Annotated in this window: 53 protein-coding genes, 1 tRNA gene and 1 pseudogene (1 of these 55 running past the window's edge); 8 read left to right on the top strand and 47 right to left on the bottom strand. The window is 43.1% G+C overall.

Features of this window, described 5'->3' with window-relative positions; genetic code table 11:
• The 10 genes from ACRRMM_RS12380 to ACRRMM_RS12335 all read right to left on the bottom strand — a co-directional run.
• Nucleotides 1–290, bottom strand: the beginning of a protein-coding gene (locus ACRRMM_RS12380) for an ATP-binding cassette domain-containing protein (protein WP_008347699.1). It extends 478 nt beyond the left edge of the window; only the first 290 of its 768 coding nucleotides appear in the window; it begins with the start codon at nt 288–290; the stop codon falls past the left edge of the window.
• Nucleotides 291–349: 59 nt separating this feature from the next.
• Nucleotides 350–619, bottom strand: coding sequence for a hypothetical protein (locus tag ACRRMM_RS12375; protein ID WP_008347702.1), 270 nt, complete (start codon nt 617–619; stop codon nt 350–352).
• 280 nt (nt 620–899) lie between these two features.
• Nucleotides 900–2192 (bottom strand): phosphopyruvate hydratase, encoded by a 1293-nt coding sequence (gene eno, locus ACRRMM_RS12370; RefSeq protein WP_003212752.1) that lies wholly within the window; start codon nt 2190–2192, stop codon nt 900–902.
• 29 nt (nt 2193–2221) lie between these two features.
• Nucleotides 2222–3757, bottom strand: a complete 1536-nt coding sequence (gene gpmI / locus ACRRMM_RS12365) for a 2,3-bisphosphoglycerate-independent phosphoglycerate mutase (RefSeq protein ID WP_017359214.1) — start codon at nt 3755–3757, stop codon at nt 2222–2224.
• Entirely contained in the window at nt 3750–4511 is a 762-nt protein-coding gene (gene tpiA / locus ACRRMM_RS12360) for a triose-phosphate isomerase (RefSeq protein ID WP_017359213.1), read from the bottom strand. The genes gpmI and tpiA overlap by 8 nt, the downstream gene beginning before the upstream one ends.
• A gap of 30 nt (nt 4512–4541) precedes the next feature.
• Entirely contained in the window at nt 4542–5726 is a 1185-nt protein-coding gene (locus ACRRMM_RS12355) for a phosphoglycerate kinase (RefSeq protein ID WP_017359212.1), read from the bottom strand.
• A gap of 213 nt (nt 5727–5939) precedes the next feature.
• A complete protein-coding gene (gap, locus tag ACRRMM_RS12350; protein ID WP_007500174.1) occupies nt 5940–6947 on the bottom strand; it encodes a type I glyceraldehyde-3-phosphate dehydrogenase in 1008 nt (335 codons plus the stop codon).
• 31 nt (nt 6948–6978) lie between these two features.
• Entirely contained in the window at nt 6979–8016 is a 1038-nt protein-coding gene (locus tag ACRRMM_RS12345; protein WP_138279016.1) for a sugar-binding transcriptional regulator, read from the bottom strand.
• A 288-nt stretch (nt 8017–8304) separates the two neighbouring features.
• Entirely contained in the window at nt 8305–9690 is a 1386-nt protein-coding gene (locus ACRRMM_RS12340) for an amino acid permease (RefSeq protein WP_048002953.1), read from the bottom strand.
• 137 nt (nt 9691–9827) lie between these two features.
• A complete protein-coding gene (locus tag ACRRMM_RS12335) occupies nt 9828–11021 on the bottom strand; it encodes an ornithine--oxo-acid transaminase (protein ID WP_050826616.1) in 1194 nt (397 codons plus the stop codon).
• Nucleotides 11022–11230: 209 nt separating this feature from the next.
• Here ACRRMM_RS12335 and ACRRMM_RS12330 point away from each other — a divergent pair, with 209 nt between their 5' ends.
• Nucleotides 11231–12673: a sigma-54 interaction domain-containing protein gene (locus ACRRMM_RS12330; RefSeq protein ID WP_017368078.1), complete on the top strand. Its 1443-nt coding sequence runs from the start codon at nt 11231–11233 to the stop codon at nt 12671–12673.
• A 227-nt stretch (nt 12674–12900) separates the two neighbouring features.
• On the opposite strand, the gene ACRRMM_RS12325 is transcribed toward ACRRMM_RS12330, so the two are convergent.
• Together ACRRMM_RS12325 and rpoN are read right to left on the bottom strand one after the other, a co-directional pair.
• Nucleotides 12901–13638, bottom strand: a complete 738-nt coding sequence (locus ACRRMM_RS12325) for a FadR/GntR family transcriptional regulator (protein ID WP_165379135.1) — start codon at nt 13636–13638, stop codon at nt 12901–12903.
• A 173-nt stretch (nt 13639–13811) separates the two neighbouring features.
• Nucleotides 13812–15110: an RNA polymerase factor sigma-54 gene (gene rpoN / locus ACRRMM_RS12320; protein WP_148779726.1), complete on the bottom strand. Its 1299-nt coding sequence runs from the start codon at nt 15108–15110 to the stop codon at nt 13812–13814.
• A 70-nt stretch (nt 15111–15180) separates the two neighbouring features.
• Here rpoN and yvfG point away from each other — a divergent pair, with 70 nt between their 5' ends.
• Nucleotides 15181–15396, top strand: coding sequence for a protein YvfG (yvfG, locus tag ACRRMM_RS12315; protein ID WP_017359206.1), 216 nt, complete (start codon nt 15181–15183; stop codon nt 15394–15396).
• Between the two features lie 24 nt (nt 15397–15420).
• Here the strand turns inward: yvfG and ACRRMM_RS12310 are convergent, their stop codons facing one another.
• The 19 genes from ACRRMM_RS12310 to ACRRMM_RS12220 all read right to left on the bottom strand — a co-directional run bounded on the left by ACRRMM_RS12310 (nt 15421) and on the right by ACRRMM_RS12220 (nt 35737).
• A complete protein-coding gene (locus tag ACRRMM_RS12310) occupies nt 15421–16746 on the bottom strand; it encodes an MATE family efflux transporter (RefSeq protein WP_428828617.1) in 1326 nt (441 codons plus the stop codon).
• Nucleotides 16747–16810: 64 nt separating this feature from the next.
• Nucleotides 16811–17626 (bottom strand): ABC transporter ATP-binding protein, encoded by an 816-nt coding sequence (locus tag ACRRMM_RS12305; RefSeq protein WP_428828618.1) that lies wholly within the window; start codon nt 17624–17626, stop codon nt 16811–16813.
• Nucleotides 17627–17639: 13 nt separating this feature from the next.
• A complete protein-coding gene (gene nikD, locus ACRRMM_RS12300) occupies nt 17640–18455 on the bottom strand; it encodes a nickel import ATP-binding protein NikD (RefSeq protein WP_197025605.1) in 816 nt (271 codons plus the stop codon).
• A 4-nt stretch (nt 18456–18459) separates the two neighbouring features.
• Nucleotides 18460–19293, bottom strand: coding sequence for a nickel ABC transporter permease subunit NikC (gene nikC / locus ACRRMM_RS12295; protein WP_035389442.1), 834 nt, complete (start codon nt 19291–19293; stop codon nt 18460–18462).
• The gene (gene nikB / locus ACRRMM_RS12290) at nt 19290–20234 is read right to left on the bottom strand and encodes a nickel ABC transporter permease subunit NikB (RefSeq protein WP_206114056.1); all 945 of its coding nucleotides are present in this window, start codon (nt 20232–20234) and stop codon (nt 19290–19292) included. Before nikB ends, nikC begins: the two co-directional genes overlap by 4 nt.
• 18 nt (nt 20235–20252) lie before the next feature.
• Nucleotides 20253–21872, bottom strand: a complete 1620-nt coding sequence (nikA, locus tag ACRRMM_RS12285; RefSeq protein WP_048002931.1) for a nickel ABC transporter substrate-binding protein — start codon at nt 21870–21872, stop codon at nt 20253–20255.
• 164 nt (nt 21873–22036) lie between these two features.
• On the bottom strand, nt 22037–23200 hold the full coding sequence (locus ACRRMM_RS12280; RefSeq protein ID WP_348936251.1) for a DegT/DnrJ/EryC1/StrS family aminotransferase: 1164 nt from the start codon (nt 23198–23200) through the stop codon (nt 22037–22039).
• Nucleotides 23197–23886 carry an acetyltransferase gene (locus ACRRMM_RS12275; RefSeq protein WP_428828619.1) on the bottom strand — a complete coding sequence of 230 codons (690 nt, stop codon included), beginning with the start codon at nt 23884–23886 and terminating at the stop codon, nt 23197–23199. Before ACRRMM_RS12275 ends, ACRRMM_RS12280 begins: the two co-directional genes overlap by 4 nt.
• Complete coding sequence (locus tag ACRRMM_RS12270; protein ID WP_050826619.1) at nt 23849–24442, bottom strand: sugar transferase; 594 nt, start codon at nt 24440–24442, stop codon at nt 23849–23851. The genes ACRRMM_RS12275 and ACRRMM_RS12270 overlap by 38 nt, the downstream gene beginning before the upstream one ends.
• A 20-nt stretch (nt 24443–24462) precedes the next feature.
• Nucleotides 24463–25992: an MATE family efflux transporter gene (locus tag ACRRMM_RS12265; protein WP_428828620.1), complete on the bottom strand. Its 1530-nt coding sequence runs from the start codon at nt 25990–25992 to the stop codon at nt 24463–24465.
• Nucleotides 25993–26020: 28 nt separating this feature from the next.
• Nucleotides 26021–27049 (bottom strand): polysaccharide pyruvyl transferase family protein, encoded by a 1029-nt coding sequence (locus tag ACRRMM_RS12260; RefSeq protein WP_428828621.1) that lies wholly within the window; start codon nt 27047–27049, stop codon nt 26021–26023.
• Nucleotides 27049–28077 carry a glycosyltransferase family 2 protein gene (locus ACRRMM_RS12255; RefSeq protein ID WP_428828622.1) on the bottom strand — a complete coding sequence of 343 codons (1029 nt, stop codon included), beginning with the start codon at nt 28075–28077 and terminating at the stop codon, nt 27049–27051. Before ACRRMM_RS12255 ends, ACRRMM_RS12260 begins: the two co-directional genes overlap by 1 nt.
• 27 nt (nt 28078–28104) lie before the next feature.
• Nucleotides 28105–29208 carry an EpsG family protein gene (locus tag ACRRMM_RS12250; protein WP_050826622.1) on the bottom strand — a complete coding sequence of 368 codons (1104 nt, stop codon included), beginning with the start codon at nt 29206–29208 and terminating at the stop codon, nt 28105–28107.
• A gap of 14 nt (nt 29209–29222) precedes the next feature.
• Nucleotides 29223–30353: a glycosyltransferase family 1 protein gene (locus ACRRMM_RS12245; protein WP_079920540.1), complete on the bottom strand. Its 1131-nt coding sequence runs from the start codon at nt 30351–30353 to the stop codon at nt 29223–29225.
• Nucleotides 30346–31185 carry a glycosyltransferase family 2 protein gene (locus ACRRMM_RS12240; RefSeq protein ID WP_428828623.1) on the bottom strand — a complete coding sequence of 280 codons (840 nt, stop codon included), beginning with the start codon at nt 31183–31185 and terminating at the stop codon, nt 30346–30348. Before ACRRMM_RS12240 ends, ACRRMM_RS12245 begins: the two co-directional genes overlap by 8 nt.
• Before the next feature lie 2 nt (nt 31186–31187).
• Nucleotides 31188–32327, bottom strand: coding sequence for a glycosyltransferase family 4 protein (locus ACRRMM_RS12235; RefSeq protein WP_060832672.1), 1140 nt, complete (start codon nt 32325–32327; stop codon nt 31188–31190).
• On the bottom strand, nt 32293–34167 hold the full coding sequence (locus ACRRMM_RS12230; RefSeq protein WP_216099154.1) for a polysaccharide biosynthesis protein: 1875 nt from the start codon (nt 34165–34167) through the stop codon (nt 32293–32295). The genes ACRRMM_RS12235 and ACRRMM_RS12230 overlap by 35 nt, the downstream gene beginning before the upstream one ends.
• Before the next feature lie 165 nt (nt 34168–34332).
• Nucleotides 34333–35016 (bottom strand): CpsD/CapB family tyrosine-protein kinase, encoded by a 684-nt coding sequence (locus tag ACRRMM_RS12225; RefSeq protein WP_008347761.1) that lies wholly within the window; start codon nt 35014–35016, stop codon nt 34333–34335.
• Nucleotides 35006–35737, bottom strand: a complete 732-nt coding sequence (locus tag ACRRMM_RS12220; RefSeq protein ID WP_007500132.1) for a YveK family protein — start codon at nt 35735–35737, stop codon at nt 35006–35008. The genes ACRRMM_RS12225 and ACRRMM_RS12220 overlap by 11 nt, the downstream gene beginning before the upstream one ends.
• 257 nt (nt 35738–35994) lie before the next feature.
• Here ACRRMM_RS12220 and slrR point away from each other — a divergent pair, with 257 nt between their 5' ends.
• Nucleotides 35995–36465: an HTH-type transcriptional regulator SlrR gene (gene slrR, locus ACRRMM_RS12215; RefSeq protein ID WP_007500131.1), complete on the top strand. Its 471-nt coding sequence runs from the start codon at nt 35995–35997 to the stop codon at nt 36463–36465.
• Nucleotides 36466–36745: 280 nt separating this feature from the next.
• Here the strand turns inward: slrR and ACRRMM_RS12210 are convergent, their stop codons facing one another.
• From ACRRMM_RS12210 to ACRRMM_RS12195, 4 genes are all read right to left on the bottom strand, one after another.
• The gene (locus tag ACRRMM_RS12210) at nt 36746–36970 is read right to left on the bottom strand and encodes a phage holin (protein WP_008347764.1); all 225 of its coding nucleotides are present in this window, start codon (nt 36968–36970) and stop codon (nt 36746–36748) included.
• Nucleotides 36971–37112: 142 nt separating this feature from the next.
• Nucleotides 37113–38009, bottom strand: coding sequence for an iron-hydroxamate ABC transporter substrate-binding protein (locus tag ACRRMM_RS12205; RefSeq protein ID WP_007500130.1), 897 nt, complete (start codon nt 38007–38009; stop codon nt 37113–37115).
• Between the two features lie 16 nt (nt 38010–38025).
• A complete protein-coding gene (locus tag ACRRMM_RS12200) occupies nt 38026–39027 on the bottom strand; it encodes a FecCD family ABC transporter permease (RefSeq protein ID WP_017359188.1) in 1002 nt (333 codons plus the stop codon).
• The gene (locus ACRRMM_RS12195; protein ID WP_034657813.1) at nt 39024–40076 is read right to left on the bottom strand and encodes a FecCD family ABC transporter permease; all 1053 of its coding nucleotides are present in this window, start codon (nt 40074–40076) and stop codon (nt 39024–39026) included. The genes ACRRMM_RS12200 and ACRRMM_RS12195 overlap by 4 nt, the downstream gene beginning before the upstream one ends.
• Before the next feature lie 309 nt (nt 40077–40385).
• Between ACRRMM_RS12195 and ACRRMM_RS12190 the strand changes: the two genes are divergently transcribed.
• Nucleotides 40386–41795 (top strand): polysaccharide deacetylase family protein, encoded by a 1410-nt coding sequence (locus tag ACRRMM_RS12190; RefSeq protein ID WP_048001963.1) that lies wholly within the window; start codon nt 40386–40388, stop codon nt 41793–41795.
• A 15-nt stretch (nt 41796–41810) separates the two neighbouring features.
• Here ACRRMM_RS12190 and abc-f read toward each other — a convergent pair whose 3' ends face one another.
• From abc-f to ACRRMM_RS12145, 9 genes are all read right to left on the bottom strand, one after another.
• Nucleotides 41811–43370 (bottom strand): ribosomal protection-like ABC-F family protein, encoded by a 1560-nt coding sequence (gene abc-f, locus ACRRMM_RS12185; RefSeq protein WP_428828624.1) that lies wholly within the window; start codon nt 43368–43370, stop codon nt 41811–41813.
• A 334-nt stretch (nt 43371–43704) separates the two neighbouring features.
• The gene (locus ACRRMM_RS12180) at nt 43705–44475 is read right to left on the bottom strand and encodes an ABC transporter ATP-binding protein (protein ID WP_073412768.1); all 771 of its coding nucleotides are present in this window, start codon (nt 44473–44475) and stop codon (nt 43705–43707) included.
• Nucleotides 44469–45287 (bottom strand): ABC transporter ATP-binding protein, encoded by an 819-nt coding sequence (locus ACRRMM_RS12175; RefSeq protein WP_138826474.1) that lies wholly within the window; start codon nt 45285–45287, stop codon nt 44469–44471. The genes ACRRMM_RS12180 and ACRRMM_RS12175 overlap by 7 nt, the downstream gene beginning before the upstream one ends.
• Entirely contained in the window at nt 45250–46137 is an 888-nt protein-coding gene (gene opp1C, locus ACRRMM_RS12170; RefSeq protein WP_073412772.1) for a nickel/cobalt ABC transporter permease, read from the bottom strand. The genes ACRRMM_RS12175 and opp1C overlap by 38 nt, the downstream gene beginning before the upstream one ends.
• Before the next feature lie 5 nt (nt 46138–46142).
• The gene (gene opp1B, locus ACRRMM_RS12165) at nt 46143–47072 is read right to left on the bottom strand and encodes a nickel/cobalt ABC transporter permease (RefSeq protein ID WP_017368098.1); all 930 of its coding nucleotides are present in this window, start codon (nt 47070–47072) and stop codon (nt 46143–46145) included.
• A 15-nt stretch (nt 47073–47087) separates the two neighbouring features.
• Nucleotides 47088–48731, bottom strand: a complete 1644-nt coding sequence (gene nikA, locus ACRRMM_RS12160) for a nickel ABC transporter substrate-binding protein (protein WP_073412773.1) — start codon at nt 48729–48731, stop codon at nt 47088–47090.
• Nucleotides 48732–49020: 289 nt separating this feature from the next.
• Nucleotides 49021–50190 (bottom strand): macrolide family glycosyltransferase, encoded by a 1170-nt coding sequence (locus ACRRMM_RS12155; protein WP_017359181.1) that lies wholly within the window; start codon nt 50188–50190, stop codon nt 49021–49023.
• A 186-nt stretch (nt 50191–50376) separates the two neighbouring features.
• Nucleotides 50377–50928: a hypothetical protein gene (locus ACRRMM_RS12150; protein WP_017359180.1), complete on the bottom strand. Its 552-nt coding sequence runs from the start codon at nt 50926–50928 to the stop codon at nt 50377–50379.
• 500 nt (nt 50929–51428) lie between these two features.
• Nucleotides 51429–51504, bottom strand: a tRNA-Arg gene (locus ACRRMM_RS12145).
• Between the two features lie 253 nt (nt 51505–51757).
• Between ACRRMM_RS12145 and clpP the strand changes: the two genes are divergently transcribed.
• Nucleotides 51758–52354 carry an ATP-dependent Clp endopeptidase proteolytic subunit ClpP gene (gene clpP / locus ACRRMM_RS12140; RefSeq protein ID WP_007500118.1) on the top strand — a complete coding sequence of 199 codons (597 nt, stop codon included), beginning with the start codon at nt 51758–51760 and terminating at the stop codon, nt 52352–52354.
• A 55-nt stretch (nt 52355–52409) separates the two neighbouring features.
• Here the strand turns inward: clpP and ACRRMM_RS12135 are convergent, their stop codons facing one another.
• Nucleotides 52410–52988 (bottom strand): TIGR00730 family Rossman fold protein, encoded by a 579-nt coding sequence (locus tag ACRRMM_RS12135; protein ID WP_017368101.1) that lies wholly within the window; start codon nt 52986–52988, stop codon nt 52410–52412.
• A 136-nt stretch (nt 52989–53124) separates the two neighbouring features.
• On the opposite strand from ACRRMM_RS12135, the gene ACRRMM_RS12130 reads away from it, so the two are divergent.
• Entirely contained in the window at nt 53125–53466 is a 342-nt protein-coding gene (locus ACRRMM_RS12130) for a MazG nucleotide pyrophosphohydrolase domain-containing protein (RefSeq protein ID WP_017368102.1), read from the top strand.
• A gap of 29 nt (nt 53467–53495) precedes the next feature.
• Here ACRRMM_RS12130 and ACRRMM_RS12125 read toward each other — a convergent pair whose 3' ends face one another.
• Together ACRRMM_RS12125 and ACRRMM_RS12120 are read right to left on the bottom strand one after the other, a co-directional pair.
• The gene (locus ACRRMM_RS12125; protein WP_428828626.1) at nt 53496–55118 is read right to left on the bottom strand and encodes a SulP family inorganic anion transporter; all 1623 of its coding nucleotides are present in this window, start codon (nt 55116–55118) and stop codon (nt 53496–53498) included.
• 37 nt (nt 55119–55155) lie between these two features.
• On the bottom strand, nt 55156–55737 hold the full coding sequence (locus ACRRMM_RS12120; RefSeq protein WP_017357909.1) for a beta-class carbonic anhydrase: 582 nt from the start codon (nt 55735–55737) through the stop codon (nt 55156–55158).
• Nucleotides 55738–56300: 563 nt separating this feature from the next.
• Here ACRRMM_RS12120 and ACRRMM_RS12115 point away from each other — a divergent pair.
• Nucleotides 56301–57278 (top strand): 2-hydroxyacid dehydrogenase, encoded by a 978-nt coding sequence (locus ACRRMM_RS12115; RefSeq protein WP_428828627.1) that lies wholly within the window; start codon nt 56301–56303, stop codon nt 57276–57278.
• A 180-nt stretch (nt 57279–57458) separates the two neighbouring features.
• Nucleotides 57459–57671: pseudogene (locus ACRRMM_RS12110) on the top strand (ribonuclease); the annotation flags it as partial.

Genomic DNA, 57671 nt, shown 5'->3' with positions numbered 1-57671 from the left:
TATTCTCTCGGCGTTAAATAATCAAACAAAGCATGATCATCAGGAATATAGGAAACATGTTCTTTCAAAAAGGAGATATGTGCTGAGGATTGAAAATTCAGCTGTTTACCATCTAAAGAGACAACACCCGTAAATGGTGTCAGGCCAAACATAGACTGAATCATCGTGGTTTTTCCTGCCCCATTATGCCCCAAAAGCAGAAGCATACGTCCTTTCTCTACATTTAACTGAATATCGCGGAGAGAAAAGGTGCGGCTATACGTTTTTTCTGTTAAGTGTAATGTCAGCATCATGTCCCTCCATTTATTTCAGATAGAACAGATGACCTCGCATCTGTTCTCACCATTTGTTAGAAGCCGCATTTGATTTTAATATACAGGCCTAAAAACTTGAACTCTCCTAAAAATTTCGAGCCTTTTCCAAATGTTTTGCATGCCCAAATCAAAGCTGCAGCTGTCACAATGCCTAAGATAGCGGCAAGGACATAAATCCAAAATGCATTTTTCTGTACGTTCTTAGAAGTTAGAATTCGTTGCTTCCTTTCATCATATGCCGCCAGTAGGTGAAGGACATACATGTACACGCCTACTGGAAAACGAAGGCTAAAAGGATTCAGCATCTCATCACCCCCTAATATATGTAAAATGATACCACCCCCATGCAAATAGCATAAGTTCAATTCAGATCATATTTTTAGAAGAATTTTCATGATTTATTGCTTATAAATCGTCAAGCTCATCGTTTCGCCTCTGACTGAAGGATGATTTTTTACAAAAATAGGATATGACAAAGGAAGCAGAGCCTATTCGCTTGAGCCAGCTTTGCGTCTTTATTTCAACATAAAAAAAGCGCTGCGATACGCTCTTTTCAAAAGAGCGCACGCAGCGCGTTGCTTTACATTACTTATTCAAGTTATAGAATGTAGCAATGCCGTGGTATTGAGCTGTTTCAGCCAATTGATCTTCGATGCGAAGTAATTGGTTGTATTTCGCCACACGGTCCGTACGAGACGGAGCACCTGTTTTGATTTGTCCAGCGTTTGTTGCAACAGCGATGTCTGCAATTGTGCTGTCTTCTGTTTCACCAGAGCGGTGAGAGATAACAGCTGTATAGCCTGCACGTTTCGCCATTTCGATTGCATCAAATGTTTCAGTTAATGTACCGATTTGGTTTACTTTGATGAGGATTGAGTTACCAACGCCGTTTTTGATTCCTTCAGAAAGCTTCTTCGTATTTGTTACGAACAAGTCGTCTCCTACTAGCTGAACCTTGCTGCCAAGACGCTCAGTTAATAGTTTGTGACCTTCCCAGTCGTTTTCATCAAGGCCGTCTTCGATCGAGATGATTGGGTATTTCGATACCATATCTTCATACCAGTCAACCATTTCAGCAGATGTTTTCACAACACCTTCGCCTGATAAATGATATTTACCATCTTCTTTGTTATAGAACTCAGAAGATGCAGCATCCATCGCAAGTTTCACTTCTTCACCTGGTTTGAAACCAGCTTTTTCAATCGCTTCTACGATTGTTTGAAGTGCTTCTTCGTTAGAACCAAGGTTTGGAGCGAATCCACCTTCGTCACCTACAGCTGTGTTTAAGCCTTTTGCGCTTAATACAGATTTCAGGCTATGGAAGATTTGAGCGCCCATGCGAAGTGCTTCACGGAAGTTTGGAGCACCTACAGGCATAATCATGAATTCTTGAATGTCTACGTTGTTATCCGCATGCTCTCCACCGTTGACGATGTTCATCATTGGTACTGGAAGCGTTTTGGAGTTGAATCCACCAAGGTATTGATAAAGTGGAATTTGTAAGAAATCAGCAGCCGCACGTGCTACAGCGATAGATACGCCAAGGATTGCGTTTGCACCTAATTTCCCTTTGTTTTCTGTTCCGTCAAGTTCGATTAACATTTTGTCGATCGCCACTTGTTCTGTTACATCAAAGCCTAAAAGCTCTGGTGCAATGATTTCGTTTACGTTGTTTACAGCTGTCAAAACACCTTTTCCAAGGTAACGGTCTTTGTCTCCGTCACGTAGTTCTACTGCTTCATATTCACCAGTAGAAGCACCACTTGGTACTAGTGCACGGCCAAAGCCGCCAGATTCTGTGTAAACTTCTACTTCAACTGTTGGGTTACCGCGAGAGTCTAATACTTCGCGTGCATATACGTCAACAATGTATGGCATCGTTATTTCTCTCCTTTTGAATCAATTTGTTATTTCTGAATCAATGATGTTCCTGTCATCTCTTTTGGTTTTTCAAGTCCAAGTAAGTCTAAAAGCGTTGGAGATAGATCAGCTAAAATGCCGCCTTCTCTAAGCGTCGCACCTTTTTTCGTTACGATGACTGGCACAGGATTCGTTGTATGTGCAGTATGCGGCTTTCCTTCTTCGGTAATGAGCACGTCTGCGTTACCGTGGTCTGCCGTGATGATGGCGTGTCCGCCTTTTGCAAGGATTGCGTCGACTACAGCTCCTAAGCACTCATCTACTGCTTCAATGGCTTTGATTGTTGGCTCAAGCATACCTGAATGCCCCACCATATCTGGGTTAGCAAAGTTCAGAATGATCGCATCATGCTTGTCCGCATTGATGTCTGCAACAAGCGCATCCTTTACCTCATAAGCGCTCATTTCTGGCTTGAGGTCATAGGTTGCGACATCTGGTGAATTGATTAAGATGCGGTCTTCTCCAGGAAATTCTTCTTCACGTCCACCGCTCATAAAGAACGTCACGTGAGGATATTTCTCTGTTTCAGCAATCCGCAGCTGCTTCAATCCATTTTGAGAAAGTACTTCTCCTACTGTGTTATCCAAATTCACTGGTTTGAAAGCCACATAGCCATCTACCGTTTCACTGAAGTGTGTGAAGCAGACGAAGTGTAAATCCTTCGGATGTGCTTCCCCGCGGTCAAACGAGCGGAAATCCTCATTTGTGAATGTGTTTGAAATTTGAATCGCACGGTCTGGACGGAAGTTATAGAAAATCACAGAATCGCCGTCGTTTACTTTTGCTACCGGCTCACCATTTTCTCTCGTAATGACAGATGGAATAACGAACTCATCGTAGATTCCATTTTCATAGGAGTCATCAACGACATCATAGATGTTTTGATAACTTGGGCCTTCACCATACGCCATCGCGCGATATGCTTTCTCCACACGATCCCAGCGCTTGTCACGGTCCATTGAGTAATAGCGTCCAGAAAGTGTTGCGACTTCTCCGACACCGATTTCTTTGATTTGTTCTTCAAGCTGTTTTAAGTACACTTTCGCTGTCTTCTGACCAACATCACGTCCGTCTAAGAAGCCGTGAATGTATACTTTTGTTAAGCCTTCTTTTTTCGCTAGTTTCAGCAAGGCAAAAAGATGCTGGATGTGGCTATGCACACCGCCGTCTGACAAGAGACCGAATAAATGAAGCGCCTTGTCATTTTCTTTTGCATAAGTCATTGCATCTAGGAACGTTTCGTTTTTCTCAAATTCCCCATCACGAATGGCAACATTCACTCTTGTTAAGCTTTGGTACACGATGCGTCCTGCACCGATGTTCAAATGCCCAACTTCAGAGTTCCCCATTTGACCTTCTGGGAGGCCTACTGCCTCACCTGAAGCCGTTAAGGTTTGATGCGGGAATTCGTTCCAGTAGCGGTCGAAGTTCGGTTTCTTTGCTTGGGCAACAGCGTTACCGACTGTTTCGCCTCTTAAACCGAATCCATCTAAGATGATTAATGCAGCTGGTTTCTTACTCATATTGACCTTCCTCCAATAATTGAACGAAAGACTGAGGTTCTAAGCTTGCGCCGCCTACCAAAGCACCGTCAATATCGGATTCTGCCATATATTCTTTAATATTCGCAGGTTTCACGCTTCCGCCATATTGAATGCGAAGGCTGTCTGCCGCTTCTTGACCAAATTCGCTTGCAACCGTTTGGCGAATGTGCGCACAAACATCGTTTGCATCTTTTGCTGTAGAAGATTTACCTGTACCGATCGCCCAGATTGGCTCATAGGCAATGACAGATTCAGCGACTTGCTGCTTCGTTAAACCAGCTAGTGCTTTCTTCACTTGATCAGCGACAAGTTCGTTTGTTTTGCCTGCTTCACGCTCTTCAAGCGTTTCACCTACACAGATGATTGGAACGATGCCATGCTTGAATGCAGCATGTGCTTTTTTGTTCACTGTTTCATCTGTTTCAGCGAAGAATTCGCGGCGCTCTGAATGACCGATCACTGAGTAGCCGATGCCAAGATCTTTAAGCGCAGCAGGGCTGATTTCACCAGTGAATGCACCGTTTTCTTCAAAGTGCATGTTTTGCGCACCAATTTTAAGGTCTGTTCCGTTAGAAAGGCTGTTCAGCTTTTCAAGGAAAAGGGCTGGTGCACAGACAATAGATTCCACTTTGTCAGGAGATGGAATAGATGATTTGACTTCTTCAACGAAACTTACAGCTTCGCCAAGTGTTTTGTTCATCTTCCAGTTCCCAGCTATAATTGGTTTTCTCATGATTGACACTTCCTTATAGCAGTTTTGGTCTTATTTATCGTTTAATGCAGTCACACCTGGAAGTTCTTTGCCTTCCATAAATTCAAGTGAAGCGCCGCCACCTGTAGAAATATGGCTCATCTGATCGGCAAGACCAAATTTCTCAACAGCTGCTGCTGAATCTCCACCGCCAATGACAGAATATGTATCTTTTGCTTCTGCCAGTGCTTCTGCGATTGCTTTTGTTCCTTTAGCGAATGCATCGATTTCAAATACACCCATTGGTCCGTTCCAGACAACAAGTTTGCTGTTTTTAATGACATCAGCATACTTCTCTCTTGTCTCTGTTCCAATATCAAGTGCTTCTAGATCACTTGGAATTTCAGAGATTGGCACAATGCTTGTATTCGCATCATTTGAAAAGTCGTCGGCTACCAGAACATCTGTTGGAATCAGGAAGTTCACGCCTTTTTCTTTTGCACGGTCCATAAAGGATTTCGCTAAATCTACTTTGTCTTCTTCTAATAGAGATTTTCCTACTTCGTGGCCAAGTGCTTTGACAAATGTATAAGCAAGTCCGCCGCCGATGATCAGGTTGTCCACTTTATCAAGAAGACTTTCAATTACACCGATTTTATCCTTTACTTTTGCGCCACCGATAATCGCTGTAAATGGGCGATCAGGGTTTGAAATGGCTTTCCCTAGAACCTCAAGCTCTTTTTGCATGAGGAAGCCTGAAACAGCCGGAAGATACGCTGCAATACCAGCTGTGGATGCATGTGCACGGTGTGCAGCACCGAACGCATCATTGACATACACATCGGCTAAATCAGCAAACGCTTTTGATAATTCAGGATCGTTCTTTTCTTCACCAGGATAGAAACGAACGTTTTCAAGCACTAGCACATCTCCTTCTTTTAAGTCAGAGATTTGCTTTTTCACGTTGTCGCCGTAAGCTTCATCTGCTTTTTTCACTTCTTGTCCAAGAAGCTCTTGCAGACGTTTTGCTACAGGTGTCAGACGCAGTTCTTCAGTAACTTGACCTTTCGGACGACCCAAATGACTAGCTAGTAGTACCTTTGCGCCTTGTCCTGTTAAATACTCAATCGTTGGTAATGCTGCGCGAATACGAGTATCATCCGTCACTTTTCCGTCCTTCATTGGAACGTTAAAATCTACGCGGCAGAACACAACTTTACCTTTTACGTCAATGTCTTTTACTGATTTCTTATTCATGCTCGTCAGGAGATCCTCCTTTATTCTGGTTTCCTTACGCATTGGACAAGTCTCTCTTTATCCTTTTCCCATTTTGCCCTCATCAAAACGAGAAATCGTGCAGAACGGATAAATACAGAGAAAAAGGGAAAGGGATGCTTCCCCTTCCCTTGTCCGTCTTCATTATATCGTGTCTCTAGGAAAGAACCAAGTGAGTTCCTTCAGTGTGAGAAATTAAAGACCTTGTTTTGCAATGTAAGCTGCAAGGTCAACAACGCGGTGAGAATATCCACTCTCGTTATCGTACCAAGAAATGACTTTCACCATGCTGCCTTCCATTACCATTGTAGAAAGAGCATCGATTGTTGAAGAGTTTGCATTACCATTGTAGTCACCAGATACTAATGGCTCTTCGCTGTAGCCAAGGATTCCTTTAAGTTCTCCTTCAGCTGCTTCTTTAAGTGCTGCATTTACGTCTTCAGCTGTCACATCTTGATTTAATTCAGCAACAAGATCAACTAAAGAAACGTTAGGTGTTGGAACACGCATAGCGCCACCGTTTAATTTACCTTTAAGTTCAGGCAATACAAGTGAAACAGCTTTCGCAGCACCTGTAGAAGTTGGGATGATGTTTTCCGCAGCTGCACGAGCACGACGGTAGTCTTTGTGCGGAAGATCAAGAATTTGTTGGTCATTTGTGTATGAGTGAACAGTTGTCATCATACCGCGTTTGATACCAAATTTATCGTTAAGTACTTTTGCAAATGGAGCTAAGCAGTTTGTTGTACAAGATGCATTAGAGATGACATCGTGGCTAGCTGCATCGTATTTGTCTTCGTTTACACCCATAACGATTGTAATATCTTCTTCGTTAGCAGGAGCAGAGATGATGACTTTTTTAGCGCCAGCTTCTAAGTGTTTAGCAGCGTCTGCACGTTTAGTGAAGAATCCAGTAGATTCAACAACGATTTCTACGCCTTGTTTACCCCAGCTTAATTTCGCAGGGTCACGCTCAGCTGATACTTCGATTGTTTTACCGTTCACTACTAAGTTCGTACCGTCTACAGAAACCTCTGCATCTAGTTTTCCGTGAACAGAGTCATATTGTAAAAGGTGTGCAAGCATGTTAGCGTCTGTTAGATCGTTAACCGCTACTACCTCAACTTCAGGATTGTTTAATGCTGCACGAAATACGTTACGTCCAATACGTCCAAATCCGTTAATACCGACTTTTACTGCCATGATGTTTCCTCCTTTTATAGGTCACAATGTTTTATATTGAGGGATCAATTGACTCCCTTAATAACTCTTTTGCGGCTCCTTCGTCTGTGACGAGAACCGTTCGGCGGGGTTTTTTGAAATAAGCTTCAATGGCCCCTGCCTTTGATGATCCACCAGCAACAGCAATGATGTGTGGAATGCTTTCTAAATCATCTAGCTGCATGCCGACGGAGTGCACTTTGTGGACGACCTCGCCATCACGATTAAAGTAATAGCCAAAAGCCTCTGTCACTGCGTCATGCTCATCAATTTTTTTTAAATCTTCAGCGGGTGTGTTTCGTCTCATCGCCATTGTTTTTGCTTCACCGATTCCATGAATGAGCATCGTGGATGATTTAATTGTTTGAAGCACTTCTTTGACGGACGGCTCTTCAATAATGGAAGAGTAAGCACCTTCTGACAGCTGTCCTGGAACAAACAGCAGTTTGTAAGTACCGGAAGCTTTTTCAGCCATGTGGGCACAAATGGTGTTTGCCTGATTTTTTACATTCTCCCCAAGACCGCCTCTCGCAGGGACAAACATCATGTCGCGATTTTTGGCATCAGGGGTCATCATTTCGGCAACAGCTTCCATCGTCGTTCCGCCAGTGACGGCGACGATATTATTTCCAGTAAACCTTTTTTTCATACATTGGACAGCAGCTCTTCCCATTTCTTGCTTCACCCACGGGGATTCATCGCTGTTACCAGAAACAATGATGACTTCTTCCAGGCCTAATTTCCTCTTTAATGTATTTTCCAAAAAGGTTAAACCTAAAACGTCCTTCATCATTCCTTCAAGCATTTCAAGCAAAGCATGACCTTCAGTCGTCAGCATCATACCGCTCGTTTTGACATCCAGCAGATTTTGTTCCTTTAAGAACTGAACTTCAGCTCTTAAGATACGTTCACTCAGACCAAGACTTGTCGCAAGACTTCTGCGACCAATTGGTTCAGCTAATCTGATGTACTGCAAAATGTCGTAGCGCTTTTGCATAACTGTGAGAAGATCTGGTAATAATTTTTTTTGAGCTTCCAATAAACGATTCATGGCTAACGACCCTTTCTTTTCACGTTGGACTAAAAACGTCCCACTGTGACAAAAAACGTCCCGCCACAGCCAAAAAAAATCAATCCCTGCTTTCTTTAATTATTTTAACAGGATAATCTTGCATTTTCAACTCTTACAAACACATTTAGACAAAAAATAGACACATTTTGACCGATAACCTGCTTGTCATCTAGCTTTCCGCCATTTTATTTTTTTCAAACTATTTATTTTCTTCTATATTGAATGCATTTGTCTTTGAAAAGGTGCAGGCGGTCAAAAGCCGCCTGCTTATGTTTTCGGTATCGTTTCTTTCTCTTCATTAAACCGTTTCGCATCTTCCTTCGGTTTAATCTTGAGGTAGTAAATGATGTAGCAGGCGGCCATAAATGGAACTCCGCAATAAAGACCAATCCGCTGATCCTCAATAAAGAATAAACTGATAAGAACAATGCCAAATGCGATAAAACCTGCTAATGGCACAAATGGATAGAAAGGCGTTCGGAAGACCAGATCCTTTACATCTCCGCCCTCTTTTATGAATTGTCTCCTAAAGAAGTATTGGGATAAACAAATAGACATCCAAACCACGACAAGCACCATACCCGAAATGGAGATGAGCCAGACATATACCGTTTTTGGTGCTACAACACTCGTGAGCAGTGATAGAGCGGATACACCCATTGTCACCAATAAGGCATTGATCGGGATTTTACGTTTGGATAATTTTTTCGTGAAAACAGGTCCTTTCCCGTCTTTTGAAAGCGCCCATAGCATACGTGATGATGCATATAATCCAGAGTTCGCTACAGATAAGACGGCTGTAATGATGATAAAATTCATGATATCTGCGGCGTATGGTATGCCGACCTTGTCCAATACCACAACAAACGGACTATCCACTGCGCCGGCGGTCTGCCATGGAAGAAGCGCTGCAAGAACCGCAATCGATAAAACAAAAAAGACCATCGTCCGCCAAATAATATTCCGAATAGAACGCGGGAGTGTTTTTTCCGGACTTTCACTTTCACCTGCTGCAATCCCTACAAGCTCTGTTCCTTGAAAGGAGAAATTGACTGTGACCATGGTTAATAAAATCGCCAAAAGACCATTAGGAAAAAGGCCGCCATGATCCGTCAAATGACGAAATAGTGGGGCAGGTTCCCCGCCTTTTAAGTGAATCATTCCGAAAATTGCGCCAATTCCAATGATAATAAACAATAAGATCGCAGCAACCTTGATGGCTGAAAACCAGAACTCTGTTTCAGCGAAACTGCGTGCCGAGATGGCATTGATGGAAAATAAGATGACGCTAAAGGCAAGACACCAAAGCCAAACAGGGATATCTGGGAACCACCTTTGGAGTAGAATACCTGCTGATGTAAACTCAAGTCCAATCGTACACGCCCAGCTAAACCAATAGAGCCAGCCGATCATAAAGCCCGTGGATGGACCAATATACTTCGTGGCATACTCCTGAAAAGAACCAGCTGTCGGCATCGCCACTGCTAATTCACCAAGACAGAGCATCACCAAATACATGAGCAATCCGCCAATGATAAACGAAAGAATGGCTCCCCCTGGGCCTGCCTGATGAATAATGAGTCCTGACCCAAGGAAAAGGCCTGTTCCAATGACCCCACCTAAGGCAATCATAAAGAGATGTCTACTTTTCATGGAACGCTCTAGTTCATTATGCTGTTCTGGCTTCAAATCCGCTTCCCCACTTTCACTCTTCTATTCATCAACCTTTGACAAAATTCGCCGTTCATTGAAAGAGAAAGGGAGAATTTGAAGGCTTCTCCCTTGATCATTTATGCTTGAAATAACGCTTCGATATGAGCGATTGCCCAATCCAAGTCTTCTTTTGAAATGGTGAGCGGCGGTGCAAATCGAATTACTGTCTCATGGGTTTCTTTGCATAACAGCCCGGCTTGCTTGAGCTTCTCGCAATAGGGTCTAGCTGCCTCAGTCAGTTCCATTCCAATAAATAGTCCACGCCCGCGCACTTCCTTAATGACAGGACTTTGAATGCGTGACAGTTTGTCTTTGAAATATTCCCCAAGCTCCAATGAGCGCTCGGCAAGCTTCTCGTCGATTAAAACATCTAGTGCAGCTAGCGATACTGCGCACGCAAGAGGATTCCCGCCAAAGGTAGACCCGTGAGATCCTGGGTTAAACACACCTAAAATATCACGGTTTGCGACAACACACGAGATCGGGAATACCCCACCGCCAAGTGCTTTACCAAGAATCAGCATATCCGGCTCAATGCCTTCCCAGTCGCATGCAAACATCTTGCCAGTCCGCGCTAATCCCACTTGAATTTCATCTGCGATCAATAACACATGTTCCTTCTCACAGATCGCTTTTGCCTCTTTTATAAAGCCCTCGGGCGGCATGACAATGCCCGCTTCCCCTTGAATCGGTTCAAAGAGAAAAGCTGCTGTTTGCGGAGTGATCGCTTTGCGTAACGCCTCAATATCTCCATAAGGGATGAGCTTTATGCCCGGAAGCATCGGACCGAAACCTCTTTGATATTCTGCTTCCGAAGAAAGTGACACAGCCGTCATTGTACGACCATGAAAATTCCCGGTACATGCAATGATTTCTGCCCGATTCTCTTCGATACCCTTGACATCATAGCCCCATCGTCTCGCTGCCTTTATCGCCGTTTCCACAGCCTCTGCTCCTGTATTCATCGGCAATGCCATCTCTTTATTCGTTAATTTGCAAATCTTCTCATACCAAGGACCAAGCTGATCATTATGGAAGGCCCTTGATGTGAGTGTCACGCGGTCAGCTTGTGTTTTAAGCGCTTCTATAATGCGGGGATGGCGATGTCCTTGGTTGACTGCAGAATATGCACTGAGCATATCCATGTAGCGGTTGCCCTCAGGATCAGTCACCCACACTCCCTCAGCCTCTGAAATCACAATTGGCAACGGATGATAGTTCGCCGCACCGTATTGTTCTGTTTGATGAATCAATGCTTTTGTCTGTGTCATCGTGTATTCCTCCTTCTGTAAGCTTGCCTCTTTTTATGGGGTTCATCTTCACTCTTATGTTATGCAAGGATCATGCCAACTTAGTGATCGCTCTGTGCCTAGGATTGTTCTCACCTTTAACGCAGAAATATTTTGCATATGCAAATTTTTTTAGAGGAAACCGCAAAATTTTTCATGTAAAATAGAGGTAATGTCTGGAGGTGGCGCAAGTGAAAAAAGATCAGCATACCGCAAAGCTTGAAAATGAGATTGATCTATATAAACAAATGCTCGATTTAATTGATGTTGGGGTTCACGCCATTGACGAAAATGGCAATACCATTGTTTATAATAAAAAAATGATGGAGATCGAATCTTTAAAACGTTCTGATGTCCTTTATAAAAATGTATTAGACCTCTTTGTGTTTCAGGACGAGATGCACAGTACACTTGTCCAAGCGCTGCGAACCGGGAAACAAACGGTTCATGCAAAGCAGACGTATCACAACTACAATGGAAAAGAAATCACAACGATTAACCATACATACCCGCTCGTTCGAGACGGTTTGATTCAAGGGGCAGTTGAAATTTCGAATGATGTCACGAAACTGGAACGGCTCATTCACCACAATATGAAGAAAAAAGGAAACACACGCTTTACATTTGATTCAATCATTGGGGAAAGTCCTGCCTTTTTAGAAGTAATTGAACATGCGAAACGAGCCACACGTACCTCTTCTTATGTGCTGATTGTTGGTGAAACAGGGACGGGGAAAGAGCTATTTGCACAAAGCATTCATAATGGCAGCAGCCGTTCATCTGGACCATTTATTACGCAGAATTGTGCAGCACTGCCTGATAACCTGATTGAAAGTCTGCTTTTCGGAACACAAAAAGGGGCTTTTACAGGGGCAACAGATCAGCCCGGTCTATTCGAACAAGCACAAGGTGGTACACTGCTTTTAGATGAAATCAACTCATTACACCCGGCTCTTCAAGCAAAACTATTGCGCGTCTTGCAGGAGAAGCGCGTGAGAAGGTTAGGCAGTACAAAAGAAATCGCCATTGATGTGAGAGTGATTGCTAATATGAATGAGGACCCTGTGGATGCGATCGCAGGTGGACGGATGCGAAAGGATTTATTTTACCGGCTTGGCATTGTCACCTTGTTTATCCCGCCGCTCTCTGAGCGAAAAGAAGACATCCCGACATTTGTGATGCATTTTATTCAAAAATATAATGAACTGTTTCAAATGAATGTGAAGGCGGCTGATGAAGAGGTACTTGCCCTGTTCCAAACTTATCATTGGCCAGGTAATGTAAGAGAGCTGGAGCATGTGATTGAGGCTGGAATGAATATGATGATGGACGAAACATACTTAAGCTTGCATCACCTTCCTTACCATTTCCGATTCAAGCAAGGAGAAGGTCATCCTAGTGAACACATGCAGATGAGTCCGGTGCAGCCTACAGCTGCAGCTGATACCTTCGTCTACACGAGCTCAGAACATACGACTGATTTCCAAACCCAAATGGAACGATTTGAAAAACAATACATCGTCCATTACTTAAATAAAATGGACGACAATATTTCACAGACTGCAAAGATATTGGGCATGAGCAGGCAAAGTCTGCAATATCGAATGAAAAAATTGCATATTTCTCTTCAATAATAGAGCTGTGCCCTTATGCGGCACAGCTTAGATTGTTGACAAAGGGCTAAAATGACCTTTATTTTAGCCCTTTGTCTTCTTTTCAGCGTGATAGAAAACCTTTGCAGTCTAGGAAGGACAGCTACTTTTACGGAGCGAATTTGACATTCGTGAGTACCAGCGCGCAGGACTGACAAAGAATGCGAGGGTTTGTCTACACGCTGAGCTGTGCCGCTTTTCGGCACAGCTTATTGTATATCTGGCTTTCCTTCCTGTTCTTGCAGCACATCACCAAGAAGTTGTTCTACTTTTTCCAAATGTGTGAGCATCGCCCGCTCTGCTTCTTCTGGCTGTTTGTCCATGATAGCTTGATAAATTCGTTCATGGTCCTTGTAAAGCTGACGTATGGACGCTTTTCTTGAGAATAACACGACTTTTCTTGTTTCTCGCATCGTTTCCATTAACAAGGTTGAGACCTGATTCATTAACGCCGCTAGTAAATGATTCTTTGAGGCTTTAGCGATGGCAAGATGAAATGTGAGGTCTGCCTCCTCACCAATTTCTTTATGCGCTTCTGCACGCTTCATTTGTTCAAGTGCCTCCTGCAGTCGATGGAGGTCATCGTCTGTCCGCAGCAATGCTGCTTTTTTGACAGCACCTGATTCAATGATTGATCTCACTTCAAGAAGCTGCACGATATCCTGCTGCTTCATCAAAAAAGCAGGAGATAAACAAAATGTGAGCTGCTCAGGATCGAACTGCTTCACATATGTGCCTTCTCCTTGCTTCATCTCTATTAATCCGATCGCTTTCAGAGCGGACAGTGCTTCTCTCACAGCGGAACGGCTGACTTGAAAGTTTTCAGAAAGTGCTTGAACCGAGTCTAATTTTTCGCCCGGAAGTAGCTCCCCCGTTCGAATGGATTCGACTAATGCGTCCGCAATTTCTTCATATATTTTTTTCGTTTTGATTTGTTTATATTTCAATTGGTCTCACCTCATCACTGTTGTCTACCCTATCGGCTCATGCCCTATCTTATACTTTACCCCAAAATTCAGATCACACGTCTTCCCTTTTTTCAATTCTCAAGAAATCTTCTATCACTCTTCCACTCATCAAAAAAGAAGCACGTGCCATTGTTTCTGGCATGTGCTTCTTTTTAATCATATCGCTTCCGCAGCGTGGAAGACGGAAGGTTCATTTGTTCACGATATTTGGCAATGGTTCTGCGAGAGACACGGATACCAAAGGTTTGCTGAAGCTGCGTCATGATTTGCTGATCCGAATACGGTTTTTTCTTATTTTCTGATTGAATCAGCTCTGCAATGTGCGTCTTCACTGTGTAGCTGGATGCTTCTTCGAGAGAATGCCCTTCTAGTTTCGCTTGGAAAAACTGTTTCATTTCCATTAATCCGTATGGGGTCTGCACCATTTTCCCTTTGACTGTTCGACTCACTGTCGACTCATGCACTTGTAATATATCTGCAACCCGCTTCATCGTAAGCGGTTTCATTTTATGCTTCCCGGTCAGGAAAAAATCAGTCTGTTGTAAGATAATCTCACGAACGACATTTGTCATCGTTTGTTTTCTCTGCTTCAGCGCTTGAACAAGCCAATTGTACTGCTGCTGCTTTTCCTTTAAATATGCATATGCTTCATGCCGCTTTTGATCTTGAATCATGGCGAAATACCCTTCATTCATTTCAATGTCTGGAAAAGCACGCTGGTTCAGCTCGAATGTGATGTGACCTCCCGCAGCTGTAATCAACACATCTGGTTCTATATACACATCCTCTTCTTCATAAGAGAAATGAAGGCCTGGTCTTGGTTCGAGAAGCGACACCTCATCTTGTATGGCTTGCAGGGTTTTCAAAGGTATACCTGTTTTTGCCGCGATTTCCTTCCAAGCCTTCCTTGCGAAAAGAAAGAAATGCCCTTCGATGATCAGCTCTGCTTCATACCAGCGATCCTTTTTTCGTCTAAGCTGGAGCAGGATACATTCTTGCAATGATCTAGCGCCAATACCGGCAGGCTCTAATGATTGAAGCTGATGAAGAACAGCTTCTACTTCTTCTGCCGAAGCCTGTAAAACAGCGGCCATTTGGTCAACCGGTTCATTTAAATAGCCATTGGAATCAATGGACTCAATCATGAAGTGAAAAATCCTTTGATTCTTTTCACTTAAATTCAAATCAATGGCCTGTCTCTTTAAATACATTTGCAGGCTTTCTTTTTGATGCGTACGATACGGCTCTGTCATTCGATCTTGCGTTCTTTTATGATAAACTGGTTGATAGCTGTCCGTGTCTTTCCGCTCAATCAGAGGGTTCTCAAGCGCTAACTGATCAAGATACTCACCCAGCTCTGCACAATTCAGTTGCAGCAGCGTAATCGCCTGCCTGAGTTCTTGTGTGAGTACCTGCTTTAATACTAGTTCTTGTTGCAGTTTAAGGCTCATTGTCTCCCCTCCCTCTCATCATTTTACATGAAGATTGACGGACCGTATATACGAAATAGGAGTGATGTTCATGTCTGAACTTTTTTCCGTTCCATACTTTATTGATAACTTAAAACAGCACATTGCCATGAATCAACATGAAGACAAGATTCATGCCATGAACGCTTATTATCGTTCAGTGGTTTCTACACTTGTGCAGGACCAATTGACGAAAAATGCTGTTGTCTTGAAGCGAATTCAGCATCTCGATGAAGCGTACCAAAAGGTGAAAAAAGAAAGCGAATAAATGGACGAAAAACAACACCCTTTCTCATGATTGCAAAGGGTGTTTTTCATGCAGGAAAAGCTTTTGATCCAGCTTCGATTTGTACATCATCAAAAAGCCAGACCGTCCTACAGTATAAATGATAAAGGCAAACCATAGTCCGTGATTGTGCCATATCGGAATGACTGCCGCCTGAACAGCCACAAACAAAATCATCGCAAACAGCATTGAATTCCTAACAGGAGCAATTTCTGTCGCACCTGTGAATACACCATAAATCACCAAACCAAAGCAAGCAGCAAACGGATAAAGAACGAGCCAATCGGCATATTGCAGTGTCACATCAAGAAGCTGAGGCAAATTTGTAAACAGGCTCAAAATCGGTACTTTAAAGAAAAAGTAAGCTGCCGCAATGACACATGCCATCACAACTGCCCATTGTCTCGAAAGGGTTAAAGTTTTATCATAAAGCGCTCGGTCGTTCGCCCCTACTGATTTACCGACAAGAATACTGGATGCATTGGCAAATCCATCGAACAAATAGGCCATGATGTAGTGAATTTGAAATAAAATGGCATTCGCTGCCAATTGCTCCGTTCCGAAAGACGCTCCCTTTGCTGTAAACATGTTGATCACAACAAGCAGACAGATCGTTCGGATAAACAAGTCTTTATTCACATGAAACATTTTCTTTACTGCACGTGTGTCCATCACCTGCTGAAGAGACGGCATCCGAAAACCGTTTGACGTATGCTTCAAGATAATCCAGGCCCCTAACACAAAAGCAGTGAGTTCAGAGATCAATGTCGCCGCTGCCACACCTTTGACGGCAAAAGAAAACGCATGAACTAAGATCAATGCCAAGATCATATTCATGACATTGATCAAAATTTGTAAAGAAAGGGCTTCTTTCATTTTTGCCATCCCCATCAGCCAGCCGAGTATGACGTAATTCATCAAGGTAAATGGCGCTCCCCAGATCCGAATATGAAAATAGTCCGCTGCATATTCGTGCACATCAGCAGCAGGAGAGATGATCCATAATGCGGATTGAATAATGGGCCATTGAAGAGCAATAAAACAAAGTCCGACGATAATAGCCAGCAAAAAAGGCCTTAGAAAAGCAAGAACACCCTGCTCCTTATTCTGCGCTCCGTTTGCTTGGGCAGCAAAAGCAGATGTACTTACCCGTAAAAAGCCAAACAGCCAGTACAATGTACTAAAAATGAGACTGCCGACTGCGACGCCCCCTATATAAGCGGGATTGGCAAGCTGTCCAACAACTGCTGTATCGACAGCACCGAGTAATGGCGTGGTCATCGTTGAAATGGTTAAAGGGATCGCCAAAGCTAAATATGCTCGATGGTTCATCGATGCCACCTGCCTTTCATGAAAAATAGCCTCTCCTAAAAGAGGCATTGAGGGAATGAAAAAGTTAACGAAGCGGCCTACCAATCGTTCGGGACAAAGGGTGACTGGCGAGCGTTGCCTCCTTCATTTTCAGCACAGCTTCGTGCTCTGATATAAAGAAATCATCCTTCGATTGAAACTGAGCCACAAGCTCACCCTGATCAAGAATCGCTAATTGATCACTTAAATGATAGGCCGCTGTCAAATCATGTGTGATAAATAAGTATGCAAGCTTCAGCTCTTTCTTTAATTCGACTAACAAATCTAAAATGACTGCCTGCGTAACCATATCTAAGCTACTGACTGATTCATCCAGCACAATGAGCTTTGGCTGAAGCACCAGTGCTCTGGCGATGTTGATCCGCTGTAGCTGGCCGCCGCTAAATTGGTATGGGTACTTGGACAAATCCTGCTCACTGAGCCCCACTCTTTCTAACCAGTGAATCAGTATATGCTGACGTTTTTTTCGGGTCATTGGTTCATAGTTTTCAAGCGGCTCAGATAGAATTTGTTCCACTGTCCATCTTGGATTCACTGCTGAATATGAATCTTGAAATACCGCTTGTACATGCCGGCGGAAATGCTGATGTGTCCGCTGATCTGCACGAATGATATCCTGACCTTCAAACAGGACTTGTCCGCTACTTGGCTTCTCTAGTCCAAGGATGATGCGGCCGAGTGTACTTTTCCCTGCACCACTTTGACCTAATAATCCAAAACAAGTGCCTTCTTCAATGGTCAAATGGACGTTTTTCAGGACAGGGGTTCTCCCTTTTGTCCTCATCAGAAACGATCGGCTGCCATATGAATGACTCACTGCTTTCAATTCTATTAAATGCAACGGTCTTCTCACCTCAAATCGGGCAAACAGCTGGAATGGATGGACGAGCTGCTAAAAGTTTCTTTGTATAATCATGCTTCGGGTGTTCAAAAAGCTCAAGAACTTCAGCCTTTTCAACGATTTTTCCTTGTTTCATCACCACGACCTGGTCTGCCATTTCCGCAATCACACTAAGATCGTGGGTAATGAGCAAAATCGCCGTTCCGTATTCATGACGAATTTGATTCAAGTGCTCAAGCACCAGCTTCTGATTGTGTACATCTAATGCGGTTGTCGGTTCATCTGCGATGATCAGAGGCGGATGCATACAGGCAGCCATAGCAATCATGACACGCTGGAGCATCCCCCCGCTTAATTCAAAAGGGTACTTACTCAGTAATTGATCTGGATGCGGCAGGTTCATTTTCTCTAAGGCTTCAATTGCCTGGACCCGAGCCTTCCTTTTACTGACAGATGTATGCCGGCGGATTGTTTCAATCAATTGATGTCCAATTGTCCATACAGGCGTAAAGCTATTCATCGGATTTTGCATAATATATGAGAGATCTTTGCCACGAATAGACCGCATATGCTGTTCACTCAAACCGATCAATTCTCGACCTTGTAGAGTGATACTGCCAGTCACTTCCGTTGTTTTTCGATCAAGCATGTTTAAGATCGACATACTTGTCACCGTTTTTCCGCATCCACTCTCACCAATTAATCCAACAATTTGACCGCGCTTTACCTCAAATGCTATTTCCTGAACGAGAGAAATGGTTCCTTGCGGCGTTTTCGTATGCACATGCAGGTTCTCTATATTTAAAATAGACTCTTCCAACTGACTCATTCCTTTACACACGACGTTTGATGCCATATTTCTCTGAAAGGGCTTCTCCCAGTAAGTTGAATAGAATGACCACAGCCATAATCACAAGGCCCGGATAAAGCATCAGCTGAGGATTTGTTTGAATATAAGATTTTCCTTCATGGATCATCGCTCCCCATTCAGGCGTAGGGGGCTGAACCCCTAAGCCTAGAAAAGACATGGCTGAAATGTCCATAATCGCCCAGCCCATTTCAAGTGTGCCCACAACCGCAAGTGGCGGCAGTACATTCGGAATCATATGCTTTCTCATGATATTCCAATGGGAAGTACCGCTAATCTTCGCAGCTGCAATAAAGTTTTGTTCTTTTAAACTAAGGACCATCCCTCGAAAGACGCGGGCGTAATACACCCACTGCACAAGCATCAAAGCCAGCACAACTTGAGAAAGCCCTGGTCCAAAAATACCGACTAATCCGAGGATCAGTACCAAATTTGGAAATGCCATGACCCCGTCGCACAATCTCATCAATACGTGATCGATCCAGCCGCCTTTATATCCAGAAATCAGCCCTACGATTAAACCGATAGATAGAGAGGAAACAAAGATTAACAACGCACAGCCTAGTGAAATACGAGCACCATATAGAATACGAGATAAATTGCATCTTCCCAATTGGTCGGTGCCTAGAGGATACTCCCATGAAGAGCCCTTTAGCTTCATTGCAAGATTGACAGCCGCTGGGTCATGCGGAGCGATCCATGGTGCACATATCGTCACAATGAGCAGGAGACCGAGCAGCACCACACAGATCGAGATCATCTTTTGATGATAGAAAAGATGTTTTACTTTTGTCATCATGGCTGGCGGCCTTCCTTTCTAGAAATACGGGGGTCAATGAGCAGCTGAAGGAGATCAACCATCAAGCTGCTTAAGATAAAGATACACGCCGCCATCAACACATAAAATTGAATGACCGGCAGATCCCGGTTAAAGATCGCTTCAATAAAAAATCGTCCAAATCCAGGCCATGAAAAAACAGCCTCTACAATAATGGTCCCTGTGAGCAGCTTGCCAAGATTCACGCCAAGTCCTGTCAGCATCGGTGATATCGCCATTCTGAAGACATGTTTGAACATAATCGATTGTTCCTTTAACCCTCTCATTCTCGCATATTGAACAAAAGGCTCGTGAAGCGTCTCACTCACACTCGCTCGCAATAATCTCGTATACATCGCAATTAACGGCACAGCCAGTGTAATGGATGGCAGTACAAGATGTTCCCATGTACCAACACCTTCAACAGGTAAAAGATCGAGTTTCACTGAAAAAAAGAAGATGAGCAAATACCCCAAAACAAAGGTCGGGATAGATGCTCCTAGGAAGGAAATCAACCGGCTCACATGATCTACAACGCCATTTTTTCTCACCCCGCTGAAAAAGCCCAGTGGAATACTGACACAAATTGCGATCAGCAGACTAGTGAACGCCAATTGAATCGTCGCAGGTATTCGATAGATCACCTCATCAAGCACAGGCTGATTGGTCATATACGACCGCCCAAAATCAAGACGGACGACTTTTTCAATCGTATGAAGGTACTGCATGTAAAAAGGTTCATCTAAACCAAATTCACTTCGTTTTTGGGCTAATACCTCATCAGTAGGCTGAATATGAGCCGCTGCTAAATATGCCTCCGCTGGATCAACTGGTGACAGATGGATCATGCCAGTTGTGAACAGTGTGGCTAGTAGAAATACAGGAATGATAGATAACATTCGTTTGATGATATAGCGGCTCATTTGCTTACCTTCCTTCTGTTACTTCAGCTTGATGCCTGTGAAAGGGTGTTCATCTCGATTCGCAGGGAAATCAAAGTCCTTCACATCTTTTTGATAAACAGCTGTCTTTTTAAAATAAGAGATTGGCACAATCGCCCCTTGATCTTGCAAGGAAGATAAGACGGACGAATAAAGTGCTTTGCGTTTGTTTTCATTTGTTGTCGATGGAATCTCCGTCATTTCTTTGATCAGCTTATCTTTATTCGGATACGCTGAGATCGCCTCTTTGAATCCAAAACCATCTGATGAGACAACGTTCATAAATGTATGCGGATCATACGGCGCTCCGTAATTGCTAAAGAAGTTCATATCAAATTTGTTCGCTTTAAACCGCTGAACCTGCGTCGCCAGCTCGACACCTTCAAGTTTGACGCCAACGCCAATGGCTGCCCATTCTGCCTGCAGTGTTTCAGCCATTGTTTTTTGAATCGATTCTGCTGAGTCATACATCATACTAAACTCAAGCGTTTTTCCGTCTTTTTCGCGTATGGTTTTTCCTTTTGGAAGCGTCCAGCCCGCTTCATCCAGTAAAGCCTTCGCTTTGTCCACATCATACTGGAAAGATTTCACCCGGATGCCTGACGTATATGGCATGTTTGTCGGCAAGATGTGATCTGCTACATCCTCTAAGCCAGAGGTCACACCTTCCACCAATGATGTTTTATTGATCGCATACTGAAGGGCGTGACGCACTTTCTCATCTGACAGCTGATCGACTTTTGTGTTCATGACAAGCTGTCTTGTGGCTACAGGCTCTGACATCTTCGTTTCATACTTGCCGCTCGCCTCTAGTTGTTTAAAAGCATCAAGGCTAATCGTTCCTTCTCCGTAAAGTAGATCTACATCGCCTTTTTCAAATGCCATCACTCTTGTTTCGGCATCTGGAATGACCTTCACTTTGATTTCTTTGACCTTTGGTTTCTCTCCCCAGTAGTGGTCATTTCGTTCAAAAATCGCGTAATCATCTTTTTTGTACGTCTTTAATACCCAAGGACCTGTTCCCACTGGTTTTTCGATTCCTTTTGATGTATCTCCGTTTTTCGGAAAACCTGCTTCTCCTAGGAAACGAACGGGGCGCACAACAGCTAACTCTTGAACAGTTGGATAATAAGGCTCAGTTAATGTGAGTTTAAACGTTTGCTTGTCCACTGCTTCTGTCTTTTTGATTTTCTTTATGACACCTAACCAGCTATGTACTTCTTTGTTTTTTAAAATCGTATCAAAATTCTTTTTCACAATGTTCGCATTAAATTTAGATCCATCTGAGAACGTGACATTGTCTCTAAGATGGAACGTATACACCTTGCCATCCTTTGAAACATCCCATGATTTTGCTAATTCAGGTTTAAGCTTTCCATTTTTTTGATAGCTCACCAATGGTTCGTAAATCATGGATTGGGCAAACAATTGTGATGGATTGTATATGTGTGGATTCATTTCGCCAATATCTCTTGGCCATGCCATGGTGATCATATCAGGATGATCCTTGTCTCCACCTGCTCCATTATTTGCTTGAGAACAGCCTACTAGTAAGAAGATCAGTAGGATAGGTAATATTGTATTTATTTTAATTTTCGGAAAATTACTCCAAATAGACATAAGTTGCTCCTCCTAATTGATGCTGATAATCATTTTCATTTTAAGGAGGAAGGACTCTGTTGTCAATATCATATTTGAAACGAAATGACAATATATATTCCTTATTATTCCACAAATTAAGGGATTTGTTAAAAAGAGAGGCAGGCTGCTGATGAACGAGCAGCCTATGAGGAGGGTAATGCTTTCTTTTGCAGGGCGTTGTACAGTGTATCAATGACAAGCTCCTGTTCCGCGTCTGTCATGCTTGTACCAGATGGCAGGCAAAGACCTGTCTCAAATAACAACTCAGATGCAGGGACTTCATCGGCTGTTGTATAAAAAGGATAACCATGAAAGAGCGGCTGCTGGTGCAGCGGCTTCCATACACGCCTTGCTTCGATCTGCTTTTGTTCTAAAGCATCTATCATCTCTACTGGAGACATCTGTGCATGATGATCAATGGTGAATGTGGTCAGCCAGCGGTTTGATGTGGTTTCTTGATATTCTGGCATAAATTGAAGGGCTTCAATATCGGCTAAAGCATCTTGATAACGCTCGAAAATGCGGCGTTTTTGCTGAACACGCTCCTCTAACACTTCCATTTGTGCAATTCCTACACCTGCGAGCAGGTTGCTCATCCGATAGTTATATCCCCCCTCTTGATGTTCATAGTGTAGGGCATGTTCTCTTGCCTGTGACGCGAGAAATCGGCATCGGTCGATCGCTGCTTCATCATCACTGACAAGCATTCCGCCTCCTGATGTTGTAATGATTTTATTTCCGTTAAAAGAGTAAACACCGAACCTGCCCATTGAACCGCTTTTTCTTCCTTTATATATACTGCCTAACGATTCAGCCGCATCTTCAATGATTGGCACATCATATGCCTCACACACTGCTATGATTTCATCCATTTTCGCACTTTGTCCGTATAAATGAACGACAATAACTGCACGGGGTCTTTTCCCAAGTCGTTTTGTTTCAGCAAAGGCTTTCTCTAACGCCAGCGGACACATATTCCAAGTCTCTTTTTCTGAATCAATAAAAACAGGCGTCGCTTGTTCATATAAAATAGGATTTGCACTGGCAACAAATGTGAGAGTGGAACAAAAGACCATATCTCCCTTTTGAACGCCAAGGAGTTTTAAGGCAAGGTGAATGGCTGCTGTTCCTGAAGATAATGCCGCTCCTCTCTTCACCCCTGCATAATCCGCGACCACTTGCTCAAATTCATTTACAAGCGGTCCTAATGGTGCAATCCAATTGCTCTTAAATGCCTCCTCTATTTTCATCTGTTCTTTTCCACTCATATGAGGAGGAGATAAGTAGATTCGTTTCCTGTCTCTCATGATTTCCCACCTTCTCTTCGATCTTTGATCTCAATTGCAGGAACGCCTACGGCGACTTTCTGATCATGTATATCTCGGGTCACTGCCGCTCCTGCGCCGATCACTGCCCAGCTTCCAATGGTTCTGCCAGGTATGACAGCAGCCCCAGCTCCAATATGAGCACCCTCTCGCACAGAGACACAGCCGGTGAGCACGGCTCCCGGGGATAGGTGCGTAAAGGATTCGAGAAAGCAATCATGCTCCACGATAGAACCGGTGTTGATAATGGCATGCTCACCAATTACTGCATCTGCTTGCACAACAGCCCTTGCCATCACAACCGTTCCCCGGCCAATCTTCGTTGACGAGCTCACAACTGCCTCTGGATGAATCAGTGTGGCAAATGCCCTCTCTTCAAATGCGAGACGTTCTTTGACCCTCTGTCTGATTTCGTTTTGCCCAATGGCAATCAGCCATTGCATATCAGGTATTTCACATCTTACCTTTTGACTCATAGAAACCGGACCATACAGAATACCGGTTTGAGTGTCAGCTTCCTCAAATCGATCGTCTAATACCGCACACAATGAGTAATCAGGATGCAAAAAAATCAACTCCTGAATGACCTTGCTGTGTCCGCCAGCCCCTATTAAGCCAATGGGTTGCTCTTTACGTATCGGTTCCTTTGAATTTTTCAGCTGTTGCATGATTTGGCTGCTGCACCCCTTCTGTTTTGATGACTTTCAGTAAGGTCATCCATAAGATTTTCATATCGAGCCAAAACGATTGATGCTCTACATACCAGAGGTCATAGGTGAATTTCTCCTCCCAAGAGAGAGTATTTCTCCCATTCACCTGGGCCCATCCAGTGATACCAGGCTTCACAAGATGACGCTTCGCTTGCTCCTCTGTGTACATTTGTAAATACTCCATTAAAAGCGGTCTTGGGCCAACGAGACTGATTTCCCCTTTGAGTACATTGACAAGCTGCGGCAATTCATCAAGACTGAGCTTACGAATAAAGGTGCCGGTTTTTGTTAATCGAAGATGGTCTGGAAGCAGTACGCCATGTTCATCGCGTTCCTCGGTCATCGTCCGAAATTTATAAAGCATAAACGGCTGTCCGTACAGACCAGGCCGCTCTTGTCGAAACACCACAGGAGCTCCGATTTTCCACCTAATGAGTCCATAGATGAGAAGGAAAAGAGGACTCCCTGCGATGAGCAGTGTCAGTGCCACGACCACATCTATTATTCTTTTCATCATTGCTTCTCCTTTCCACACTAGCGGGAGACAGCTCGTTCAATAGCAGCTTGTTTCACCTTACGCATGAGCTGTATCTGCTCTTGTTTTGTTCCTGCAAATTGATACAAATAGCCTAAGTAGAGAACGAAACATATTCCGCCTATACAAAATAGCTCCCACCATCTCGTCACATCATACACAGCCTGAATGCCGGCACAGATCCCCCATATGAATAGAGCCCCAAACAGCGGAACGACTGTATGTTTGTAAAAGATGGTACTTTTCTGTTTCGTGATCTTGGCTGTATACAATGGGAGAAAAACGATATTTTTCATCAATAAAACAACGGCCCCTGCTGATGCAATGCCATATAACCCAAGCTGAAGTAGGTGAGTCAGTCCATAGGCTAACAGGACATTGGAACCGCCTAATATGAGTGTCACAACCGCCGGCACTTTAAATCGGTTAAAGGCAGTCGGTACATAGGTCAGCGGTAAAAACATCAACGTGAAACACAAATAAGCCGCATGAATCATCAGCAGCCATTTCAGTTCCTCAAAGGCTGGTCCAAGCCATAACAGCATGAGTGGACCGGCAAGACCTCCTAACAGAGCTGCGGGGAATGCCACAAATAAACCACTCCATTTCATGGCATTGGCGGCGTATTGAATGAGCCCCTGCTCGTCTTGGTTTGAATATAATTTTGTGATCGTTGGCGCAAACACAACCGCAAGTGTCCCTGCAAGGGTGCGCAATAATAATGGAAATTGTAAAATGGCGGCATACTGTCCAGTCGCTTCTGCCCCAATCAGTAAGTTGGTCATCAATAAATCGATTTGTAAAAACAACAAAATGCCCATTTGCTCAAATGAATGCCACACCCCTGATCGAACCAGCGTGAGACTTGAAGATAAAGAAACGTACCGCCACTTAAACGAAAACCAAGGAATGAGTTTCTTAAAATAATAGAGACCCATTCCCAAAGCGGCGAGACTCCCCATAATGGCTGCAAGTGGAATATGCCAAATAGCTGGTGTCGTCACGGTAAATAACAGCACAATCACAAGCGCCCTGCCAAACATCTGAATGGCCTGTCCAACACTCGATACATATAATTTGTTCGCATAAAACGGTGCCGCCCCAATACCAGACATGACGAAATTGAGCATAAATAAAAGACCCCCTAACACAAAGGCGATCTGTGTATCTTTTGCAAGATGAGCAGGCACATGGAGCCAATCAACCAGCTGCTGAGACATGAATAGACAAAGTAAAAAAAGACAGATGGATAAAAAAAGAGAACTGACAAAATAGGAAGCGAGATAGCGCTGCGCTTGTTCCATCTCTCCTTTATGAGCCGCAACAGAAAAAAAACGCACCACTACAGCACTTAATGAAGCCGTAATGACCGATAAATAATTGATCATATTTTGCGTCAGATGAATCAGACCAAACGCTTCCACTCCAAGTGTATGAACAATGTAAGGCGTTAAACAAACAGACATCAGCATCATCAAGATAAACGTCATCACATTTGCACTGACATTGTAAAGAAACGCACGGTTCATGGTGATTTCACGCAGTGTTTAAGGGCCTTCATCCAACTTCCTCTCCCTTTTGTCCGCTTGTTTTCATATGCTGATGAATGGCCTTTTTCACCGCTTCCTCCGTTGGTTCCTTCAAAAGGGTCATAAACGGCAAGTGCGCTACCCATTCATATCCTTCCATGACTTTATGATCAAACGACCTGATGACAACACACGGTGTATGTGTGATCGCACAAAAGATCATGCCATGCAGTCGATCTGTCACGACGACTTGTGCCTGTCTCAACTGCGTCCATAACGTGGATAATTCCTCTAAACGAGTCGTTCGATTCACTCGCTTCCCAATGGTCGTTGTGATAAAACCAACTTGAGCATACGTTTCTTTGATATGCTCCTGCAGTTGTTCTCGTTTCTCTTTCGTGAGATATGCCTCCTTATCCTCACGCAGACAAAGCAGCACACCTTCACGGGTTTGACTCTTTGATGTTTCGTCTAATGTCAGGACCATATCAGGCTGTTTCCACACCTCTTTATTAGGAAAATGCTTCTTCATCCATTGATAGGTGGTTTGATCTCTTGCCATCATGAGAAGCCTCGGGTGTTGCTGATATGCTTGAATAGCGCGGCGTTCTTCTCTTTTCCCTCTCTTTGTTTCTGTAAAATGAGCAGTAGCGGGCAGCTGAATGACGGGATAGGACTTAAAGGCGTTCATGATAAATTGTCTTGTCCATTCTTCATATCGATATAAATCGCCCATATTGCCCCCGCCGATGATACAGACAATGTCCTCTGGGTGCCGCGCGTGCTTCAGCGGACGTGCTAGACGATACATCTCCTGCATGTCTACTTCTATGATTTGATAGTCTGGAAAGTGCTTTTGTAAAAAACAGCAGCTGGCATAGGCAATCGCGTGATCACCTAAGTTGTCATGTGCCGGCAGCAGCGTGAGAATGATTTTCTTCTGATGACGCAGCTCTGGCAGTCTTTGGCGGCTCAACCTATATTGGAGCGGATACTTGACCTTTAAGAGCAGCCACTCTGCGGCATGTGCTTTTAATTGCTGCAATGTCACAATCATCACCCCGATTTTCTCGTTTGATATTCAATCCATTTTTGATAGCTTGAAGCTGCGACAGAGAGCGGATACACCCACTGCAGCCTAGCAAGGAATAAGATCATTCGCTTGCGCACAGTCAGCTTCGATGGTTCCACTTGTTTCACAGCCTTCTGAAAAGCTTCATGTGTCACCATTTCACGCATATGACAAAGCTTTTTTTGAAAGGACAGGGAATTTTGGCTCTTCCATTCATTGAGCATACAATGCAGCGTATGATTCACGATAAAAAAATAAAAAGCCTTCTCATATGGTGTCAGCTCATCATGCTCTTTTAAAAACAAACGCTGCGCGTCATAAAACGCCAGTCCATGCTGAAAATACTGCTTTTGATATCGCTGGACAATGGATGACAAATGAACCCGGTAATAATAAAGCGGCTCATGAACAAAGGAAATGACACGTGATAAAGAAAAACAGCGCAGCGTGACATATTGATCTTCAATATTCTCAAGCTCACCTCTCAACGGAAAACGGATATGATGCTTTTCGATAAATGCCCGCCGATACAGCTTATTCCATGAGAATCCCGTGATCTCACCATGTAATAACGATTCTATTAAACTTGTCTTATCGGCTTCCTGCTGAGCTAACAGCGTCGTCGGTATGATCCGTTTTGACTGTTCAAACTGAATCCAATATTCACTGACAACAATATCGGCACCGGTATTTTCGGCTTCTTGATATAAAGCCTCACAGTATTGAGGAGCGAGAACATCGTCTGAATCAACAAAGGCAAGATACGTTCCTGTTGCTTCTTCTATGCCCCTGTTCCTCACCGCTCCCAGCCCTTGATTGGTTTGGTGAATCACCCGAAATCGCTCATCACGCGCAGCAAACGCTTCAAGGATGTCTCCACTGTGATCGGTAGATCCATCGTTAATGAGGATGACCTCTATATCTGAAAAGCTTTGGTCTGCAATCGATTGAAGACACTGCTCCACATATTGACTAGTGTTATAGACTGCGACCAATAGACTGATAGCTGGCATGACAGCAAGCCCCACCTTTCTTCAAATCTACTTTGTAAAAATTGTTCGGTACGGTAAAACAGAAGAATCAAACGGCATCAGCATGATGCTGTACAAAATATAGCAAACCGCAATTCCGATATACATAAAGAAATTGGTTCGCTGATCAAAAATCCGTGTGAAATAAGGCAGTAAAATGAGCTGATACAGACCAAAGTAAATATGAAATCTTGCATAAATGACATCCTTCGTTGCAAGGATGCCAAACAAAAAACCAAGCAAACAAAAATTCACAATATAATCACTCTCTGGCGTCAGCTCACGAAGTCGTTTTCGACAAAAGAACGCAAGCAATAACGGCAAAATCAAGACACCAATTTTCGTCACATTCATTCCATTCGTATTCGTTGTCAGCCACTCCTCGTAATGACCATAAGAACTCCCTTGCAGCATCACCACAAACACGGAGACAAAGCGGTCATACAGAGCGGTTAAGCCTAGAAAAATCATACATAACACAAGCATCATCCAAGACCATGCCTTTGTTCTGACGATGAAATAGACTGGAATCATAATGAGTGCCGAGGAATGAAACAGCGCGCATACAAGCACGAGCGGAAAATACCATTTCCACTGACCTTTGATGACAAAATGGATGGCATAAAAAAGAATCGCTGCCACCATATACTGCCGCATGCCATTAAACGAAGCGTAATAATGAAATGTGCCGAGAAATAGTAGCATACTAAGCTCAAATGGCCGTCCATATCGCACAAGTGTTTTAATAATAAAAAAATAGGTGATGATCCCAACTGTGATATACATGATTTGCGGCTCATGTGACAGTTGATTGAGCATCCACAAGATCAATGTAAAGCCCGGATCAGTGGCGGCCTTGTCTACACCGAATCCGAAAATATGCCAAGGCTTGTCATAGTTGACGGAGAACTCATACATTTGTCCATAGGTTACGAAATCAGTTCCTACTTTGTAACGTATGCCCGCCACAATACAAAGAAATAAAAATGGAAAAAACACCAGAAGCTTGTTCGGCCGCCAGCCGCTTTGTATGGTATCATCACGTCTGCCATAAAATGCAGCAAAGCTCGACCATAAATAGACCATGATCATGTTCACCAAATAAACCGCCATCTGCCAATCCTTCCTTACAATCCATACACATTCATCACACGGGTGATGTTCTGTTTCACATCAAATCCTCTAAGGCCAAGCTGAGAAATAATCGTCTCCTGAAGAGGAGGGTCTGCATGGTAGGCTTCTAGTATGGCTTTCATCCACTCATGTGCTGAATCTTGCAAGGATTTCCTTTTCACAAGCCCACAGCCTAAATCGACTTCCTTTGTGATATGATCTGAAATCACACATGGGAGTCCAGATGCCTGCGCTTCCACTAATACGAGCGGAAGACCTTCAAACAAAGACGGCATCACAAACACATCAAATGCTTTCATATACTGCGGAACCTCTGAGACAACGCCCGTAAACACAATGTCTTCCATTAATCCTGCTTTCACTGCATACGATTCAACCACTGGCCGGAGCGGCCCATCTCCTATGAGAACTAGCTGAAAGGAGACCCCTTGTTTTTTCAGTGTCTGCGCTAATTCGATGAAAAAAACATGGTTTTTCTGCTCATGAAATCGGCCAATATGTCCAATGATCAGTTTTCTCTCGTGAAGATGGAGGTCTTTTTTCATCTTCACCTTCGCTTCTGGCTCCAACTGAAAAAAAAGATTCAAATCAATCCCATTTGGCAAAATGTCCACTCGTCCATCGTGCATTCTTTTTTGTCCAAATAAAAAGACACCGGCATCTTCACCGCATGCAACAAGCTTCGTAGAAAAGGCAAAGATCAGCTGACGAAATCCTTTGAGCATCAAATGATCCACCCGGCTAGGAGACTGTTTCCAAGCCGTATTATGTGAATGGCAAATGCGTATCTTCACACCTGCCAGTTTCGCAGCAAGGGCAGAAAAGCCCGTTTGAAAATCTGTATGTGCATGCACCGCCTGATAAGGTCCCGTTTGCTTAATCGTCTTCGTCAACGTTTTGACAAACGTCCATGGAGAGGACGCTCCAATACTTGGGACATAAAAAATCCGCCCGCCAAGCTGACGAATTTCCTCATCGTAATCACAGACATCCTCTCGGTGGGTAATGAAATCAAATTGAAGAACATTTCGGTCGATTGCACGATAGATGTTCATGATCATCGTTTCTGCACCGCCTCTGTTCATTCCGCCCACAACATGAAGTACACGCTTTGGCTCACTCATCCCGAATCGTCCTCCTTTTCACCATAGATCCTCCAAGTTTCCGCTGATGATAAAACCTCATGATCTTTGATGACATACAGGCACGGATGACCGGCTTAAGCGCAAAGAGATAATCAAACGGCGACAATTTTAATTGCTTGCATGCTTTTAACACAAGCCAGGCATTGTCCATTGAGTATCGGAATTTCCGGCGCTGAAAGGCCGCTTCATCCTCCCTTACAAGGTATAAGGGCTCTTGCAGATTAAAGCCTTTTCTCCCCGCAGCAAAAAAACGAATCCAAAGATCGATATCTTCCATCCGTCTGGTTGTTTTGACAGAACGATAGCCATTTAAAGCCTTGTAGGCAGACGCTCTCATCATAATCGTCCCATGACAAAAAGGCGTTCCTCTTGCTAGCACCCTTCGATCAGGCTCTGAGACAAGTGCTCGAACGCCCTTCGTCCCTGACTCATCAAACACCGTCATCGCCGTACCAACTACATCATATTCCGGATGTGCATCAAGGAAACGAACCTGTTTTTCTAATCGTGTAGACACCGATATATCGTCGCCATCCTGTCTTGCAATCAGTTCTCCATTCGTTTCAGTGAGACAACGATTTAAACTGGCGGCAAGTCTTTGATTGTGTTCATTTCGGATGAGGCGAATTCTATCGGGTTCACGCATGGTATAGTGCAGCACTTTTTCATAGGTGCCATCTGTTGATGCATCATCACATATGATGAGCTCCCAGTTTTCATAGGTTTGACGGAGAATCGATTCAATGCTTTCTTCTACTGTTTCTTGGCAATTGTAAACACCCATGATAATCGATACTTTCGGCTGACGCATGCTCACATCACCTTCTCTTTTTGATCCATATACGTTGTGTAAATTTCCTCCATAGCACTTACCGTCTGCTCCTGTGCAAATGCGTGAGCCATAGAACGTCCCGCTTTCCCCATTAGGTGAAGCTGGTCCTTTTTATGATAGAGCTGCTGTAAATAAACGGCTAAACCATTCACATCATGCGGTTTGACTAAAAAGCCGTTCACTCCATGTTTGACGAGCTCACAATGCCCTCTATTTTCTGTTGCAATCACCGGCTTTTCAGCAGACATCGCTTCAAGAAGATTCATCCCAAGTCCTTCTCTCAAGCTGGTTGATACACATACATCGCTCAGATGCATCCACTCTTCGATGTGTTTGCAAAATCCCGCAAACTGTACATGTTCCTCAAGATTCAGCTGACAGACCAGCTTTTCATAGGACGACCGACTTGTCCCTTCTCCAGCAAATACAATTTTCACATGTGGTATATTCCGATACACCTGCGCGCAAGCTTTTATGAGCATTCCTTGATTTTTATTGTCATTTAATTCACCCGCACACAGCACGATAAAATCTTGCGTGGTAAAACCATATGCTTTGCGAAGGCGGTCTTTTTCTGTGTCATCAACTGGTGCAAATCGCTTCATATCGACACCCATACCGGGAACATAATGCACAGCCGCCTTCTCTTTTGACAGACGATCGGCTCTTTCATAGTCTTCTCCATTAATGGTGATGAGTGCATCTGTATATTGAACGAGCCATCTCTCAACTGGATAATAAAGCAGCCAATTTTGAAGCGGTGCCCCCTTCCAAAAGTGAAAGCCATGCGCTGTGTAAAGAACTTTCGTCCCTTTTTTGCGTGTTGTTTTCGCCGCTAGCCTGCCAATGACACTCCCCATCGGTGTGTGACAATGGATGAACTGATAATGCTCTTTTTCTAACAGCTTTTTCAGCTCCACATAAGCAAGCCGATTTTGCAAATGAAAAGGAGAACGCTGAATCGGAATGGAATGCGCTTGATCCACATACGGCAGCTCCAGCTGGCCATTTGCCGCTGTATGCACTTCCCATCCTTGTTCCTGAAACCACCTGAAATACGGGAGATGGAACGCCTTAAAATGATAATCAACCGTTGCGCAAAACAAGACTTTTTTCTTCATTGGCAAGTGGCTCCTCCTCTCGTTCCATCGGTTCAGGCAATACATCATGCGACTCAATGGCGGCAAACAAGGCCTGTCTTAATTGATCGTCACTCATCATGTTAAATTCGTGAATAAAGCGGTTCAGCACATACGGATCTCCATCCAAGGCATGCCCGATATGGATTTTCGGAAAAATTTGCTCCTGTGCTTTTTCATGCTGGTTGAGTAACTCCTCGTACATTTTCTCTCCGGGACGAATCCCCGTAAATGTGATGGGAATCTGGTCTGTGGTGTAGCCTGAGAGGTGAATGAGGTTTTCTGCGAGGTCGACAATTTTGACTGGCTCCCCCATATCTAAAACAAAAATCTGCCTTCCTTCTGCTAGTGCACCAGCTTGAATAACAAGCCTTGATGCTTCTGGTATCGTCATAAAATATCTTGTCATGGCTGGGTGCGTGACAGTCACTGGCCCACCTTTTTCAATTTGTTTTTTAAAGATTGGAATGACGCTCCCCCTGCTTCCGAGTACATTCCCAAACCGGACGGCGACAAATTTCGTTTCACTGCTTGCCCCCATTTGCATAATCACCATTTCAGCAAACCGCTTTGTCGCTCCCATCACATTGGCAGGATTGACCGCTTTGTCAGATGAGATGAGGACAAATGTTTCAACTCCGTGCTCATGTGCAGCTTCTGCCACATTTTTTGTCCCGATAATATTGTTTTTCACCGCTTCTTTCGGGCTAATTTCCATGAGCGGGACATGTTTATGCGCGGCGGCATGATAAATCATATCCGGCTGAAAATGACCAACGATTTCACTCATTTTTTGTTTATCTTGAATATCCGCAATTTGTGGATATAGGCTAATGCTATCTCCATACAATTCTTTCAGCTCTAGTAAAATAGAATGAATGCTAAATTCTCCATGTCCCACAAGCACAATCGCCCGAGGGGCAAATACACAAATTTGACGACAGATTTCTGACCCGATAGACCCGCCAGCTCCTGTCACCATAATCGTTTTTCCTTTTAGGTGAACGGATAGACGGCTTGTATCTAATTGAATCGGCTCTCTTCCAAGCAAATCCTCTGGCTGTACATCCCGCAATTGATTCAGCGCATGGGTTCCTTTTAAAATCTGTTCCATTTCCGGCATAATCTGTGTTTTGATTCCAGTCGCTACACATTCCTTATACAGTCCTTTTAATGTGTGACTGCTTTTGGATGGAATGGCGATAATGATTTTTTGAATATCCATCATCGCAACAGCCGTTTGAATATGTTCTTTTCCCCCAAGAACAGGCAGCCCCATAATTTCAAGCTTATGCTTTGTTTTGTCATCATCAATGAAAGCGACCGGCTCAATATGTACATCACTCGACTGCTGAAGCTGACGAACGATAATGGTCCCGGCTGATCCAGCGCCAATGATTAGTGCCCGCTCCTTTTCAACTTGATACCGCTTCGCACCATCATGAAACAGCCTGGATGCCATACGAGATGCACCGATGAATAACACATGGAAAAGCCAGACAATAAATAAAAAGCGAAATGGCCATGTCTGCACAAAAATGTACAGCATCGTCATGGAAAATAAAAATGAACACGCAAAGGTCTTCATTAAAGAAAATAGCTCTCTAACCCCTGTATAGGCCCATACTTGCTTGTACACGTGAAAAATATACGAGAACAAATGGTGCCCGATCAGTAGACTGAGCGAAGAAATGACGAGCATTTCAAATGTATATACGGTTAACGCTGCCTCTTGAACAAATTGAAAGCCAAAAAAGACGGCTACTAAAATGAGATATGAATCTAGTGCCACGATGATTGATAATCTTTGGGCGTAAGTCAACGCTCCTCCCCCTTTTTAAAGCATCACTATTCTTACATAAAATGGGCATCAAACCCGTCCTCACATCCCACTACCGATGACGAGCATCTAAGGCATATGTCATGCCCACAGCAGGATCGAGTGCCTCCGTTGTTAAAGATTAGGAGACATCACCTATCAATCTCTTTAATACATATAGTGCCTTCCCTTTTTCACTTTCTTGCCATTTAGCATCGCCCCAAGCAGTTTCCCTGTCGTCCCCTCTAATACTTCTTTTGATTTCTTCACAGCGGCAATCTTCGTTTTACCGCTTAACACCACAAGAATGCTTCCATCCGTTCGGTTCGCTAATATTTTTGCATCGGCTACAGGCAGAAGCGGTGTGGAATCCACAATCACCATGTCATACTGCTGCTCAATCTCGTAAAATAGCTGCTTCATCACAGAGGAGGAAAGCAGCTCAGCGGGATTTGGCGGAATGGTCCCACTCGGAAGCAGCTCTAAATGCTCAATCGGAGTAGGCAAAATGGCTTCCTCCAAACTGCAATTATTTAATAGCACATTGGTCAATCCGGTGTGCGGGCTTAGATCAAAATATTCATGAATGGCTGGTTTACGTAAATCAGCATCCATGAGCAAAACCCGTTTTTTCTGCTGTGCAAAAACAGCTGCCAAGTTTGCAGCCGTAAATGATTTTCCTTCCTTCGGCAAGGAGGATGTAACCAATATCGACTTCAGCCTCGTTTGAATCGACGTGAATTCGATGTTCGTTCGGATCGTTCGGAATTGTTCCGCAATGACAGAGTGAGGATTTAATACAGAAATGCAGGATAAATCTCTTTTTTCTCGTTTTTTCCTCTTAAAAATCAATGTTCTGTCCTCCCGTTATGACGGACTGCTTGTCTTTTTTTGCCCTCCTGTCTGCATGCATCTGATAGACACTGCCGAGCGACGGCAATCCGATCTCTTCTCTTATTTGATGTGTTCGTTTCACCGTATCATCGAGTAAATTCATTAAGAAAATGAGTGTCATTCCCCCTAATACAGAGGCGCCTAGTGCCAGAACGATGTGAACGAATTTACGTGAGTTCATCAGTATCGTGTTGGACAGCTTGGCTTCAGACAAAACATTAATGCGATCCATATTCATGGTTTTTTTGATTTCTTCTTGCAGCACCTCTGTGGCTGTATTCGCAATGGCTACTGCCTTCGCGCGGTCCTCATCTTGTACAGAAATATTTATGACCTCTGACTCATTTTCTGTACTTGTGGCAATTTTGTGTTTTAATCCTTCAGCCGATTCTGTAAGATTGAGTGTTTCTTTTACTTTTTCAATAACGATTGGACTTTTTAATAGGACTTGAAAGGTACGTGTATATTGAAGGTTCATCTGAATATCGTTTAAATTCGCTTGTGCATCACTGCTTCGTTTATGAACAAGAATTTGAGTGGTTGCCTGATATACAGGAGTCGAGACATAGAACTGATAGTAGGCTGAAATGCCCGTTACGATCAGGACAATCAGGATCAGAAGGGCCATTTTCTCTTTTATGACAGAAAACAGCTGCTTAAAACCTATATTCTCATTCATAGATACCTCCCGATTTCATCATAAAAAGGTTATATATGGTTTCTTTTTGTTAATGATTGGATTATAAAAGATAATACCCGCAAAGAAAAATGTCATAATAGGTCTTATAGTTCTTTTTAAAGAACGAAATCGTTCGTTTTCTTTTGTTTACTTCCTGTTTCTTACGTTTTTGAATTTTATAAAGAACAATTTATTTCTTATAATGAACGAAAAGGTCGCAGAACGATTCGCCGGGGAGAAGGGAGATCATATATCGAATGATAGGAAAGGTGATACGCATTTACCGAAAGAGGAAAGGATACTCAATTCAGCAGTTGGCTGAAGATGCCCATGTTTCTAAATCGTATTTGAGTAAAATTGAGCGTGGTGTCCATCGTAATCCATCTGTCCAGTTTTTAAAAAAGGTATCCTCATCACTAGACATTGATTTACAAGAGCTGTTTGATGCAGAAACGATGATGTTTCATTACGCTGAGGGCGGTGAACAGGAGTGGCGGGATCATATCGTTCATGCCGTCCAATCCGGCATGCCTAAAGAAGAACTGTATCAGCTGCTCCAAACCTACAGAAAGGAGCAGGAAGGAAAGACATTGCATGTCCATCATAGAAAGCTGACCGACTCAAATATGTCAGAATGGAAGCGTCTCATGAGTGAAGCAAAGGCCATTGGCTTAACCATCGAGGAAGTGAAAGCGTTTCTTACCAATATGGGAGAACACCGGGCGTAAGCCACTGAGATCAAACCAATTTGCGGGGAGAGGCGCTTGTCGCTTCGATGAAATAGAGCCTTTTTATATGAAAAGGCTCTGTTCAGTTTATGGACAAAGGGCTAAAATGAACTTTATTTTAGCTCTTTGTCTTCTTTTCAGCGTGATAGCAGTCTAGGAAGGACAGCTACTTTTGCGGAGCGAATTTGACATTCGTGAGTACCCGCGCAGGACTGACACCGAATGCGAGGGTTTCTCTACACGCTGAGAGCCTTTTTGCATGAAAAGGCTCTGTTTTCTATTATTCTTCTTTTTTCGTTCGTGCTTTTTTCGTAATATCATTGTTCTTCCAATAGGCCCATAGTGATGTGATGCCAAGAAAAGCTAACGTAATGAATTGCTGCACACCTTCTTCATCAATTGGAATTGGGCTTTTTCCTGCAGCGGTGAGAGCGCTGTTCACAAGTGCCAATAAAAGCAGCACAAGCCTCGCAATAGTGCCTGCACTAATTTTTTGAACCTTCAACTGTAACCCCTCCCCTTATCCTTTCATACCGATACTGCTCGTTCCCTCTCATATGTATGCAAAAAGCGAATGAATAGAAGAATGAATCAAAAAAAGAGACATCATTCCTAGATGCGGAATGATGCCTTGTTTTATGTGCTGATTATTTAGAGAACATCTTTTTTGCTTCATCCATTGCCATTTTGTTGCCTAAAGCTGAATAATCTAGCCATGGCTGATCGGCAATCGGATATACTTGGTTTTTCTTCACAGCTTTTAGGCCTTTCCAAATCGGCGTCTGCTCTAACTGTTTGAATGCCTGCTGCGCCTTATCATCACGGTTCACGACGACAAAAATAGCATCTGCATCAAAGTCAGGAAGCACTTCTTGAGAAATGACTTCAAATGGACGTTTGCTGTCCAGTTTTTTCACACCATCTACAGGTGTCAGTCCTAAATCATCGTATAAAATTGGCCCCATCGGACGTTTCATACTAAATACTCGAAGCTCTTTTGCTGTTACACGAATTGCCATCACTTTTCCATTTCCAATCTTTTTCTGGATGAGTGATTTGACTTCTTTTGCTTCTTGATTGTAGTCCTTAATATATTGATCGGCTTCTTTTTCTTTATTGACGAGCTTGCCGATTTTTTTCAAATGATCACGCCATGTGCCATCATTTAAATTAAACACTTCGGTTTTGGCAATTTTTTTGTATTTTGATAAGTCTTGTCCAGCTAGTTCTTCATCGACGTAAATGACATCTGGTTTTAAAGCAAGCAATGACTCCATATCAGGATCTGCTGCAATGCCCAGCTTTTTCGTCTGGCTGAGCTGCTTCTTCGCATGTGGAAGGAAATCTTTTAAGTCTCCCCCTACAACAGAGCCAGCAGGTTTTATACCGAGTGCTAATAAATCATTTGTTAAATGAATCGACAAGGACGCAATCTTAGGTGTTCCGTTTTCATCTTGATTTGTTGTCTTCTTTGTTTCCTGTTGACCACAAGCGGCCAGAATCAAGAAACAGAGCGTTAAACCAAACACAAGTACTTTTTTCATGATGAGTTCCTCTTTCTTATTTTGTTTTTGTTAGTAAATAGAGAAAATAAGGTGCTCCGATAAAAGCCACAACCACACCCGCTGGGATGGCATTTGGGGCAAATATGGAGCGTCCGAGTGTATCAGCACTGACCAAAATCAACAATCCAAGCAAGGCGCTCACTGGTAAAAAATATTGGTGCAGTGAGCCGACAAGACGCCTCGCCAAATGAGGTGCAACAAGGCCAATAAAACCAATTCCGCCTGTCATCGATACACTTGCACTCGCTAGACCAACAGCTAAGGTGAGAAGAAAAAGTCGTTTGCGCTGTACACGTACTCCGACACTTGAGGCGACGGCATCACCTAACGTTAACGCATTGAGTGTGCTGGACTGCATGAGCGTAAGCGGGACAAGACATACGATCCAAGGCAGGAGCGCAAGTACATGAATCCAGTCTCTTCCCCATACATTTCCCACAAGCCACCTTGAAGCGAAGGTGTATGTATCTTCATCCAGTTTCAATGACAAATATAACGTCAATGCACTAAACCCCGCAGCTACGGCAATTCCAACAAGGATCAGCCGGATAGGTACAAGCCCTTCATGCCTGTCGTACGCAAGAAGAACGATGACTGCCGCCGCAAGTAGGCCACCACCAAATGTAAAGAGCGGAATGAGTAAAGATGGATTTCCTTCTAGTACGTGAAAATACGTCACAAAGATGATTAAGCCGAATGCGGCTCCTGCATTCAGACCGATAATCCCAGGATCGGCAAGTGGATTGCGGGATAAACTCTGCAAAATGCCACCTGCGATACCTAGACCTATTCCAGCTAGTATCGTCACGACGATTCGAGGCAGACGATAATCAAACAGCACCGTCTCACTTTGGAAATCTCCAAAGCCAAATAACGTTTTGACGACAACGAGAGGACTGAGTTTCAGCGTGCCGGTATTTAAACTATACAGCACGACAGCCGCACTCAGACAAAGCAAAACGGCTGTCACGACAAGAGCACGCCGTTTCTCTTTCATGACAGGTTCCTCCCTTCTTTTCTGGCAATATATAAGAAGAAAGGAACACCAACAAGTGCCACCATAACGCCAATGGCAAGCTCTCTTGGCGGATTTACTGTCCGGCTGGCAAGATCAGCGAAGACGAGAAGCATTGCGCCTAAAATCGCTGACATCGGAATGACGAAACGATAATTGACCCCAACCAGCTTTCGTGCAATATGCGGAATGACAAGACCGACAAACCCAATAGACCCAACCGCCGATACAGACACGCCTGCCAGCAGAACCGCAGCTGCCATACCTAGTATTCGCACTTGCCGGGTTTTCACCCCTAAATTCGCAGCTACATCTTCACCAAGTGATAATAACGAGAGGGATCGTCCTAATAACATCGCCCAAACGATGACAATGAGAATGACTGGAGCAAGGATCATCAGCTGCGGCCATTTGACACCTGCCACACCCCCTGCATACCAAAAAGCCAGATCCTGACTGAGATCAAAGTAAATGGCGATACCCGAGCTTAGCGCATGCAGCAATGCGGCAACAACAGCTCCAGCTACAGTGAGCCGAAGTGGGGTCAGCACGCCGCCAGCCGCCCCAATGGCAAAGATCAGCAGTGTACTGAGAACGGCACCAAAAAAAGAAAATAACATCAATGCCGAATAAGGCATTCCTGGAAAAAAAGCAAAACAGAGAGCGACTACAAACATCGCACCGCCGTTAATGCCTAATATCCCGGCATCTGCCAGCGGATTTCTTGTAATGCCTTGCATAAGCGCACCTGCCACAGCAAAGGCCGCTCCAACAAGTGCAGCTCCTAGCACACGCGGAAGCCTTAATTCATGAATGATCTGCTGCTCTGTCACATGAGGCTGATAGTCAAACACAGCTGTCCAGACCGTTTGCAAAGACAATGACTTTGCACCGTATGAAACAGCCAAAAACATAGCCGCCAATAAACCAATGACAGCGAGAAAAAACAATAAAAAGAACAAAATAGGTGATGATCGTTTTTGTTGAGATGTTCGCTTATCCGGCAAAATCGGTGTCATCCTTTTCTTCATTAAAAGTCAGTTTGAAAATGAGAATCATAATCATCAAAATTATAGCCGTCAGCCTCTGAAAAATCAATGTGCGGCTCATTTTTTAATTATTGAAGGTATGTGTAGACGGCAAATAAGAGATTTCTTTCCTTCTGCTTTTTCTCGTTCTGAAAGACCTATCATTTTTTACAGTAGTTTAATAGGAAAATAGTTGACATTCCGCATGAAAATCCCCTAAAATTACAAAAGTAAGTCAATTGTTATAAAAATATTACAAACAGATGTCAAAGGAATAAAGAATGACCCGTCATGAGAGGAGAATTGAAAGTTGTGTCAGTAAAGGGAAAATGGAGTATCATCCTATTTGCGCTTGCCATCGTCATTGGAGCAGTTGCATTCTTTCAAAATCAGCAAGCAAGCGGTACAGAGAAGAAAAATGTGAAGCAGGATACGAATTATAAAAATGTTGAAATTGTCACTCTTGTAAATGACGGGAAGTTTATGAGATATGCGGTGAACTATCCACTTTTTCATCAAAAAAAGCTAGATGACAAGATTCAAAGCTATGCGAATTCAGCATTAGAGCATTTCAAAAAGACATTTAGTGAAGCAAAGGACATTGATGAAAACAAACGGTTTGAACTGAATATTGACTATGACATGGTGCACTATGCAAAACAATCTGCGGCCATTTATTTTACGACCTACACATATACAGGTCAGCAAAATGGAACCACTCATCACGTCACAATCAATTTCGATTTTCAGAAAAAAGACTTTCTTGACACAAAAGATTTATTTCAACCCAAAAAGGACTATTTGAAAAAATTATCCTATATTACATACACGGAGCTTAAAAAAGATAAAACCTTGTCTAAGGATCTATCACTCCTTCAAAAAGGAACAGCCCCTACTGATCAAAACTTCAGTCAATTCGCCTTAAAAGAGAAATATATAGAGTTCTATTTCCCAGCTTCTCAAGTAGCCGCAAAGGACTTAGGTCCGCAAACGCTGGCGATCAAAAAGACGCTGCTAAAAGATATCTTGAAGCCGGAATATATGAATAAGACCAAAAATCAGAATGAAATCAAAGAACCGAATCCAAAAAGAAAAGCCGTCAAGCTGCCGCAAAAGCCAAAGCTTGATCCGAATAAAAAAGCCATCGCACTCACATTTGATGACGGTCCAAACCCAGCCACAACTTCAACCATTTTAGCAGCGCTGAAGGAAAATAAAGGACACGCCACCTTTTTCGTATTAGGAAGCAGGGTTCAGTATTATCCTGGAATGCTTGCCGACATTTTAAAGGGCGGAAATGAGATCGGAAACCATTCATATAACCATCCTTTATTAACGAGACTCCCTCTAAAAGAAGCGGTCAAACAAGTAAAAGACACGCAGAAGCTGATTAAAAAGGCTAGCGGTTATACTCCTACGCACTTTAGACCGCCATATGGAGGAACAAATCCCGACATCAATCAAGCGGTTGGCATGAACGTTTCATTGTGGGATGTCGATCCTGAGGACTGGAAAATTCGCAACAGCCAGCAGATCACAAACCATGTTCTCTCACATGCAGCAGATGGCAAAACCGTACTCATGCACGATATTTATGACAGCTCTGCTCGAGCAGCAGTGAAGATCATACATGAACTCACCAAACAAGGCTACCAGCTTGTCACAGTCAGCGAACTTGAACAATTGAAAAAAGAACGAAACGAACAAACCCCTGTGCAGTAAACACAGGGGCTTTTTTTATGACTCTAACAACTTCTTTCTTTTTAACAATGCTTGAAACGTCTCTTCAAGCTCATGAGAAGGCTCGATGCTTAAACGACTGAGCACTTCAGACAGCTGCATATCAATCAGCAGGAGCTCTTCTTCTTTCTTTGTAGCAGCTGGCTTTTCTTCCTTTTGTTTATATTCTTCATAGGTGCCATCAAAGCGTTCAATGGTTCCCTCGTGCACATGAAGAATACGAGTAGCCACCTGCTCAATGAGCCTCCTGTCGTGGGAGACAAACACGACTGTGCCCGGGTAATCTTTTAAAAGTTCTTCAAGCGCTTCTACTGCCGCAAGGTCTAAAAAGTTCGTCGGTTCATCAAGCATCAGAACATTGGCATCACTGACGAGCAGCTTTGCAAGCATCGTCTTCACCCGTTCCCCGCCGCTTAATACGTTCGTCAGCTTGTACACATCGTCTCCCCGAAACCCAAGTCTCGCTAAAACGGTGCGAACGACAGTCTCATCTTGAATCGCCTGTTCCAGTGCATTTTGTAAGATCGATTCATCTAGATTCAGTTCTGAAAGATCTTGGCTGAAATAACCGATCTTCACGGCTTCTGAACGAAAAATCCCGGGATTTCCGTTTACAAGCATTCGGAGAAATGTCGTTTTACCGCTCCCATTCTTCCCAATGATCGCGACTTTGTCTCCGCCTCTTACTTCTACATTCGCCTTTTTCCAAAGGACTTTATCTCCTGCCATGCCATCTACATGTTCGACACGAAAAATGGTGCGGCTTGCCACTTCCTTCATGGTGTGCTGCGTCATTTGAAGAGGCTGGGCTTCCTTTACCTTCTCCACCTTTTCTAATTTCTCCATTCTTGTTTCAATAGATTTGGCTGTTTTTTGAAGCTTTTTTTGCTTGTTTGCATAATAAGGCTTTGCAATTTTAGGCCCCGAGGATTTCAGCTTTGGAGATGGCTTTGTCGCTTTGTCGGCCTTTTTCATTTTCTTTTGCATGGCATATTCTAACTGTTTTTTCTTTTGGGTATACGCCTCGTACGCCTCCACTTGCTGACGATGTTCGAGTTCTTTTTGCCGGGCAAAATCGCTGTAGTTGCCTTTGTATGGTTTGAGTTTCCCATCCTCCAATTCCCAAATGTCTGTACATAACGCATCTAAAAAAGCACGGTCATGCGAGACGACAATCAGAGCACCTTGATGATAACGAAGCTTTTCTTCTAGCCACTCAATATGCTCCGTATCTAAGTGAGTCGTGGGTTCATCGGCTAATAAAAGGGCAGAAGGCCGACTTAAAGCTCTCTCAATATAAGCTTGAGTCATCTCTCCGCCACTTTGTCTGCCATCTCCTGTCTTTAGTTGAGGAAGCAGCGTACAAGTTGTAGTGTGTGCAAATGTGCCGCTGTCTGGTTTTTCCCTACCCGTCAGTACATGGAGCAATGTCGTTTTCCCACTGCCATTCGTTCCCACAAGGCCGATTCGGTCCCCTTGATGAATGGCCAGCTCCTCTATATCAAATAACAAGCGATCCTTTCTAAATACTTTTAATTGGTGGGCTCTCAGTAACATCCAACCCTCTCCTTTCGTATCAGGAGACATGAAAAAGCCTCCCATTCTCAGAATAGGAGGCAAAATGGTGTACAAAAATAAGCGTATCGATACAAAATGACATGCGGTTCATCAAATGAGCACACATATCCCCCGTATCCATCACTTCAATCTTTGGTTCCCAAGCTGTACCATCCTATTCCGAAGCTAAAAAATGAAAACGCAGCAAACATAGCAACACATATCGTTTGCTCACTGCCTTCGTTCTTTCATTTTGCTTACAGGTCATAGGATTAGTACTTCATTGCATTGGGTCACCCTTCCGTCATTTGTTACGTATACGATAAAAGATTGGTTATTTTTTGTCAAGCTGAAAAGGCATGAGTGAGTCTATTAGCTTGAGCGTAAATGGATGAGTCGCTTCAAACAGCTGGTCACTTTTACATTCTTCCACAAGTTTTCCCTCATGTAAAAAAAGAAGTCGATCACATAAATAAACGGCTGCCTCTAGATCATGGGTAATCATGAGAATGGTCATATCTAACTCTTGCTTTAATGTCTCAAGAAGCTCCAATATTTGAACTTGGACAGAAACGTCAAGTGAGCTAAGGACTTCATCTAAGATGAGAATGGCTGGATTCGTCGATATGGCTCTTGCTATGCATACACGCTGGAGCTGACCGCCGCTTAGCTGATGAGCATATTGATTTAGCAAAGACGATGGAAGTCTTACTTGCTTGAGCAGGGACAACACTTTTTGGTTCACATTCATGTTTCGCTTTATTATTTGCATGGGTTCTGCTATGATCTCTTTCACTGTAAAGGAAGGATGGACAGAAGATAGATAATCCTGAAAAACAACACTCATTTCCCCCCGGTTCATCTTACGCCATGTATGAGCTGGCCATCCATCTATCTTTATCTCTCCGCCGTCTAATGTTTCTAAACCAAGCAGCGTACGTGCTATTGTACTTTTACCACTACCGCTCTCACCGACTAACCCGACACATTCACCTTCTCCAACCTGAAATGAAACCTGAGCTATGCGTGCTATGGATTCCTCTTTATGAAAAAAGCGCCCTTTATCTTCTCCATGTTTAAGTAGTTGATTTGCTGTGATCAGCATGGGAATGCCCTCACTCTCTTCTGCTGCCTCAGTGCTTCAAGGGGTGCCGATAAGCGAAGCCTCGTTTCTAGTAAATGCCTCGTTTGAGGATGCTCAGGTGATGTAAATATCTCTTTTGCATGACGATGCTCAAGCATCTTCCCCTGGTGCATCACCAACAATTCATCAGCGATTGCCTGAACGACGCCTAAATCATGCGAAATGATGATCAAGGCAGCTCCTGTTTCTTCTTTCAGCCTCTGTAATTGTGTGATGACTTCGCGCCGGTTATATGCATCTAATGATGCTGTAGGCTCATCGGCAATGATCACGTCAGGAGAAAGCATGATCGTAATGGCAATCACGACACGTTGAAGCATTCCTCCCGACAGCTCATGAGGATATTTTTTCATTAACATATGCGGATTGTTTAAATGGACACGTTCTAGCCCAGTGATCGCATGTGCTGTCCCTTCTTTTCCACGTAAACCCAAATGCCACTGGAACGTTTCAAGTATTTGATGACCAATTGTTTCAATTGGATTGAACGCATTCATAGCATCTTGTGGAATGTAGCCAATTCGCTTTCCTCTCCACTGCTGTGAAGTCTGACTTGTCAATTTTTCACCGTCAAACAAAATGGTCCCAATCATCTCTAGCGAAGGAGGGATAAGGCCAATTAATGCTTTTGCAACGGTTGATTTTCCGCTTCCACTTTCTCCAATAACGCCTAAACAACGTTGTCTATGTAATGTAAACGTGATATTTGCCACTAAATCCTTTTGTTGAATCGGATCATGTACGGACAGATTTTTTATCTCGATGAAAGGCAAACCGTCTCCCCCCTTTTTTGTTGGTAAGGTGCATGGCAGGGTTCATGACCTGCTGAAGACTGTCTCCTAAAAAATTCAGTGCCATGACCACAAATAAGATCGCAAGTCCAGGCGGGAGCATGTGAGCCGGGTGCGTCACCATGACATTCTTCGCCTCGTTGAGCATCATGCCCCATTCCGGTGTAGGTGCACTCACACCTAATCCAAGAAAAGACAGAGCAGAAATATTTAAAATGACCCAGCCTGCGTCAAGTGTAGCAAAGACAGCAATCTCTCCTGAGATGCGAGGAAATAGATGTTTTCGAAGGATATAAAAAGGTGAACCCCCAGATACTTTCGCAAACTGAACAGATGGTTCATTCGTATATTGCAGAACTGACGAACGAATCATCCTTGTATACCAAGCCCATTTTGCAAGGACATTGGCCAAAATAATATTGAAAAGCCCAGGTCCCATAATGCCCACAACGGCCAAAATCATCACCTCTGCTGGAAATGACAGCATGACATCACATATTCTCATTAGAGCTCCATCAACTTTCCCTCTAAAAAAACCAGCCATGAGTCCAAGTATCGTGCCAATGAGCATCGTGATACACATTGTCAGCACGGCAGCAAGCATCGTTGTCCGAATACCATATAAGAGCCGCGACAATACGCATCTCCCCAGCTGATCCGTTCCGAGCGGATATGTTAGACTCACACCGGCATATTTTTGAAGAATATTCGTGTCAGTTGGATCATGTGGCGCTAGCACTGGTGCAAACAGCCCAGCTAATGTGACAAGTGCCAAAAACCAAATAGACAGAATGGCTATGCGATCTTTTCTTAATCGATTCCATCCAGGCAAAGTTCTCAGACCTCCTTTCGCAACTGCGGATTCATGATCATTTGTATGACGTCCGCGATAAGGTTGCACACAACGAATAGAATTCCCATCACAAACAAATAGGCTTGAATCATAGGGAAATCGGCGTGAAAAATAGCTGTTACACACAAACGGCCAACCCCTGGCCAAGCAAAGAGATTTTCAATAATGACGGTTCCTGCAATGAGCTTTGGTATTGACATACCGAGTGCTGTTACCGCTAGTTGAAGGGCATGTCTCATCACCTTCAATTGAATGGTTCGTTCCTTTAAACCACGAGCTCTTGCATAAAAAACAAAGGGCTCATGCTGAAACTTTAGGATTTGATTTCGAATGAGTCTCACATAGGTCGATAAGTAGCCAAACGATAGAGTCATCGCTGGCAAAAGAAGCGATTTAAACCCTTCCATTCCACTCGTGTTGACCCAGTTAAATTTGACTGAAAAAAGCCAGATAAATAAAATGCCCAACCAAAAACTAGGCATGGAAGCTGCAATAAACACAAATGCTCTCACGATTCGATCCAACCATGTATGTGCCGCATATGCACACACCATTCCGAATAACAAACTCAGCACAATAATAAACAAAAGGGACATCCCTGCAAGCTGTAAAGTCGCAGGAAGTGCCTCCATCATCAGGTCAAGTACAGGCTCATGTGTGACATAACTACTGCCAAAATCACCTGTTAATCCGTCTTTAAGCCATGTGACATAGCGTATGAAAAAAGGTTGATCTAAGCCTAACTCTTGACGCATAGATTCAACCATCTCTTCCGTTGGGGTTACTTGGTTCACACGTAAAGCGACCTCAGCTGGATCACTCGCACGCATCGCAAGTAGCACAAACGCAAAAAACGTAATGAATACAATGAGCGGCAAAAGAAGCAATAATCGTTTTATGATATAGCGTGTCATGTCTCAGCCTCCCATTTATGACGAAAAATACATTCGATCAAAGGGAATTTCATACTGAGATACATGAAAATCTACACCTTTGAGGCGCTTATTATAAACGGCCTTTGTCACAGAATAGGAAATAGGGATATACACATTTTCATCATGAATATACGTCAAAATATCTCGGTACATTTGTGCCCTCTTTTTCTCATCCGGCTCCACCAATACTTTCGTAATGGTCTCATCCAGCCACTTTTTCTTTTTCAACCCTAACTGAGCTTGATAATCAGCATGGGATGCAACACGGAATGAAGAGACGTATGTTTGAGGGTCATAAGGAAGTCCCCAAGATAGAGAGTACATAAGATCAAATTTTCCTGTTTTTTGACGATCTAAAAATGCCTGTTTTTCTTCACCTCTAATATCCAGCTTGATTCCAACCTGCTTGAAGTCCTGCTGAATCGATTCACTAATCGTTCTTTCACCTGCATTATCCGAATTATAATAAATGGTCACGCTGAGCGGCTTGTCTTCTTGATAGCGATAGCCGTCTTCTTTTAGCTTCCAGCCTGCCTCATCTAATAATGCCTCTGCTTTCTTTTTTTGATAGGTTTTCTTTTTAAGCGGAATATCTGCGTAAGGGACTGATGGGGCGAGCAGTGTATGTGCCACCTGTTCAGTTCCATTTAAAATCCCTTCTGTAATCATCTCTTTTTGAATGGCATATTGAAATGCTTCTCTTACTTTTGGATCTTGTGTTATTGGTTGATTGGAGTTGATCACAATAGATCTTGATCCAACAGGAGGACTCACGGTTACCCCATATTGACCAGCTTCTTTTAAAGCCTGAAATGAATCTCCGTCGATCATGTCACCATCAGCTCCAAATAAGAGGTCGATCTCCCCTTTTTGCAGAGCGAGTAAAATCGTTTGGTGATCCGGCATGACCTTCCATTTCACTGTTGAAATCTTTGGCTTCTTTCCCCAATAGTGATGATTCACTTCAAAAATGGCATATTGATTTTTCTTATGTTCCTTTAACACATAAGGACCTGTACCTGCATAACCTTTGACGCCTTTTGATGTGGTGCCATCAATAAAGCTTTTGGGAGAAATAAAACGGAATGGACGTGTTAAACCAAGTTCTTCTAATGTTGGATAATAGGGCTCCTTCAATGTGAGAACAAATGTATGTTCATCTACAGCCTTTGTGGATTTAATTTCTGACACGAGATTGAGCCAAGCATTTTTTTCAATATTTTTGACAACTGCATCAATATTCATTTTGACAGCCTTCGCATTAAATGGCTCACCATCTGAAAAAGTCACGTTTTCTCGAAGATGAAATGTGTAGGTTTTTCCATCTTTAGAAATATCCCAGCTTTGGGCCAGGGCAGGTTGAATGCCTTTTTCCGTATTCACAACAAGCGATTCAAACACCATATTTTGAGCGGCCATCTCCCCGCCATATAGATGGGGATTAATGTCTCTTATATCTTTTGTACTTGCATACACCAGTTCATCATCTTCTCTTCCACTTAAACTGGAAGAGGTCTTATTTTCAGAACAAGATGCCAATAGAAAACAAGCCATGACTGAAAACAGCATCAAGGTATATGTCACAAAGGACTGCTTTTTCTCGTCCTTTTTCTTTATGTAAACAGGTTGATGATTCATATGTACTTCCCCCAAATGTTCATTTTATCGTAATCATTACGATTATTAATCGAAATGATTACGAATTGAATATTAGCATACAGATCTGGGAAATACAATGTCTTTTTTCACCGAAAAAACAGACTCATGATTGAGTCTGTCAGGTTGTTGACAAATAGCTAAAATGATCTTTATTTTAGCTCTTTGTCTTCTTTTCAGCGTGAAAGAAAACCTTTGCAGTCTAGGAAGGGCGAGCACCAGTGCACAGACCTGCGGGCGAATGCCAGGGTTTGTCTACACGCTGAGAGACTCATGATTGAGTCTGTTTCGCTTGCATAAACTGATCAATGACACGTAATGCTTTTTCTGTTCCACCTGCTGTTTGGAAACTTTCTTCAATCTTTTCAATCCCAGCACGGTACGTGTCACTTCCCAGTACACTCTCTACAGTATCTCTCAGCTGCTTTGCTGTCAGCTGGTCTTTATCGAGTGCACGAGCAGCAGAGAGATCCGTCAGTCTTTTTGCCACCATCGGCTGATCTTTGTCAACCGGGATGACAACCATTGGAACATGATAATGAATACCTTCATTGACACTGTTCATCCCGCCGTGAGTCACAAACACATCTGTCAGTTCAAGGACTTCAAGCTGCGGCACATAAGGCTCGATGAGAAAATGAGATGGCGCTTCTTTTAGGAGAGACATGTCGATTTTTTCACCAGTTGCGAGAATCACTTTTCCATCAAAGTCGGCAAAGGCATCAATACACATATTAAAGAATGCTTCAGTATCTCCAAGAACCGTTCCCATTGAAATAAAGACGACCTTCTCTCGCTCAAGCGTTTCTAACGGGAAATCATGCTGGTCAGCACGTTTTAGAAAGCTCGGTCCAATGAAGACAAATGAATCATCCAATGCATCAACAGACGGCTGAAAATATTCACTTGTATACACCATATTCAGTTCTCCGCGGTTTTTCATGAATTGCATCAAATGGGTTGGCTGAACGCCAAAACGTTCATGTATTTCTTCTAACAGATGAGCCGCCTTCTCATCTTTTCTGTATAGAGGTGTATCAAAATGTGCCTCTTGCAGCACAAAAGAAGGATTCGAACCGATGCCTGGAATCTGTAAGTAATCCCGCACAAGCTCACCTGCTCCAAACATATCAAAATAGACCAAATCAAATGAATGCTGTTGAGAAAGAGTTTCCACCACTTCTAAAATGTCTAATGACGTTTGTAGCATGGCATGGAAAAATGGCTGCATGGACTCTAAATCGCTTTCTTCGACACTTAATGTGCGAATATAATCTGGATGTATATGTATGTGAGCGCCTAAGCGTTTGATCCGCTTTTGATAATGTTCAGTTGTGACCACATGCACTTCATCACCTCGATCAACAAATGCTCTTATCATTCCTAACATTGGGTTCACATGTCCTTCAGCTGGGAACGTAATCATTAAAACCTTCGCCACAAGAATCCTCTCCTTATTGTCAATTCCCTTCCATGTTAATCTTATACAGTGATCGGGCTCAACAAATACGCCTGAAAAGAGCAGAAATGAGTCTTATGGCTAGTATTTTAAGAGGATAGCAGAAAAAAAGACAAAGCCTCCTGTTTAAGTGCTTTGTCTTTTAGATCGGATCTGATATTTTGATATTTATTCAAAGCAGGCTGAATACACATTTCCTATATTGAAAAATTCAAGTAGTGCTCTTTTTGCTTCAGGACTAGCATTTTTCGCTGCTTTATTTACAGCTGTTTTTACAGCATTCGCCTTACTTTTTCCTGCCTCTCTAGCCGCTTTATACGCTGGAATCAATGTTTTAACAAATTTTGTAGCACCTCCTGCAGCTTTTAATGCGGACTTGACTTTTGCGATTTTTGCTATCGGTATAACATTGGTTATAATGGCAGTTCCAACCGCGGAAATACAACCAACTACCCCCATAGTAACAACCTCACCTTGTCGTTGAAGAGGGATATTAGAGTTCTCTTCCAACCATTTAACTACAGCTTCATCCCCTTTGGCAATAACGCTGTCAGGTAAAGCTTCAATCGCCAATAAAACCTCTAGCAACTCTTGATACTCTTCATCCACTTCTGAATTAGGACTAATTGCTGTTGCATTCGCAGTAAAAATCGTTGACAATAGCATGAAAAGAGCTGTTATGAAGCATATTACACTCTTTTTATGAAAAATAGTTTTCATCCAATATACCCCTTCCTTGTTTATTTTTTTGAATACGAGGTAAAAATATCATATTATAATAATTGTTTCAATTTTATAGATTCATATTGGAGGGATATTTTGTGAAAGTCTTGGAGAAATACAGTTATTTAATCATCATTCTTTGTCTGGCGGCAATGATAGTGACAAACTTCACTGTGAATGACAATATAGTAAAAAATACTGTATCCGTGATTGGATTTATCATTGTTCTTTTTACAATTATACCTGCGGCTATTTACAGGAAAGGCCAAAAAGGCAGGTAACCCCTTTATAGCAATCAACCCCATTCTTATGTTAAGAGTGGGGTTGATTTTATTATACTCGGATAGATGTTGCTGGCTTGCAGCCAAACCATTTTATCACTTGCTTATCCTAACTTTATTAGAAGAAAACGATCAATTCGATTAAACATAAAAAACCCCTCTTCATATGAAGAGGGATTCATGAAAGACCTTTATCATCGTAAGCAAGGTCAAGTACGCGCTCGGAGGGATTCGAACCCCCGGCAGACGTGGTACCGGAAACCACCGCTCTATCCAACTGAGCTACGAGCGCACGATATGTTTTTTAAACGTCAGCATATCAAATTATAAGGGAAATGCTGCAAGAAAGCAATGATTAATCGCCAGCCCTGTCGATGTATTTTCTTCATTCCCATACATATAATCATATGATGGTTTGAAGTGAAAGGATTTTGGGGAAAATGGATAGGGGTATTTGATTTTAGGTCAGCATTTTGTTTGACCTTTATTGACCAAAAATGTATCATTGAATTACATACTTACCTAAAAGGTGAAGGAGGAACATTATGAATTTAATACCTACAGTCATTGAGCAAACAAATCGTGGGGAAAGAGCTTACGACATTTATTCTCGTCTTTTAAAAGACCGTATTATCATGCTTGGTTCTGCGATCGATGACAATGTTGCCAACTCCATCGTATCACAGCTTCTCTTCTTAGAAGCCGAGGATCCAGAAAAAGATATCTCTATCTACATTAACAGCCCTGGCGGTTCGATCACAGCTGGTATGGCCATTTATGATACGATGCAATTTATTAAACCAAAGGTATCAACTATTTGTATTGGTATGGCTGCATCTATGGGTGCGTTCCTGCTTGCTGCTGGTGAAAAAGGTAAGCGTTATGCCCTTCCAAATAGTGAAGTGATGATTCACCAACCACTAGGTGGTGCGCAAGGTCAAGCAACAGAAATTGAAATTGCGGCAAAACGAATCCTTTCTTTACGCGATAAACTGAACCAAGTACTTGCTGAACGTACTGGTCAGCCAATTGAAGTCATTGAGCGTGATACAGATCGTGACAACTTCAAAACAGCGGAAGAAGCACTTCAATACGGACTCATTGACAAAGTCTTGACCCGTAATACAGAAGAACAAAAATAATCACAAAACAAACCGTCTGCTCTTTGAACAGACGGTTTTTTGTTATGCATCTATTTTAAGACAGCTCCGTCCATTTCTGCTGAAGAGACGGTGTTTGATAGGAAGCCATCTGTGAAATCAATTCTTCCGGTTCTCCAGAGGCATGCAGCAATTGAAGGTGTGATTCATTCGAAAAACCTTCCTGTACACTAAACTTCACCATGTCTATGAGCGGATTGAAATAGTCATTCACTTGATACAATCCGATTGGCTTTTGATGGATGCCAATTTGCGCCCAACATAGCACCTCAAATAATTCTTCATATGTACCAAAACCACCTGGCATGGCAATAAACCCATCGGCCAGCTCGCTCATTTTCGCTTTTCGTTCATGCATCCCTTTGACTTCAATGAGTTCAGTGAGCTCTTGATGCACAACTTCTCCTCTAAAAAGCCCTTTTGGCATGACTCCGATCACTTGCCCGCCGTTTTTCAATACCTCATCCGCTATAGCTCCCATTAAGCCAATTCGTGAGCCGCCGTATACAAGGCGGATTCCTTGCTCTGCCATATAAGCCCCTAGCTCGACAGCTTTTTGTTTGTAGATGTCATTCACACCTGGATTCGAACCAGCAAACACACAAATCGTTTTCATCAAAACAGCTCCATCTCTCTCTATGATTTCTTCACCCACTCATTCTACTATAATTCATTGTAAAGAAACAGCCGCTCCATCTATATATAGTGTAAAATCAGAAGATGAACACCATATAAGGAGCTGTATAAAGAGAATGCAAACAACTGAAATGGAAAAATGGATCAAAGATTTCTACAAAATGAGAAATTGGACAGAATACGGGCCGTTTATCAGGTTAGGTTTCCTGATGGAAGAAACAGGTGAACTCGCTCGCGCAGTCAGGGCGGTCGAAATTGGACGCGATCGACCTGATGAGAAAACACAGGAGGATGCCGCGTTAAGAAAGGACCTTATTGAAGAAATGGGAGATGTCTTAGGAAATCTACTTGTTCTAGCTGATCTCTATGATGTAACAGTAGAAGAGGTCTTCTCTTCCCATCAACAGAAACTCACACAACGGTTTTCTAGTGAAAAAGAGCAGGTAAAAAGCACGTGACCGACATGTCACGTGCTTTTTTTAGCCTTTTATAGCTGCTGTGGTGTAATATCATCCGTTCGTTCAAAGAAATGCTGCTTTCCAATGTGATGGAAAAGACCGGTACGATGCAAAAGCTCTTTTGGCTGTGATTGAAGCCCTACAATCATCAATGTTCCATTGTGATGCTTTAAACGATTGGAAATGTTCATCAGAACCGCTTCTGCTGAGGTGTCCATATAATTCACTTTGTTCATAAGCAAAATGAGTGTTTTCGGCTTTGTCTGAACATGATCCAAAATTGAATTTTCCAATGAATCGGTTGTACCGAAAAAGAGTGGCCCTTCAATCGAATACATACTAACCCCTTTCTGATCGGTCTCCCTTTCTAAGGCAGCCGCCGTTTCGATTTGAGGAACAGCGACATTTGTGTGGATATTCGTTGTCTGGCTCATTTTTTTGATAAAGGCGATAAACGCTAAAATGAGACCTGCAGTCACCCCTATAATCAAATCACCGATGACCGTTAGCAGGAAGGTCACGACAAGCACAAGGGAATCCGCATTTTTGACTTTGACAATATTGATAAACTCTTTTTTCTCACTCATATTCCACGCCACAAACATCAAAATCGGTGCCATGGCAGCAAGTGGAATCATCGATGCATATGGTGCAAATAACATTAAGATGAGCAAGACAACGACACCATGCACGACTCCTGAAATGGGGCTTGCTCCACCATTTTTAATGTTTGTTGCCGTACGAGCAATCGCTCCCGTCGCTGGGATCCCTCCGAAAAGCGGTGCCGCCATATTGGCAATTCCTTGCCCGACAAGCTCCTTGTTGCTGTCATGCTTTGAGCCTTTCATATTATCAGCAACCATAGCTGACAAGATGGACTCCACGCCGCCTAAAAGGGCAATGACAATAGCCGGCGGCAGCAGATAAATCATTTTTTCAATCGTCAATTCAGGAAAAGCGAAAGTTGGCAGCTGACGAGGGATTTCGCCATACGCAGAGCCGATGGTTTCAACTTGTCCTTGAAAAAAGAGAACAGCTATAAATGTTGAAACAAGTAGACCTAATAGAGCACCAGGTATTTTGGGAATGTATTTTTGTGCCGCCAAAATCACGATGAGCCCAACAATCGCTGTGAGAATGGCGAAACTGTTTGCGGTACCAAGATGGACCACGATTTCTCTCATATTGAGGAAAAAGCTTTCATGCTTTTCAACACCCTTTAATCCGAGGAAGTTGGCAATCTGTCCTGAAAAAATAATGACAGCAATGCCGGCAGTAAAGCCGATGATAACCGGACGAGGAATAAATTTCATGAGCTTCCCTAGTTTGAATATTCCGAATAATACAAGCATACAGCCTGCCATAAAACCAGCAATGAGTAAGTTTTCAATACCGTACTGACTGACGATCCCGAATAAAATTGGAACAAATGCCCCGGTCGGTCCGCCGATCTGATACTTTGAACCACCAAACAATGAAATCAAAATGCCGGCAACGATGACTGTGTATAATCCGTATTCTGGTCCGACACCAGATGCAATGGCAAAAGCCATGCCTAAAGGAATTGCCACAACGCCCACGACAAGCCCAGCGATTAAATCGCGTCTAAACTTTGATGAATCATAACCTTCAAATCTTCCATAAAAACGCATGGTATGTGTTGGCCTCCTTCAAGTATGTGTAGATGATTTAGGTATACTGTGGGTCGATCTGTTTATCTTTTATAACGACATCCAGCTTTCCTGTTGCCGGATGAATCACTAGTCCATGAACAGCTACATCACTTGGCATGAGCGGGTGCTCTTTGACTAATTTCACACTTTGGGATACGCTCTCTTCCACTGAATCAAAGCCTGTCAGCCAGCCCTTTAAATCGACACCTGCGCTTTTCACAATGCTCAAACACTTTTCCTCAATTCCCCGTGCTTTTGCCTTTTCAAGTAAAGGGTCTGCCGCAAGGCCTGCCATTCCGCATTCATGATGGCCGACAATGCATACTTCCTCTGCTTTCAGCTCATAAATGGCTAGTAAAATACTCCGCATGACACTGCCAAATGGATGTGTGACGATGGCTCCTGCATTTTTAATGATCTTCGCATCACCATTACGAAGCCCCATGGATTGCGGTAATAATTCCAACAGGCGTGTATCCATACAAGTTAATATAACCAATTTCTTCTCAGGAAATTTTCCCGCCTTGAAAGGCTCATACTGTCTCTCTTTCACAAAATCTGCATTGTGCTGAAGAATCTGTTCTAATGTTGATTCCATCCTGTCATCTCCTATCTTTTTTAAGTGATTGTAACGCCTTACCTGGCCTCCTTTTCCCTTGTGTGTTCTCAAGCATAGAGAAGAAAAATGATAGAAAAAAAAGAAAAAAATGAGAAAACGATGAGAGAATATGTAAGCATTTTCTCTATTTTGCTCTTTGTTCCGCTTCAGCACAGGGAATATGCGGCTTTTGCTTACAAACGATGGCTCTCATTTCACCAAAAGACGATGAAATGGTTTAGTAGAAAATGACCATCCCGTTTAATACACTGCAAATATAATAAATTTTCTATCAAAAAGTCTCGATCTATTTTCCAGTTTGTCAGATTATCTCCCGAAACATCTAGCATTTTTCTATGACTCATCTACTAATCACTCGTTTTTCTACATCATAAAAAGACATCAGATGGCCATGTCATTTACTCTTTCACTATAAAAATCTCTCCTTTTCCGTTATTTCAGTATATTAAATATTGAGCAGCTCATATTCAAACGTGTACTGCCAAAATGGTTGCTTTATAATAAAAAGAGAAAGATGACCATGTGAAAGGAGCGAGTTGATGATGAAACCACATATTTTTGTCGCCAAACCCTTACCTGCCTCTTTTGAAGACATGCTAAAGGAACATTGTACATACGAGGTATGGCAGTCAAAGGACCCGATCCCAAGAGATCTATTATTTGAGAAGCTGCAGAAGGCTGATGGCCTTTTAACATCAGGTACGAAAATTGATCAAGATTTATTAGATCATGCACCTCAACTCAAGGTGGTAAGCAATAATTCAGTCGGCTATGACAATTTTGATCTAGAAGCCATGAGACAAAGAGGCGTGATTGGTACGCACACGCCTTATACACTCGATCATACCGTTGCTGATCTTGCCTTTTCTCTCATTCTCTCTTCTGCGAGGAGAATTGCCGAGCTTGATCGTTTTATCCGCAAGGGAAAATGGACAAAATTTGTTCAAGAGGAAGATATATTCGGCATTGATGTCCATCATCAAACGCTTGGGATCATTGGGATGGGACGAATCGGAGAGCAAGTAGCCAAACGAGCCGCTCATGGTTTTGATATGAACGTCCTCTATCACAACCGGAGCCGGAATGAGAAAGCCGAATCGGCCTACGGCGCTGTATATTGTGCACTGGATGACTTGCTGAAGCAAGCTGATATCATTGTGTTAATCACACCACTGACTGATGAGACGTACCATATGATAGGAGAGCGGGAATTGAAATTAATGAAGCCGACATCCTTATTCGTGAACATCTCCCGCGGAAAAACCGTCGATGAGAAAAGCCTCATTCAAGCACTGCAGGAAGGGTGGATTAAAGGAGCTGGTCTGGATGTGTATGAGCAAGAACCGCTTCAGGAAGATCATCCTTTCAAGGAGATGGACAATGTCACGCTTGTCCCGCATATCGGTTCCGCTACTGAAACGACAAGAGATCTTATGCTGAAACGAGCCATTCATAATGTGATTCATGGAATTGACGGCAAAGCCTCTGTTGATATTGTGAAGGAGCTTGCCTCATCTTAATTGAAAAAAGGCGCAGGGAACTGCGTCTTTTTGTTTACGTCATCTAGAGACAGTAGGTCAAAAAGCCTCATTTTTTCCAATCTCCTGATTCTTTACATTCTCTTCATATGCCGGTGCTATAATATGAGGTAGACAAGCATCAAGAGGACGGCATCCCAATTCCTTTTGAGGAGGATCAAGATGAAAAAAATAAGTTCGATTTTTACTCTGTTCGCTCTGATTGCTGCCATTCTGTTTTCTGGATTTATCCCGCAGCAAGTCCATGCAGAAACACCACTTACTCCAACAGCCACAAATGAGACTGCTTCCGTACAGCTTGCACCAGACCTTCGTACCCTTGCCGTCATTAATACCTTTGATGGTGTAGCAGATTACTTAATCCGCTATAAACGA

The organism is Bacillus sp. XT-4 (genome assembly GCF_050864245.1).
Classification (GTDB): Bacteria; Bacillota; Bacilli; order Bacillales; family Bacillaceae; genus Bacillus; species Bacillus altitudinis.
The sequence above is the reverse complement of the archived record's forward strand: the minus strand, read 5'-3'. Positions and strand labels throughout refer to the sequence as shown.

What these genes read in the sequence shown, in the direction of transcription:
- ACRRMM_RS12375 (WP_008347702.1), bottom strand. Translation starts at nt 619, where the DNA reads ATGCTGAATCCTTTTAGCCTTCGTTTTCCAGTAGGCGTGTACATGTAT.
- eno (WP_003212752.1), bottom strand. Translation starts at nt 2,192, where the DNA reads ATGCCATACATTGTTGACGTATATGCACGCGAAGTATTAGACTCTCGC.
- gpmI (WP_017359214.1), bottom strand. Translation starts at nt 3,757, where the DNA reads ATGAGTAAGAAACCAGCTGCATTAATCATCTTAGATGGATTCGGTTTA.
- tpiA (WP_017359213.1), bottom strand. Translation starts at nt 4,511, where the DNA reads ATGAGAAAACCAATTATAGCTGGGAACTGGAAGATGAACAAAACACTT.
- ACRRMM_RS12355 (WP_017359212.1), bottom strand. Translation starts at nt 5,726, where the DNA reads ATGAATAAGAAATCAGTAAAAGACATTGACGTAAAAGGTAAAGTTGTG.
- gap (WP_007500174.1), bottom strand. Translation starts at nt 6,947, where the DNA reads ATGGCAGTAAAAGTCGGTATTAACGGATTTGGACGTATTGGACGTAAC.
- ACRRMM_RS12345 (WP_138279016.1), bottom strand. Translation starts at nt 8,016, where the DNA reads ATGAATCGTTTATTGGAAGCTCAAAAAAAATTATTACCAGATCTTCTC.
- ACRRMM_RS12340 (WP_048002953.1), bottom strand. Translation starts at nt 9,690, where the DNA reads ATGAAAAGTAGACATCTCTTTATGATTGCCTTAGGTGGGGTCATTGGA.
- ACRRMM_RS12335 (WP_050826616.1), bottom strand. Translation starts at nt 11,021, where the DNA reads ATGACACAGACAAAAGCATTGATTCATCAAACAGAACAATACGGTGCG.
- rpoN (WP_148779726.1), bottom strand. Translation starts at nt 15,110, where the DNA reads ATGAGCCTTAAACTGCAACAAGAACTAGTATTAAAGCAGGTACTCACA.
- yvfG (WP_017359206.1), top strand. Translation starts at nt 15,181, where the DNA reads ATGTCTGAACTTTTTTCCGTTCCATACTTTATTGATAACTTAAAACAG.
- ACRRMM_RS12310 (WP_428828617.1), bottom strand. Translation starts at nt 16,746, where the DNA reads ATGAACCATCGAGCATATTTAGCTTTGGCGATCCCTTTAACCATTTCA.
- nikD (WP_197025605.1), bottom strand. Translation starts at nt 18,455, where the DNA reads ATGAGTCAGTTGGAAGAGTCTATTTTAAATATAGAGAACCTGCATGTG.
- nikC (WP_035389442.1), bottom strand. Translation starts at nt 19,293, where the DNA reads ATGATGACAAAAGTAAAACATCTTTTCTATCATCAAAAGATGATCTCG.
- nikB (WP_206114056.1), bottom strand. Translation starts at nt 20,234, where the DNA reads ATGAGCCGCTATATCATCAAACGAATGTTATCTATCATTCCTGTATTT.
- nikA (WP_048002931.1), bottom strand. Translation starts at nt 21,872, where the DNA reads ATGTCTATTTGGAGTAATTTTCCGAAAATTAAAATAAATACAATATTA.
- ACRRMM_RS12280 (WP_348936251.1), bottom strand. Translation starts at nt 23,200, where the DNA reads ATGAGAGACAGGAAACGAATCTACTTATCTCCTCCTCATATGAGTGGA.
- ACRRMM_RS12275 (WP_428828619.1), bottom strand. Translation starts at nt 23,886, where the DNA reads ATGCAACAGCTGAAAAATTCAAAGGAACCGATACGTAAAGAGCAACCC.
- ACRRMM_RS12270 (WP_050826619.1), bottom strand. Translation starts at nt 24,442, where the DNA reads ATGAAAAGAATAATAGATGTGGTCGTGGCACTGACACTGCTCATCGCA.
- ACRRMM_RS12265 (WP_428828620.1), bottom strand. Translation starts at nt 25,992, where the DNA reads ATGAACCGTGCGTTTCTTTACAATGTCAGTGCAAATGTGATGACGTTT.
- ACRRMM_RS12260 (WP_428828621.1), bottom strand. Translation starts at nt 27,049, where the DNA reads ATGATTGTGACATTGCAGCAATTAAAAGCACATGCCGCAGAGTGGCTG.
- ACRRMM_RS12255 (WP_428828622.1), bottom strand. Translation starts at nt 28,077, where the DNA reads ATGCCAGCTATCAGTCTATTGGTCGCAGTCTATAACACTAGTCAATAT.
- ACRRMM_RS12250 (WP_050826622.1), bottom strand. Translation starts at nt 29,208, where the DNA reads ATGGCGGTTTATTTGGTGAACATGATCATGGTCTATTTATGGTCGAGC.
- ACRRMM_RS12245 (WP_079920540.1), bottom strand. Translation starts at nt 30,353, where the DNA reads ATGAGTGAGCCAAAGCGTGTACTTCATGTTGTGGGCGGAATGAACAGA.
- ACRRMM_RS12240 (WP_428828623.1), bottom strand. Translation starts at nt 31,185, where the DNA reads ATGCGTCAGCCGAAAGTATCGATTATCATGGGTGTTTACAATTGCCAA.
- ACRRMM_RS12235 (WP_060832672.1), bottom strand. Translation starts at nt 32,327, where the DNA reads ATGAAGAAAAAAGTCTTGTTTTGCGCAACGGTTGATTATCATTTTAAG.
- ACRRMM_RS12220 (WP_007500132.1), bottom strand. Translation starts at nt 35,737, where the DNA reads ATGAATGAGAATATAGGTTTTAAGCAGCTGTTTTCTGTCATAAAAGAG.
- slrR (WP_007500131.1), top strand. Translation starts at nt 35,995, where the DNA reads ATGATAGGAAAGGTGATACGCATTTACCGAAAGAGGAAAGGATACTCA.
- ACRRMM_RS12205 (WP_007500130.1), bottom strand. Translation starts at nt 38,009, where the DNA reads ATGAAAAAAGTACTTGTGTTTGGTTTAACGCTCTGTTTCTTGATTCTG.
- ACRRMM_RS12200 (WP_017359188.1), bottom strand. Translation starts at nt 39,027, where the DNA reads ATGAAAGAGAAACGGCGTGCTCTTGTCGTGACAGCCGTTTTGCTTTGT.
- ACRRMM_RS12195 (WP_034657813.1), bottom strand. Translation starts at nt 40,076, where the DNA reads ATGAAGAAAAGGATGACACCGATTTTGCCGGATAAGCGAACATCTCAA.
- abc-f (WP_428828624.1), bottom strand. Translation starts at nt 43,370, where the DNA reads ATGTTACTGAGAGCCCACCAATTAAAAGTATTTAGAAAGGATCGCTTG.
- ACRRMM_RS12180 (WP_073412768.1), bottom strand. Translation starts at nt 44,475, where the DNA reads ATGCTGATCACAGCAAATCAACTACTTAAACATGGAGAAGATAAAGGG.
- opp1B (WP_017368098.1), bottom strand. Translation starts at nt 47,072, where the DNA reads ATGACACGCTATATCATAAAACGATTATTGCTTCTTTTGCCGCTCATT.
- nikA (WP_073412773.1), bottom strand. Translation starts at nt 48,731, where the DNA reads ATGAATCATCAACCTGTTTACATAAAGAAAAAGGACGAGAAAAAGCAG.
- ACRRMM_RS12150 (WP_017359180.1), bottom strand. Translation starts at nt 50,928, where the DNA reads ATGAAAACTATTTTTCATAAAAAGAGTGTAATATGCTTCATAACAGCT.
- clpP (WP_007500118.1), top strand. Translation starts at nt 51,758, where the DNA reads ATGAATTTAATACCTACAGTCATTGAGCAAACAAATCGTGGGGAAAGA.
- ACRRMM_RS12135 (WP_017368101.1), bottom strand. Translation starts at nt 52,988, where the DNA reads ATGAAAACGATTTGTGTGTTTGCTGGTTCGAATCCAGGTGTGAATGAC.
- ACRRMM_RS12130 (WP_017368102.1), top strand. Translation starts at nt 53,125, where the DNA reads ATGCAAACAACTGAAATGGAAAAATGGATCAAAGATTTCTACAAAATG.
- ACRRMM_RS12125 (WP_428828626.1), bottom strand. Translation starts at nt 55,118, where the DNA reads ATGCGTTTTTATGGAAGATTTGAAGGTTATGATTCATCAAAGTTTAGA.
- ACRRMM_RS12120 (WP_017357909.1), bottom strand. Translation starts at nt 55,737, where the DNA reads ATGGAATCAACATTAGAACAGATTCTTCAGCACAATGCAGATTTTGTG.
- ACRRMM_RS12115 (WP_428828627.1), top strand. Translation starts at nt 56,301, where the DNA reads ATGAAACCACATATTTTTGTCGCCAAACCCTTACCTGCCTCTTTTGAA.